Annotated in this window: 60 protein-coding genes, 1 tRNA gene and 1 pseudogene (2 of these 62 running past the window's edge); 14 read left to right on the top strand and 48 right to left on the bottom strand. The window is 59.7% G+C overall.

Annotated elements, in window-relative coordinates; genetic code table 11:
* From BFC21_RS25520 to BFC21_RS25500, 5 genes are all read left to right on the top strand, one after another.
* Positions 1–103 carry the 3' portion of a hypothetical protein gene (locus BFC21_RS25520; protein WP_120266613.1) on the top strand. It extends 200 nt beyond the left edge of the window, so only the last 103 of its 303 coding nucleotides appear in the window; its start codon lies off the left edge, out of view; it ends in the stop codon at positions 101–103.
* Between the two features lie 68 nt (positions 104–171).
* On the top strand, positions 172–453 hold the full coding sequence (locus BFC21_RS25515) for a hypothetical protein (RefSeq protein WP_120266612.1): 282 nt from the start codon (positions 172–174) through the stop codon (positions 451–453).
* Entirely contained in the window at positions 446–889 is a 444-nt protein-coding gene (locus tag BFC21_RS25510) for a DUF2528 family protein (protein ID WP_120266611.1), read from the top strand. Before BFC21_RS25515 ends, BFC21_RS25510 begins: the two co-directional genes overlap by 8 nt.
* A gap of 2 nt (positions 890–891) precedes the next feature.
* A complete protein-coding gene (locus BFC21_RS25505; RefSeq protein ID WP_120266610.1) occupies positions 892–1164 on the top strand; it encodes a hypothetical protein in 273 nt (90 codons plus the stop codon).
* Between the two features lie 248 nt (positions 1165–1412).
* Positions 1413–2576, top strand: a complete 1164-nt coding sequence (locus BFC21_RS25500; RefSeq protein ID WP_120266609.1) for an Arm DNA-binding domain-containing protein — start codon at positions 1413–1415, stop codon at positions 2574–2576.
* Between the two features lie 114 nt (positions 2577–2690).
* Here the strand turns inward: BFC21_RS25500 and BFC21_RS25495 are convergent.
* Positions 2691–2780, bottom strand: a tRNA-Ser gene (locus BFC21_RS25495).
* Positions 2781–3087: 307 nt separating this feature from the next.
* Between BFC21_RS25495 and BFC21_RS25490 the strand changes: the two genes are divergently transcribed.
* From BFC21_RS25490 to BFC21_RS25480, 3 genes are all read left to right on the top strand, one after another.
* Complete coding sequence (locus tag BFC21_RS25490; protein ID WP_088379284.1) at positions 3088–3777, top strand: crotonase/enoyl-CoA hydratase family protein; 690 nt, start codon at positions 3088–3090, stop codon at positions 3775–3777.
* 222 nt (positions 3778–3999) lie between these two features.
* On the top strand, positions 4000–4782 hold the full coding sequence (locus BFC21_RS25485) for a 1-acyl-sn-glycerol-3-phosphate acyltransferase (RefSeq protein WP_088379283.1): 783 nt from the start codon (positions 4000–4002) through the stop codon (positions 4780–4782).
* Between the two features lie 83 nt (positions 4783–4865).
* On the top strand, positions 4866–5837 hold the full coding sequence (locus tag BFC21_RS25480; protein ID WP_088379282.1) for a magnesium and cobalt transport protein CorA: 972 nt from the start codon (positions 4866–4868) through the stop codon (positions 5835–5837).
* Between the two features lie 54 nt (positions 5838–5891).
* Here BFC21_RS25480 and BFC21_RS25475 read toward each other — a convergent pair whose 3' ends face one another.
* The 11 genes from BFC21_RS25475 to BFC21_RS25425 all read right to left on the bottom strand — a co-directional run bounded on the left by BFC21_RS25475 (position 5892) and on the right by BFC21_RS25425 (position 14978).
* Positions 5892–6614: an amidotransferase gene (locus BFC21_RS25475; RefSeq protein WP_088379281.1), complete on the bottom strand. Its 723-nt coding sequence runs from the start codon at positions 6612–6614 to the stop codon at positions 5892–5894.
* Positions 6615–7240: 626 nt separating this feature from the next.
* Entirely contained in the window at positions 7241–7582 is a 342-nt protein-coding gene (locus tag BFC21_RS25470) for a ribonuclease E inhibitor RraB (RefSeq protein ID WP_088379280.1), read from the bottom strand.
* Positions 7583–7847: 265 nt separating this feature from the next.
* A complete protein-coding gene (locus BFC21_RS25465) occupies positions 7848–8456 on the bottom strand; it encodes an START domain-containing protein (RefSeq protein ID WP_088379279.1) in 609 nt (202 codons plus the stop codon).
* 47 nt (positions 8457–8503) lie between these two features.
* The gene (locus BFC21_RS25460; RefSeq protein ID WP_088379278.1) at positions 8504–8758 is read right to left on the bottom strand and encodes a YkgJ family cysteine cluster protein; all 255 of its coding nucleotides are present in this window, start codon (positions 8756–8758) and stop codon (positions 8504–8506) included.
* Between the two features lie 153 nt (positions 8759–8911).
* Entirely contained in the window at positions 8912–9385 is a 474-nt protein-coding gene (locus BFC21_RS25455) for a translation initiation factor 2 (protein WP_177342601.1), read from the bottom strand.
* A gap of 70 nt (positions 9386–9455) precedes the next feature.
* Positions 9456–10925, bottom strand: coding sequence for a PLP-dependent aminotransferase family protein (locus tag BFC21_RS25450; RefSeq protein WP_088379276.1), 1470 nt, complete (start codon positions 10923–10925; stop codon positions 9456–9458).
* Positions 10926–11172: 247 nt separating this feature from the next.
* Entirely contained in the window at positions 11173–11979 is an 807-nt protein-coding gene (locus tag BFC21_RS25445; RefSeq protein WP_088379275.1) for an OmpA family protein, read from the bottom strand.
* Positions 11976–12332, bottom strand: coding sequence for a DUF4398 domain-containing protein (locus tag BFC21_RS25440; protein ID WP_016779967.1), 357 nt, complete (start codon positions 12330–12332; stop codon positions 11976–11978). The genes BFC21_RS25445 and BFC21_RS25440 overlap by 4 nt, the downstream gene beginning before the upstream one ends.
* 9 nt (positions 12333–12341) lie before the next feature.
* A complete protein-coding gene (locus BFC21_RS25435) occupies positions 12342–13160 on the bottom strand; it encodes an ABC transporter substrate-binding protein (RefSeq protein WP_088379274.1) in 819 nt (272 codons plus the stop codon).
* Positions 13161–13296: 136 nt separating this feature from the next.
* Positions 13297–14226, bottom strand: a complete 930-nt coding sequence (locus tag BFC21_RS25430; protein ID WP_016779965.1) for an electron transfer flavoprotein subunit alpha/FixB family protein — start codon at positions 14224–14226, stop codon at positions 13297–13299.
* A 2-nt stretch (positions 14227–14228) separates the two neighbouring features.
* Positions 14229–14978 carry an electron transfer flavoprotein subunit beta/FixA family protein gene (locus BFC21_RS25425; protein ID WP_046809636.1) on the bottom strand — a complete coding sequence of 250 codons (750 nt, stop codon included), beginning with the start codon at positions 14976–14978 and terminating at the stop codon, positions 14229–14231.
* Positions 14979–15524: 546 nt separating this feature from the next.
* Here BFC21_RS25425 and BFC21_RS25420 point away from each other — a divergent pair.
* On the top strand, positions 15525–17189 hold the full coding sequence (locus BFC21_RS25420; RefSeq protein ID WP_120266608.1) for an electron transfer flavoprotein-ubiquinone oxidoreductase: 1665 nt from the start codon (positions 15525–15527) through the stop codon (positions 17187–17189).
* 154 nt (positions 17190–17343) lie between these two features.
* Here the strand turns inward: BFC21_RS25420 and BFC21_RS25415 are convergent, their stop codons facing one another.
* Complete coding sequence (locus tag BFC21_RS25415; RefSeq protein WP_088379271.1) at positions 17344–18237, bottom strand: AraC family transcriptional regulator; 894 nt, start codon at positions 18235–18237, stop codon at positions 17344–17346.
* A gap of 179 nt (positions 18238–18416) precedes the next feature.
* Between BFC21_RS25415 and BFC21_RS25410 the strand changes: the two genes are divergently transcribed.
* Positions 18417–19481 carry an NAD(P)-dependent alcohol dehydrogenase gene (locus BFC21_RS25410; protein ID WP_016779962.1) on the top strand — a complete coding sequence of 355 codons (1065 nt, stop codon included), beginning with the start codon at positions 18417–18419 and terminating at the stop codon, positions 19479–19481.
* 58 nt (positions 19482–19539) lie between these two features.
* On the opposite strand, the gene BFC21_RS25405 is transcribed toward BFC21_RS25410, so the two are convergent.
* The 21 genes from BFC21_RS25405 to BFC21_RS25305 all read right to left on the bottom strand — a co-directional run bounded on the left by BFC21_RS25405 (position 19540) and on the right by BFC21_RS25305 (position 38123).
* A complete protein-coding gene (locus BFC21_RS25405) occupies positions 19540–20325 on the bottom strand; it encodes an IclR family transcriptional regulator (protein ID WP_095005502.1) in 786 nt (261 codons plus the stop codon).
* Positions 20326–20388: 63 nt separating this feature from the next.
* Entirely contained in the window at positions 20389–21699 is a 1311-nt protein-coding gene (locus BFC21_RS25400; RefSeq protein ID WP_095005501.1) for an MFS transporter, read from the bottom strand.
* Between the two features lie 145 nt (positions 21700–21844).
* On the bottom strand, positions 21845–22993 hold the full coding sequence (gene dgoD / locus BFC21_RS25395; protein WP_120266607.1) for a galactonate dehydratase: 1149 nt from the start codon (positions 22991–22993) through the stop codon (positions 21845–21847).
* Positions 22994–23025: 32 nt separating this feature from the next.
* The gene (locus BFC21_RS25390) at positions 23026–23655 is read right to left on the bottom strand and encodes a 2-dehydro-3-deoxy-6-phosphogalactonate aldolase (protein WP_095005499.1); all 630 of its coding nucleotides are present in this window, start codon (positions 23653–23655) and stop codon (positions 23026–23028) included.
* Position 23656: 1 nt separating this feature from the next.
* Positions 23657–24634: a 2-dehydro-3-deoxygalactonokinase gene (locus BFC21_RS25385; RefSeq protein ID WP_095005498.1), complete on the bottom strand. Its 978-nt coding sequence runs from the start codon at positions 24632–24634 to the stop codon at positions 23657–23659.
* A gap of 186 nt (positions 24635–24820) precedes the next feature.
* Positions 24821–25384 (bottom strand): DUF1285 domain-containing protein, encoded by a 564-nt coding sequence (locus BFC21_RS25380; protein WP_120266606.1) that lies wholly within the window; start codon positions 25382–25384, stop codon positions 24821–24823.
* A 15-nt stretch (positions 25385–25399) separates the two neighbouring features.
* Entirely contained in the window at positions 25400–26005 is a 606-nt protein-coding gene (locus tag BFC21_RS25375; protein WP_088379269.1) for a DUF4823 domain-containing protein, read from the bottom strand.
* Positions 26006–26238: 233 nt separating this feature from the next.
* The gene (locus BFC21_RS25370; RefSeq protein ID WP_088379268.1) at positions 26239–27207 is read right to left on the bottom strand and encodes a GTP 3',8-cyclase MoaA; all 969 of its coding nucleotides are present in this window, start codon (positions 27205–27207) and stop codon (positions 26239–26241) included.
* Positions 27208–27332: 125 nt separating this feature from the next.
* A complete protein-coding gene (locus BFC21_RS25365; RefSeq protein ID WP_016779958.1) occupies positions 27333–27974 on the bottom strand; it encodes a TetR/AcrR family transcriptional regulator in 642 nt (213 codons plus the stop codon).
* Positions 27975–28420: 446 nt separating this feature from the next.
* Entirely contained in the window at positions 28421–29203 is a 783-nt protein-coding gene (locus BFC21_RS25360) for a TatD family hydrolase (protein WP_120266605.1), read from the bottom strand.
* A gap of 32 nt (positions 29204–29235) precedes the next feature.
* On the bottom strand, positions 29236–30222 hold the full coding sequence (locus BFC21_RS25355; RefSeq protein ID WP_086796070.1) for a DNA polymerase III subunit delta': 987 nt from the start codon (positions 30220–30222) through the stop codon (positions 29236–29238).
* Positions 30215–30847: a dTMP kinase gene (gene tmk, locus BFC21_RS25350; protein WP_088379266.1), complete on the bottom strand. Its 633-nt coding sequence runs from the start codon at positions 30845–30847 to the stop codon at positions 30215–30217. Before tmk ends, BFC21_RS25355 begins: the two co-directional genes overlap by 8 nt.
* A gap of 12 nt (positions 30848–30859) precedes the next feature.
* Positions 30860–31954: an endolytic transglycosylase MltG gene (gene mltG / locus BFC21_RS25345; protein ID WP_095005491.1), complete on the bottom strand. Its 1095-nt coding sequence runs from the start codon at positions 31952–31954 to the stop codon at positions 30860–30862.
* Between the two features lie 3 nt (positions 31955–31957).
* Positions 31958–32776, bottom strand: a complete 819-nt coding sequence (gene pabC, locus BFC21_RS25340) for an aminodeoxychorismate lyase (RefSeq protein ID WP_088379265.1) — start codon at positions 32774–32776, stop codon at positions 31958–31960.
* Positions 32776–34020 carry a beta-ketoacyl-ACP synthase II gene (fabF, locus tag BFC21_RS25335; protein WP_088379264.1) on the bottom strand — a complete coding sequence of 415 codons (1245 nt, stop codon included), beginning with the start codon at positions 34018–34020 and terminating at the stop codon, positions 32776–32778. Before fabF ends, pabC begins: the two co-directional genes overlap by 1 nt.
* Before the next feature lie 111 nt (positions 34021–34131).
* The gene (acpP, locus tag BFC21_RS25330; protein ID WP_016779952.1) at positions 34132–34368 is read right to left on the bottom strand and encodes an acyl carrier protein; all 237 of its coding nucleotides are present in this window, start codon (positions 34366–34368) and stop codon (positions 34132–34134) included.
* Positions 34369–34559: 191 nt separating this feature from the next.
* A complete protein-coding gene (fabG, locus tag BFC21_RS25325) occupies positions 34560–35303 on the bottom strand; it encodes a 3-oxoacyl-ACP reductase FabG (protein WP_088379263.1) in 744 nt (247 codons plus the stop codon).
* Positions 35304–35319: 16 nt separating this feature from the next.
* Entirely contained in the window at positions 35320–36258 is a 939-nt protein-coding gene (gene fabD, locus BFC21_RS25320; protein WP_088379262.1) for an ACP S-malonyltransferase, read from the bottom strand.
* 126 nt (positions 36259–36384) lie between these two features.
* Positions 36385–37395: a phosphate acyltransferase PlsX gene (plsX, locus tag BFC21_RS25315; protein ID WP_016779949.1), complete on the bottom strand. Its 1011-nt coding sequence runs from the start codon at positions 37393–37395 to the stop codon at positions 36385–36387.
* A gap of 4 nt (positions 37396–37399) precedes the next feature.
* Positions 37400–37582, bottom strand: coding sequence for a 50S ribosomal protein L32 (gene rpmF, locus BFC21_RS25310; RefSeq protein ID WP_003442519.1), 183 nt, complete (start codon positions 37580–37582; stop codon positions 37400–37402).
* Between the two features lie 13 nt (positions 37583–37595).
* Positions 37596–38123, bottom strand: coding sequence for a YceD family protein (locus tag BFC21_RS25305; RefSeq protein WP_016779948.1), 528 nt, complete (start codon positions 38121–38123; stop codon positions 37596–37598).
* Positions 38124–38228: 105 nt separating this feature from the next.
* Here BFC21_RS25305 and BFC21_RS25300 point away from each other — a divergent pair, with 105 nt between their 5' ends.
* Complete coding sequence (locus BFC21_RS25300) at positions 38229–38807, top strand: nucleoside triphosphate pyrophosphatase (protein ID WP_120266604.1); 579 nt, start codon at positions 38229–38231, stop codon at positions 38805–38807.
* 150 nt (positions 38808–38957) lie between these two features.
* On the opposite strand, the gene BFC21_RS25295 is transcribed toward BFC21_RS25300, so the two are convergent.
* From BFC21_RS25295 to rluC, 3 genes are read right to left on the bottom strand one after another with little or no spacing between them, the layout of a single operon-like run.
* Positions 38958–39947, bottom strand: a complete 990-nt coding sequence (locus tag BFC21_RS25295) for a S49 family peptidase (protein WP_016779946.1) — start codon at positions 39945–39947, stop codon at positions 38958–38960.
* Positions 39948–39967: 20 nt separating this feature from the next.
* The gene (locus tag BFC21_RS25290; RefSeq protein WP_088379260.1) at positions 39968–40633 is read right to left on the bottom strand and encodes an HAD-IA family hydrolase; all 666 of its coding nucleotides are present in this window, start codon (positions 40631–40633) and stop codon (positions 39968–39970) included.
* Complete coding sequence (gene rluC / locus BFC21_RS25285; protein WP_016779944.1) at positions 40620–41582, bottom strand: 23S rRNA pseudouridine(955/2504/2580) synthase RluC; 963 nt, start codon at positions 41580–41582, stop codon at positions 40620–40622. Before rluC ends, BFC21_RS25290 begins: the two co-directional genes overlap by 14 nt.
* Positions 41583–42303: 721 nt before the next feature.
* Here rluC and rne point away from each other — a divergent pair.
* On the top strand, positions 42304–45588 hold the full coding sequence (rne, locus tag BFC21_RS25275; protein ID WP_120266603.1) for a ribonuclease E: 3285 nt from the start codon (positions 42304–42306) through the stop codon (positions 45586–45588).
* A gap of 81 nt (positions 45589–45669) precedes the next feature.
* Here rne and BFC21_RS25270 read toward each other — a convergent pair whose 3' ends face one another.
* The 8 genes and pseudogenes from BFC21_RS25270 to BFC21_RS25235 form a co-directional block, all read right to left on the bottom strand.
* A complete protein-coding gene (locus BFC21_RS25270) occupies positions 45670–46281 on the bottom strand; it encodes a hypothetical protein (RefSeq protein ID WP_016779942.1) in 612 nt (203 codons plus the stop codon).
* A gap of 15 nt (positions 46282–46296) precedes the next feature.
* Positions 46297–47316 (bottom strand): UDP-N-acetylmuramate dehydrogenase, encoded by a 1020-nt coding sequence (murB, locus tag BFC21_RS25265; RefSeq protein ID WP_088379258.1) that lies wholly within the window; start codon positions 47314–47316, stop codon positions 46297–46299.
* Complete coding sequence (kdsB, locus tag BFC21_RS25260) at positions 47313–48077, bottom strand: 3-deoxy-manno-octulosonate cytidylyltransferase (protein ID WP_016779940.1); 765 nt, start codon at positions 48075–48077, stop codon at positions 47313–47315. Before kdsB ends, murB begins: the two co-directional genes overlap by 4 nt.
* The gene (locus tag BFC21_RS25255; protein ID WP_086796064.1) at positions 48074–48259 is read right to left on the bottom strand and encodes a Trm112 family protein; all 186 of its coding nucleotides are present in this window, start codon (positions 48257–48259) and stop codon (positions 48074–48076) included. The genes kdsB and BFC21_RS25255 overlap by 4 nt, the downstream gene beginning before the upstream one ends.
* 21 nt (positions 48260–48280) lie before the next feature.
* The gene (gene lpxK / locus BFC21_RS25250; protein WP_120266602.1) at positions 48281–49291 is read right to left on the bottom strand and encodes a tetraacyldisaccharide 4'-kinase; all 1011 of its coding nucleotides are present in this window, start codon (positions 49289–49291) and stop codon (positions 48281–48283) included.
* Positions 49291–49719, bottom strand: coding sequence for a biopolymer transporter ExbD (locus BFC21_RS25245; RefSeq protein WP_088379256.1), 429 nt, complete (start codon positions 49717–49719; stop codon positions 49291–49293). The genes lpxK and BFC21_RS25245 overlap by 1 nt, the downstream gene beginning before the upstream one ends.
* Positions 49716–50351 (bottom strand): MotA/TolQ/ExbB proton channel family protein, encoded by a 636-nt coding sequence (locus tag BFC21_RS25240; RefSeq protein ID WP_029611293.1) that lies wholly within the window; start codon positions 50349–50351, stop codon positions 49716–49718. The genes BFC21_RS25245 and BFC21_RS25240 overlap by 4 nt, the downstream gene beginning before the upstream one ends.
* A 48-nt stretch (positions 50352–50399) precedes the next feature.
* A pseudogene (locus BFC21_RS25235) lies at positions 50400–52615 on the bottom strand (DNA internalization-related competence protein ComEC/Rec2).
* A 134-nt stretch (positions 52616–52749) separates the two neighbouring features.
* Here BFC21_RS25235 and BFC21_RS25230 point away from each other — a divergent pair.
* On the top strand, positions 52750–53265 hold the full coding sequence (locus BFC21_RS25230; RefSeq protein WP_016779933.1) for a DUF2062 domain-containing protein: 516 nt from the start codon (positions 52750–52752) through the stop codon (positions 53263–53265).
* A 45-nt stretch (positions 53266–53310) separates the two neighbouring features.
* On the opposite strand, the gene BFC21_RS25225 is transcribed toward BFC21_RS25230, so the two are convergent.
* The 3 genes from BFC21_RS25225 to BFC21_RS25215 all read right to left on the bottom strand — a co-directional run bounded on the left by BFC21_RS25225 (position 53311) and on the right by BFC21_RS25215 (position 55779).
* Complete coding sequence (locus BFC21_RS25225) at positions 53311–54090, bottom strand: ABC transporter permease (protein ID WP_016779932.1); 780 nt, start codon at positions 54088–54090, stop codon at positions 53311–53313.
* Positions 54087–55019, bottom strand: a complete 933-nt coding sequence (locus tag BFC21_RS25220; protein ID WP_095005482.1) for an ABC transporter ATP-binding protein — start codon at positions 55017–55019, stop codon at positions 54087–54089. The genes BFC21_RS25225 and BFC21_RS25220 overlap by 4 nt, the downstream gene beginning before the upstream one ends.
* A 133-nt stretch (positions 55020–55152) precedes the next feature.
* On the bottom strand, positions 55153–55779 hold the full coding sequence (locus BFC21_RS25215) for a glutathione S-transferase (protein WP_088379253.1): 627 nt from the start codon (positions 55777–55779) through the stop codon (positions 55153–55155).
* A gap of 152 nt (positions 55780–55931) precedes the next feature.
* Here BFC21_RS25215 and BFC21_RS25210 point away from each other — a divergent pair, with 152 nt between their 5' ends.
* On the top strand, positions 55932–56005 hold the 5' end (the start) of the coding sequence (locus BFC21_RS25210; protein WP_120266601.1) for an acyl-CoA dehydrogenase. It continues 2374 nt past the right edge of the window; 74 of the gene's 2448 nt are visible here — the first part of the coding sequence; its start codon is at positions 55932–55934; its stop codon lies off the right edge, out of view.

Below are 56005 nucleotides of genomic sequence, written 5' to 3'. Positions count from 1 at the left end.
AGCGGTGCTGGAGTGGCGTTCCTTGATGGATGACAGCAGTGAGTTTGACGACCTGGTGATTCACCTGGTGCGAAAGGCTTCGAGTGAAACGAACGCCGGCTGAAGCCGGTTGAGAAAGGGATGTCGAGGAGTTGCACCTCCTCGACACCAACCACTGAAAGGAGCAATCCCATGCGAGGAAATACCCAACTCAGCAGCGAAGTGAAGGCTACCACAACGCCCGAACAAAGCGCTCAGGCTACCCTCCATCTGATGACGATCCGAATAGTCGGTACCGCGCTTTTCGAGTACCAGGTGCGCAAAACCACCGATGCCCGAATCCGCCTTGAATCGCTGGCCAGCATGGCCCAGGCACAGGGCGACCTGACCGACGTCGAAGCGCTTGTCGTCGCCCAGGTACTCGCCGCCACCACCAACTCCATCCAGCTACTGCAGGGCCAAAGTCATGTCTGAGCAACCCAATATCAAGCGCTTCAAAGTGAGTGAATCCTGGAAAGAATACGAGGTGCTGCTCGAGGTAAATCTCGATGTGTTGACGCCTGAGCGTGCAGCAATGATCAATAACTATCTTTCCGACGAGCAAACCAGGCTGATGGATGAAGACGGTGATGTCATACGCGTCGCAATCCGACTGGCCGGCTCGAGCATGATCAGGATCATGCTCGAGCAAGGCGGAGCGAGTTTCACCCCTACCTTCAAAAACGTGTTCGGCGAAAACCCGGGCGCTGCTTGGACGCATGACCTCCACAGCACTGAGGGTTTTGGCGGATGTGAGGCGGACGAAAAGCCATACGGCTGGTGCGGTATTCGTGTGATCGGCGCCGAAGTTGACGTGCCTGGTTATTACGAGGTCGAACTGACTGAATCACCAGTCGAGAAGGAAGCCTGAGCATGTCGGCAACAAAAAGAATCCGCTCCAGGCGTTTTTGGACCACCCACGAAGTCGCACTGCTTGAGCGTCTTTATCCAGATCTCGCCACCGTCGACGTCGCGGCTCGCCTCGACCGAGCCTTAAGTGCGGTGCATTACAAAGCGAAGGCCTTGGGCGTGAAGAAAAGCCAAGTCTTTCTGGATGGCCCGCTCTCGGGCCGACTGGATGGTGTTCGAGGCCAAGCCACACGGTTTCAAAAGCGCAAGGGGGTGGCGAATGATGGCCGAGAATAGTAAGCGCTTTCCCTGGAATATCGACCACACCAGCGTGTGCGATCAGTGCGGAAAATGGCGCGCCCAGGGTAGCCATGTGAAATGCAGCAAGCTTCGACAGCAGATGAATGCCCACCTGCGCCAACAACGTCAGAAGCAGTAACGCAAGTCCACTAGAAAATCCACAGCACCATACTAGGCCCGGAGACGGGCCTTTCTTTTTTTCAGCGTCACACTATCGCTATACAGTTTGCAGCGTAAGGACACATATGAGCGGCGTCGAAGCTCGGGGTAATTCAGTACGGATCCACTTCACCTATGAAGGAAGCAGATGCAGAGAGTCTTTACCAGGAGGCAACACACCCGCCAACGTGGCGCATGCCAAGCGCATGGTGGAAATCATCAATTACGAAATACATTCCGGCACGTTCGATTATTCGCGCCACTTCCCCAATTCAACCAGGTTGGTCGAGAGTACGTTTGGTCACTACCTGGATCTTTGGCTAAGCATTAAAAAGAACAGCGTCGCGGCGACGTCATATCGCGGCTATTTGAACAAGGCTGAAGTCCATGTTCGTCCTCGGTGGGGCAGCGTGCAGATCGATGAAGTGGATCACCTCGATCTGCAGGAGTGGGTTCAGGTCACTCTCTCGGCCAGGCTGAGCAACAAGACCATTCGCGACATCATCAGCAACGTTCGGCAGGTGTTCAAGCTGTACCGCACCCGGAAGAAGGTGGCGCACGATCCGACGGAGGGACTTCATGTACGCCTTCCTGATCCGACTCTACCGGATCCGTTCACCCGTGCTGAGATTGTGCAGATCCTGGCCACGCCAACCAAACGCACCTTCGAGCTACTGATGATTCAGTTCATGATGTGGTCTGGGCCACGCGTTTCAGAAACTATTGCATTGGCGTGGGAAGACGTTGACCTGCAATCGGGCACAGTGACATTCAGGCGGTCAAAGGTGCGTGGTGCATATCGGGTGACTAAAACACGCAGATCGAATCGGAAAGTTCGCTTACTGGCCCCGGCGCTCGATGCCCTGCAAAAGCTTTGGGTACTGACGAAGGGCGGCAAGCCACATACGGTCGATATCGTCGAGCGAGACAACAGGACGGTCAGGAAGCACAAGCTGCATTTCGTGTTCCTTAACACGTCCAGTGGCGAACCGCATGTCAGTGACTTCACCATCCGCGATCGCTTCTTCAAGACCCACTTGGAGCATGCGGGCGTTCGATATCGCGGGCCTGGGCAGTGTCGGCATACCTACGCCAGTCAGTTGCTCAGCAGTGGTGTTGCCTCAATCGACTGGATCGCCGAACAGATGGGGCATACCGATGGAGGCATGATCCGTAAGCATTACGGCACCTGGATAAACGAGGACGGTCCGGACGTTATCGGCATGCTCGAGCACGCCCTCAAAATATAGCGTTTGTCCCATGATTGTCCCATGGAGCGTCCCATGGGCCATTTTTCACACGACGAAAACCACGAAGCCCCTGAGATTCTTCAATGAATTCAGGGGCTTCGTGCGTTTCTAATTTGGCGGTGAAGGAGAGATTCGAACTCTCGATACAATTTCTTGTATACACACTTTCCAGGCGTGCTCCTTAAGCCACTCGGACACTTCACCGTATCTCTTCAAACAAGTTCTGTCTGTCGAGGCGCGCTAATGTAGTCGAAAGCTTTCGATATGACAAATGTTTTTTTCAGAATTTTCATGTGCTTACGAAAATAGTCCTTTTGGGCGTAGGCCCCAGGGGGGTATTTCTGCCAAATTTCGGCACCGCAACGTTGCCCGCTCCAGCGCAATCCCTGCTGCGCTGCCCTCTATATAGAAGGCACAGGCCAATTGCATGACTCACCAGTCAGTCATGGCCCTTTACCTGCGCCACAGGGCTGGGTAACGTCTGACCCACTTCATAACAAGGATTTGCGCCATGAGTGACTTGATTGCCTACCACCTGGAAGACGGTATCGCCACGCTGACCTTAAGCAATGGCAAGGTCAATGCCATCTCCCCGGATGTGATCTCTGCGTTCAATGCCGCGCTGGACCAGGCCGAGCAGGATCGCGCGGTCGTCATTATTACCGGGCAACCGGGCATTCTCTCTGGTGGCTATGACTTGAAGGTGATGACCGCCAGCCCCGAGCAAGCCATTGAGCTGGTCAGGCAGGGCTCAACCCTGGCCCGGCGCATGCTCGCACACCCTTTCCCGGTGGTGATCGCCTGCTCCGGCCATGCGGTGGCCAAGGGCGCGTTCCTGTTGTTGTCGGTGGATTACCGCATCGGTGTGGAAGGCCCGTTCAGCATCGGCCTGAACGAGGTGCAGATCGGCATGACCATGCACCACGCCGGCATCGAGCTGGCCCGCGACCGTCTGCGCAAATCGGCATTCCATCGCTCGGTGATCAACGGCGAGATGTTCAACCCGCAGACCGCTGTAGACGCAGGCTTCCTCGACATGGTGGTCAAGCCTGAAGAGCTGCACACCACAGCCCTGGAAGTGGCTCGCCAATTGAAGAAGATCAATATGAAGGCCCACAGGAACACCAAGCTCAAAGTGCGCAAAGAGCTGCTGGAGACCCTGGACAAGGCCATCGAAGAAGATCAGCACCACCCGCTCTGACCCTCCTCCCCCCGCAAACCCGATTCCGACCGCAACCTGCGGTCGGGATTGTGCCTGCGCAACACCCCCCACCTGACGTCTTGAACACCTCTGGCCCGCTTCTTACAGCGCTTGCTGAAACAAATGCTAAAACTTCAGCTATCTCCTACTTGTATCGGGGTAATTGCTGAAGACAGTGCACATCCGTACACTGCGCCGACTTTTGTTTTGGCGAGCCTGTAAATGCTACTTTCGATGCGTATGTTGTTGATGTTTTTGCATTTTATGCTCGCAGGCGTACTGGGTGTCTTACTGGGCATATGCCGCCCCTTCAACCCGGACAACAGCCGCCTGTGCGCGCGCTTGTATGCCTGGCCATCGCGCTGGATCCTGGGCTACCGGCTCAAGGCCGAAGTCGGACCTCTGATGGACAAGCCGCAAAGCTGTGTGGTGATTGCCAATCATCAATCCAACTACGACCTGTTTGTATTCGGCAACGTAGTGCCGCACCGTACGGTGTGCATCGGCAAAAAAAGCCTCAAGTGGGTGCCTTTGTTCGGTCAGCTGTTCTGGCTGGCGGGTAACGTGCTGATCGATCGCGGTAATGCCCAGAAAGCGCGCAAGTCGATGCTGACGACAACGCGCACCCTGCAAGAGAAGGACACATCGATCTGGGTGTTCCCGGAGGGCACGCGTAACCTGGGCAAAACCCTGCTGCCTTTCAAGAAAGGGGCGTTTCAGATGGCAATCACTGCCGGGGTGCCGATCGTGCCGGTGTGCGTCAGTACTTATAGCCAGCACCTGCAGCTCAACCGCTGGCACAGTGCCGATATCCTGATCCGCTCGTTACCGGCCATCCCGACCGCCGGGCTCACCCTGGATGACGTCCCGCACCTGATGGAGCTGTGCCATACGCAGATGCGCGAATGCATCGAGTCTATGGATCGCGAGCTGCTGAGCCCGCAAAACCGCCACTTGCCGCCCCTGGCCAAGGGCAATTCGACAGTGTCCAACCCGAACCTCTGAGCCTTTGTCGACTCAAAGTGGTCAATAGCGCGCTAAGCTGCATCTTCGTGCCATAACCCTTTGAAGAAGAAGCGATTAGAACTATGGGGAGAGTTGTTGCTGCTGCGGTTTACAACGCAGGCAAGAAGGTCACCAATATCACGCTGGACGAAGGCATTGAGTGGGCGAAAAAGCCCGGCCACTTCGTCTGGATTGGCCTGGAGCAACCTGACGCGCAAGAGCTGGCCAACTTGCAACGCCAGTTCAACCTGCATGAACTGGCCATCGAGGATGCCCTTGAGCAGCACAGCCGGCCCAAGCTCGAAACCTTCGGCGATGCGCTGTTTATCGTGATCTATTCGCCGATTCGCCATGAAGGCAAATTGGAGTTTGTCGAAACCCATATCTTTGCCGGCAACGGCTACATCATCACCAGCCGCAACGGCCATTCGGCCTCGTACAAGGCCGTGCGCCAGCGTTGCGAAGCACGCCCGCTGCTGCTGGAGCATGGCGAGGACTTTGTGCTGTATGCCCTGCTCGACTTCGTCACCGAGAGCTATCAGCCGGTCAGCGAGGCCATCCACGCCGAAATCGAACAACTCGAGCAAAGCATCATGGGCAACGCCCTGAATGAGGCCGACATTGTCCACCTGCATGGCCTGCGCCGCGATGTACTGCGCCTGCGCCGTTATGTGGCGCCGATGGTCGAGATCAGCGAAGAACTGCAGCGCCTGACCTTTCCCTTTATCGACAAGAACATGCGCCCGTACTTTCGCGATGTGCAGATTCATGTCACCCGGCAGATGGAAGACCTCACCAACCTGCGCGATACGGCGACCCAGACCATTGAGATCGTGGTGTTGCTGGAATCTTCACGCCAGAGCAACGTGCAGCGCAAATTCGCCGCCTGGGCGGCTATCCTCGCCTTCCCCACTGCCGTGGCGGGTATTTACGGGATGAACTTCCAGAACATGCCGGAGCTGAGCTGGCATTACGGCTATTTCGGCGTGCTGGGGTTTATTGCGGTGGGCGTGACCGGCCTGTGGACCAGTTTCAAGCGCTCTGGCTGGCTATAACCCCCCACCCTGTGGGAGCGGGCTTGCTCGCTCCCACAGGTATCGAGCCGGATATCAGGCGGTCTGCGGCTTGTGCGAAACGAAGCGCATCATCCACTCGGCAACGGTGCGACCATGATGGTCCTGGCCCAGGCTGGCAACACCGGTGCTGTAGACCTGCTCGCCCAGATGCTCCTGACGCAGGTCGAGCAAGGCCCGCGAATAATCGTGGATAAACTCGGGGTGGCCCTGGAAGCACAGCACCTGATCATTGATGTGATAGGCGGCATACGGGCAGAAATCGCTGGAGGCAATGACCGTGGCGTTCTGCGGCAGGGCTGTGACCTGATCCTGATGGCTGATCAGCAGGGTCAGGTCCTCGACCACCGGGCTCATCCACGGCGCCCTGGCCGCCAGTTTGTACTGATGGGTGCCCACACCCCAACCCTGGGTGGCGCGCTCGCTCTTGCCACCGAGCAGCAGCGCCAGCAATTGATGGCCAAAGCACACGCCCAGCAACTTGTCGCCGCGCTCGTAGCGGCTCAGCAAGTAGGTTTTGAGAGTTTCAATCCACGGATCGGTGCCAAATGAATCCGCCTTGCTGCCGGTGACCAGGTAAGCATCAAAAGCCTGGTCATCAGACGGGTACTCGCCTTGCATCACGTTAAAAACACTGAACTGAGCCGCAATAGGCTGCGTGGAGAACAGGCGCACGAACATTTGCCCGTAACCCTGATATTGGTCAACAAACTCTGGACGCAGAATGTCGGTTTCCAGAATGCAGATGCGTAGCGACATAAAAGTACCTGGCACGATAAAGGCGAAAGTGATGATGACTGCTCGCCAGAGCCTGCCTTGAAAGGGTATTTCATGGCAAGCACTGAAGCGGGTGATTGCCCTCCAGCCCCCGAAAATCGCGGGCTTTTGTAGGACAAAACAAGCAGGGACTGGACGCTCTGACGAACGGTAGGTGGCTAAGAATATGCACCGTCCATAAGCCCGTTGCGTCTAGCTGCGGGGCGGCAGGTCAGGCGCAACAAACCTAATAGCGTTTTAGAAACTTACTGCACTTGAATGATGTGAAAGGGTTCTAAGCCATGTCTTATGAGGGCTCTACTGTTAAGCCTGTCGCCGGGGCCGCTTTCTTTCCAAGGCATGGTGCCCTTGGCGCAGGCATTGTCGTTCGGAAAAACAAAAAAAGGCAGATAGCCATGTTCAAACATACGAAAGTACGTCAAGCCGGTCTTATCCTCTTTGCTACCACCTTGCTGCTGATCTTGCCGAACCTGACCAAGGTTATCGGTTAAAGACACGCCACTGTGCCGAAGACGTGCAGCCCCTGCGCGTCTTCGCGGGCTTGGGTACCCGGCGCAAAAAGCAGAACGGCCAGCCCTGAGGCCAGCCGCTAATCCATCACACGCCGTTCAATTGAGCAGGCCACGCACCTCCTGCTTGACGCCCCAACCTTCGATAATCCCGCCCAGCGGCACCACGACAGCTTCAAAGTCCTGCTCGAAATCACCGATACCACCATAGGTGGCATACATCACCTTGCTCAATTCCAGATGCCAGGCTCCGTCATCACCCACATTGATCTGAGCATTGAGGGATTCACCGCAAAATTTTTGTGCAGCCCTGCGCGCCCGTTCCTCGTCCGGGAAGATTGCGTAAAACTCGATGGGGTGGATGCGTGAAAAATCAAAACCGCCTTCTTTCATGCGGCGCAGCACATAGCTGCTGAGGTCTTCTTGATGGGCTGTGCTCATGAAACGTCCTCCTCGCAATGGATAGACATTCAGCGCTTCCCTCTGGCCGCATTCGGGCCGTGACAGGGGAAGTAATAAGCATGTAGCGAACAAGATCAGAGCCAGTCGATTACTTCGCTGGTCTGGATCCAGAGTAGACCCGGGGGGCGGCCTCTGCCAAGGGGGCAAGCCATGAATTTCAACAGTTTTTTACCCCGCACGGGGGAAACCTCGCCCGGTACCCGGACAGATGCGCTGTCCAGGACCCGGCTTGCACTGCTGCGGGTTACGGCTTTTCAGCGCGCTCCTTGAGCCCCTTGAGGGTATTGAACGGAGCATCGACCACAAACTTGTTGGCCAGCCACGAAGGCACGCTGCCGCCCGGCTCGGTGTGCACCTGATAGGTCACTTCGGTGAGGTTGTCGCCTTTGGGCACCAGCTTCCAGAAGCCATCAACCTGAGCAACCCGAACAAAGCCTTTTTCTTCCGGGATGTAGGTCGGCATGCCCTTCAACGTGCGGGTCAGACTGCCATCGGCCCCCTGGGCCGTGGTCACCAGTAGCACCGAGTCACGCGGGGTGACCGGCCACGGGGTCTTGAACTGGGTGTAGGTCCAGCTCTGGTCGCCTTCATGCTTGAGCAGTTTTTGCGACTGGCACTCATGGATCCAGGCGCAAGCGCTGGCCACGTCTTCCTGCAACTTGCTGACCTTGGCCAGTGGTGCCTTGATGGTCGTCACGCCCTGATACGCCTTGTACTGGGAACCGGCAACCTCACTCAGCGACACCTTGATGCCGTCCTGATCCTTGGCAACCTTCCAGTCTTCAGCCTGGGCCACACCCACCAGCAGCGCGCTCAAACCACATACCAATGCCACTCTATGCAACGAACCCATTGTCTTGTTCCTTATTGTTGAAGGTCTGTTCACTGGACACCCACACACTATGCCGCGGTCACCTGCTCCCACCAGCCGATCAGGTTGATGGCCTCTTCCCGATCGCTGCCGCACACCTCGATATCGGCCTTGAAATCGCCACACACCGCAGGACGTTGTGGCTGGCCAAACAACCCACACAGGTAGTCGACAGACAGATGCAGGCAGCGTTCCCCCGCCGGCTTGCCATTGGGCATGCCGGGCAGCGGTGTACTGATGGAAGGGGCTATGCAGCAAGCGCCACAGCCTTCACGGCAATTCATGACGTCAGCTCCTCGTTCGGGGCAAAGTGTGTTGATGACAAGGGATAGTACTCGCTGGAACAGGTGTTTGAAATTGACCGTTCAGCAGAATGTGCCGATAACTGACGGTGACTGATTAGTCAGTTTAGAAGCCCGTTTTTCAACGTTCGGCACTTATTGCTTGAACTCGAAATCCAGCGCCGCACCTTCGATTTCATTGCGCCGGTATTCATTGCGCAATTGCAGGTCCATTTCATTGCTGAGCAAACGCCCGTTGAGTTGAAACGGACTTTCTTCGACCGACTTTTCGCCAAACATGTTGGGCAACAGCGGTTTGTGGGCAGGCATGGGGACGGTACCCAAGGGGCGCAATTGCTTGACCATCTCGGGGGGCAAGCGCAAGTCCAGGTTGGCAGCTGGCAAACGCTTTTTAGCGATGTCATGGGCCGACTTCGATTTGGAGGCGATTGGCTCGCGCTTTTTGACGGGCGCTTTTTTCTCGCTGGCGGCAGGTTTGGCCGCTGAATGGACAGATGGCGTCTGCGCAGATGTGGATGCTGGTTGCACCGGGGCTGCCGTTGCAACGACTGCATTGAGCGCACTCAAAACACCCATCAGCACAAGACTTGCACAATATGTCGCTTTCATAACTCCACAGCTTTAACGGTTCAGGTGCGTATGCTCGCGCTTTACGCACAGGGGAACAAGGTAATTATAGTCAAAATGCCATCCCGGCTGTAGCCGAGCCGCCATACAGACCTGCCGCTTCCTGGCAGAGCTGCTTGGCAAGCATGCCAAGTGTCATCAGGGCCCGTTCGGCTTCTCGATTCCAGGGCGTACCGCAGTTTAACCGGATGCAATGATTGAACTGCTCGGTGTTACTGAAAATCAGCCCCGGCGCGATGCTGATGCCCTGTTGCAGCGCCCGCACATGCAGCTCCTGGGTATTGACCCGCCCCGGCAAACTGACCCACAGGATAAAACCGCCGCTGGGGCGGGACATCTGTGTGCCTTCCGGGAAGTGCTGCTGCACGGCCAGCTGGAACGCACTGAGGTTTTTTCTGTATTCCTGGCGGATGAAACGTAAATGGCGGTCGTAACCACCATTTTCAAGGTAAGCCGCCACGCCCATTTGGGTCACGCTGCACGCCGAATGGGTGGTAAAGGTTTGCAGACGCTGGATTTCCTGCTGAAATTTACCCGCAATCATCCAGCCGATACGCACACCGGGTGACAGGGTTTTGGAAAAGCTCGAACAGTAGATCACCCGATCCAGGCGGTCATAGGCTTTCAGGGCCTTGGTGCGTCCGACCTCGAACATCAATTCGCCATAGATATCATCTTCGACAATCTGGATATCAAAGTCTGAAGCCAGGCGCAGCAGTTGCTTTTGCCGCTCTTCAGGCATGGTTCCGCCCAGCGGGTTGCTCAGGCGCGTGGTCAGCACCAGGGCCTTGATCGACCATTGGTTGGCGGCCAGTTGCAGGGCCTCAAGGCTCATGCCGGTGGCCGGGTCACTGGGGATCTCAATGACTTTCAAACCCAGCAGGTCAGCCAGTTGCAGCAAGCCGTAGTAAGTCGGTGACTCAGCCGCAATCAGGTCACCGGGGCGGGTCAGCACCCGTAATGACATTTGCAGGGCATCGACACAGCCGTGGGTGATGATGACCTCAGACGGATCAACCACCACCCCGGCGTCGCGCATGCGGATGGCCACCTGTCGGCGCAGGGGTTCGAAGCCGGGGCTGAACATATAGCTGAACGCCCGCGGGCTGTGAAAGCGCGTGACCTTAGCCAATTGCTGGTGCAGCGCCCGCACAGGCAGGTAATCGACACTGGGCACCGCCGCGCCCAGCGGGAACACGCCTTCGCGGCGAGACTCGACCAAAACTTGCTGGATAATGCTGCTGCGGGTGACCAGCCCCGGGCGCTCGACACGGGCGATATCCGGAGTGGGCGCGGTGAGGGCCGGGGTCTGGTGAACGTAGTAGCCGGACTGTGGCCGCGCCCGGATCAGCCCCTGGTCTTCAAGATTGGCGTAGGCCTGCAACACCGTGGCATGGCTGACGTTGAGCTGCGAGCTCATCTTGCGCACCGAAGGCACGCGCTCGCCCGGCTGATAAACGCCACGCCGGATATCTTCAGCCAACTGCTGGGCGATACGTTGGTAAAGCAAAAGGTTGGTCATGGCGCCGCACTCGATGTTCAGGCTTTATTTTTGTGGGAACAATACCGGAACAGTTTAGAAGTGTACGGGCACAGTTGTCACTTATCTCAACCGTACAGCCCGAGTGCGGGGGTAACTGTATGGGTGCGGATAATGACGTTGTGGGGAACGAGGCTTGCCCGCGATGGCAGCACCGCGGTCCGCCTGGCACACCGAGCCGCTCCAATCGCGGGCAAGCCCGCTCCCACAGTCCAACCAAATCGCGGTTTTAGCGAGCAGCGCCCAACTGGCCTTTTTCGTCAGAAAAGACAATTTCAACACGACGGTTCTGGGCCCGCCCACGTTCACTTGCGTTCACGTCCACCGGGTACTGGTCGCCATACCCTTGCACCTGGATGCGCTTTTCATCGATCCCCAGATCAATCAGCACATCCGCCACTGCCTGGGCACGGGCCAGGGACAACTTGAGGTTATCCTCCGTGCCGCCGGTGCTGTCGGTGTAACCCTCGATTCGCACTATGCGCTTGGGGTTGAGTTGCAGAAACTGCACCAGCTTGAGCACCGTGCGGTTGGCCGAATTTTTCAAGTCGGCTTCGCCGGTATCAAACAGCACGTCGCCCAGGGTCATGACCAGGCCTCGATCGGTCTGGGTCGTGGCCAGGCTGATGATTTGCTCTTCCAGCCACTGGCCCTGCTGCTGAACACTCAACAGTTTGGCTTCGCGCAAGGCCAGTTGCAGGCGCTGACGCTCCAGTTCGAGCTTGGCCGCGCGTTCTTCATTCAGCACTTGCTGGGTATGCTCGCGGGCGATTTCGCTGTAGCGCTGGCTCAAGTAGGCGTAATGCGCAACGTCATCACCGCTGCCCCAATAGCTGGACAAACGCTCGGCTCGCGCCAGGGACTCCCCGGAACGGATCACGTCCTTGGGAGCGATACGCAACACATGGGTGTCTTCCTTGACGGCCTGGAAGTCCGTGCTGGCCTGCTGCAAGGCTTGTTCGCTGTTGTGATGGCCGGCGCAACCGCTCAGGCCGACCACCAGCGCCCCCATGCAAGCTAAGGGTTTGAGGCTCATTGCGCCTCCGCCAGTTGTTTGCGCAAGCGCGCGATACGGGTATTGAGCACGTTCAATTGTTCCTGGCTTTTTTGCGTCAGCACACGCGCTTCGGCCAACCGGGCGTCAAGCTCGGCCTGCTCAGCGTGCATGCGGGCGTCTTTGTAGGATTCATCAGCCATATCGGCCAGCGCTTGGGCCAGCTTGTCTTCGGCTTGTTTTAGCTCAGCCAGATCATCGGCCTTGGCACCCACCGCCCTGGCTTGTTCCAGGGCCTGTTCGGTCAAACGCAATTGTTCATTCGGCGCAGGATCGGCTGCACAACCCGCCAGAGCCACAACGGCCAGGGCAGCGAAAAGAGGTCGAATTGTCACTAGGGATTCCTACTGTTTTGGGGCGCTGAGCGGTTGTTGCAGCTGGGTTTTCCACCGCTCCAGGTTGCGTTGCACTACCGCCTCGGTCAGGCCGGAGGCGGGCAATTCTGTCATCTTTTTGGCGAGCTGTCCGCGCAACCACGGCTCATTGCAGGCCGAGTCGTGGGAAACCGCCAAAAACAGCCCTGGCTGATCGACCGGTTGTGGGTGCGCCAGCAAATCGTCGGCAATACCCAGGGTTTGCGCTGTGGCCATACCGGCGTAGCGCCCGGCCAATACGTACTCGGCCTGCCCCAGCAGCAGCTTCTGAAAAGCCTGGGTCAACCCGGGCTGGGGCTCGAGGGTCAGTTGATGCCGGGCAAACTCGTTGAAGGTCTCGCTTAAACGGGCCTTTTGCGAGACAGCCCCCCTGTGCCCATGCAAATCTGCGGGCGTTTCGTAGATCAGGGGCGAGTCCTTGCGCGTCCACACCAGGTAATCGTTGCGCACCAGCGGCGGGTGGATGTAATCAAAAGATGAAAGCCCGGCTACCGTCAGCGGCGCATCGAGCAGCATGTCCATGCGCCCGGTGCGCACTTCGTCCTGGGCCTGGGCGCGCTTGCCGCCATACAGCACTTCAACCTTGATCCCCAGCTCTTGCCCTGCCTGCTGGATCAGGTCGGCGCTGGCACCGATCAAATGCGCCGGGTCGGCCGGGTCGCGCCACAGGTAAGGCGGCGCATCGGGGCTGCCGGTGACAATCAGCCGCTCGCACTTGCCCGCCGCCTCGGCCAGCAATGGCAACAATGCCAGCCCTGCCAGCAGCCTGCTGATCTGACGCATATCCATACCCCTCACGCTCCCTCCACAATTGACAGACATAAAAAAGCCCGGTTACCCGGGCGGTGAAAGCAGGCAAAACACTGAGTGCCCTGCCCTTCCCCACGCCCCGGTCACCGGGCTCTTTATAAGTGAAGCGACTGGATTAAACCAGCTTCTCCAGCTCAGGTACTGCTTCGAACAAGTCCGCTACCAGGCCGTAATCGGCCACCTGGAAGATCGGTGCTTCTTCGTCCTTGTTGATCGCAACGATCACCTTGGAGTCTTTCATGCCGGCCAGATGCTGGATCGCGCCGGAAATGCCCACCGCGATGTACAGCTGTGGCGCAACGATTTTACCGGTCTGACCGACCTGCATATCGTTGGGTACAAAGCCTGCGTCCACAGCGGCACGCGATGCGCCAACCGCAGCACCCAGCTTGTCAGCCAGGGTGTAAAGCAGTTTGAAGTTGTCGCCGTTCTGCATGCCACGACCGCCGGAAACCACGACTTTGGCTGCGGTCAGCTCAGGACGGTCCGACTTGGCCAGTTCTTCACCCACGAACGAGGAAGTGCCAGCATCGTGAACCGCTGCAACCGCTTCAACCGCTGCCGAACCCCCTTGGGCGGCAACCGGGTCGAAACCGGTGGCACGCACGGTGATCACTTTCACTGGCGCAGTGGACTGCACGGTAGCAATGGCGTTACCGGCGTAGATCGGGCGGGTGAAGGTGTCGGCGCTGACCACCGAGATGATCTCGGAGATCTGGTCAACGTCCAGCTGTGCAGCAACACGCGGCAGGATGTTTTTGCCGTTGGAGGTCGCGGCGGCCAGGATGTGGCTGTAGCCGGCACCCAGCTCTGCAACCAGCGGAGCAACGTTTTCCGGCAACTGATGGGCGTAAGCCGCGTTATCAGCAACCAGTACTTTGGCCACGCCAGCGATCTGTGCAGCGGCTTCAGCGACTGCGCCAATGCCCTGGCCTGCAACCAGAACGTGGATGTCGCCACCGATTTTAGCGGCAGCGGCTACGGTGTTCAGCGTGGCCGGAGCCAGTGCCTTGCCGTCGTGTTCTGCGATTACCAAGATAGTCATGATTAGATTACCTTCGCTTCGTTTTTCAGTTTCTCGACCAGTTCAGCCACCGACTTGACCTTGATACCCGCGCTGCGTGCAGCCGGGGCTTCAACTTTCAGGGTCTTGTTGGTCGAAGCAGTCGAAACACCCAACGCGTCTGGCGTCAGCACTTCAAGCGGCTTTTTCTTGGCTTTCATGATGTTTGGCAGGGACGCATAACGCGGCTCGTTCAAACGCAGGTCGGTGGTGATGATCGCCGGCAAGCTCAGCGAAACAGTTTGCGCGCCGCCGTCGACTTCACGGGTCACGGCAACCTTGTCACCTGCCACTTCAACCTTGGACGCGAACGTACCCTGGCCGAAACCGGTCAGTGCAGCCAGCATCTGGCCAGTCTGGTTGTTGTCGCTGTCGATGGCCTGTTTGCCCAGGATCACCAGCTGAGGCTGTTCCTTGTCGACAACGGCCTTGAGCAGCTTGGCCACGGCCAGGGAGGTCAGGTCTTCGGCGGACTCGACGAGAATGGCGCGATCTGCACCCAGAGCCAGCGCGGTACGCAGCTGTTCCTGAGCAGTGGTCGGGCCGATGGAGACGACGACGATTTCAGTCGCAACGCCTTTCTCTTTCAGGCGTACGGCTTCTTCCACGGCGATTTCGCAGAAGGGGTTCATCGACATCTTGACGTTGGCGAGGTCAACGCCGGAGTTGTCCGCCTTGACGCGCACTTTAACGTTGTAATCGACCACTCGTTTGACAGCTACAAGAACCTTCATGGATTCCTCGTTACTCTCCGGTGAAAAGAAAGTCGCCTAGGCGAACCTGGCGGTTGATGCTCGTCAGCACAAGGGCACCTCCAAAGATCGTTGCCTTATTAATAGACGGGTACCAGCGACTGCCCCTGCGACCGTCTGTCCGATGTGACTAACAAGTCATCCACCAAAAGGACGTGTAAACTCCGCTGCAAAAATGGCAGGCTCCCACTGGCGTGTGCCTGTGCCCTGTCTTTAGAGGTGCTCTTGAAACCGACAATCAGCCTACGGCGAGCGCAAAACCGCCCGTATCTTGACCGGAACACCATTTGCGGTCAATACAGCAAATGGGCCAGTTTCAAGCCGCGCGTCTTTGATTTGTCTGGCTTGCAGTGAATTCAAACAAACGTTTGTATTGGACCCTGCCAGTGGTGTAGATATAATGCCCGGCCTTATAGAGAGAGCGGCGCCTCATCCATTGCGTCCTTGGCCTGCGCCGAGGGAATAATGGATGAAACGCCAAACCTCCAATTAGAAAAATACCGTTGAGCCTTGAGTAGGAGAGAACCTGTGGAACGCGAATACATGGAATTCGACGTGGTCATCGTCGGCGCCGGCCCTGCCGGTTTGTCCGCCGCCTGCCGCCTGAAGCAGAAGGCCGCCGAAGCCGGTAAAGAAATCAGCGTCTGCGTGGTTGAAAAAGGCTCCGAAGTCGGTGCTCACATCCTGTCCGGTGCGGTATTCGAACCCCGCGCCCTGAACGAATTGTTCCCGGACTGGAAAGAGCTTGGCGCTCCGCTCAATACTCCGGTCACCCGCGACGATATCTATGTACTGCGCAGCGACAGCACCGCGACCAAGGTGCCAGACCTGTTTGTGCCCAAAACCATGCACAACGAAGGCAACTACATCATCTCCCTGGGCAACCTGTGCCGCTGGCTGGCACAGCAGGCCGAAAACCTGGGTGTAGAAATCTACCCGGGCTTTGCTGCTCAAGAAGTGCTGTTCGACGAAAACAATGTGGTGCGCGGGATCATCACCGGCGACCTGGGCGTTGACCGCGAAGGCAACCCCAAGGAAGGCCTGTACACCCCGGGCATGGAACTGCGCGGCAAGTACACCCTGTTTGCCGAAGGCTGCCGTGGCCACCTGGGCAAGCAACTGATCGAGCGCTTCAAGCTCGACAGCGAAGCCGACGCCCAGCACTACGGCATCGGCCTGAAGGAAATCTGGGAAATCGACCCGGCCAAGCACCAGCCAGGCCTGGTGGTACACACTGCAGGCTGGCCGCTGGACATCGTCAGCAGCGAAAACACCGGGGGTTCGTTCCTCTATCACCTGGAAAACAACCAGGTGGTTGTCGGCCTGATCGTTGACCTGTCCTACAGCAACACTTTCCTGTCGCCATTCGACGAGTTCCAGCGCCTCAAGCACCACCCGGTACTCAAACAGTACCTGGACGGTGGCAAGCGCATCAGCTACGGCGCACGCGCCCTGGCCAAGGGCGGCCTGAACTCGCTGCCAAAAATGGTCTTCAACGGTGGCGCACTGATCGGTTGCGACCTGGGCACCATGAACGTAGCGAAGATCAAGGGCAGCCACACCGCCATGAAGTCCGGGATGCTTGCAGCAGAAGCCGTGGCCGACTCACTGCTGACTGGCTCCGAAGGCGGTGATGCACTCGACACTTACGTTGAAGCCTTCAAGGCCAGCTGGTTGTTCGACGAACTGTTCGCCAGCCGTAACTTCGGCCCGGCAATGCACAAGTTCGGTCCGATCATGGGCGCCGGTTTCAACTGGATGGACCAGAACATCTTCGGCGGCAAACTGCCGTTCACCCTGCACGACACCAAGCCAGACTATGCGTGTCTGAAACAGGCCAAGGACTGCAAGAAGATCGACTACCCGAAACCGGACGGCAAGCTCAGCTTCGACAAGCTCAGCTCAGTGTTTATCTCCAGCACCAACCACGAAGAAGAGCAGCCGTGCCACCTCAAGCTGCGCGACCCGAGCATCCCGATCAGCGTTAACCTGCCGCTCTACGACGAGCCTGCGCAGCGTTATTGCCCGGCGGGTGTGTACGAAGTGATCACCCAGGAAAGCGGCGAGAAGCGCTTCCAGATCAACGCGCAAAACTGCGTGCACTGCAAGACCTGCGACATCAAGGACCCTTCGCAGAACATCACCTGGGTCACCCCGGAAGGTGGCGGCGGGCCGACTTACCCGAACATGTAAGTCAAAAGGCTCCTTCGGGAGCCTTTTTATTGCCCCCGGCTTTTTTGTGGGAGCGGGCTTGCTCGCGATGGGATCGCCCAGCCTTGCCTGACAGCCTGCGCTGCCCGCATCGCGAGCAAGCCCGCTCCCACAACACGCCTGTCACACCGATTGACTAGCACCCCACCCCTTCATGCCCCGGGCTGCGTTCGAAGTAACGCTTGTACTCGCGACTGAACTGCGAGGTACTTTGATAACCCACCCGCTCCGCCACCTGCGCCACCCCCAAGCCCTCGCTCAGCAGCAACTGCTGCGCGCGCAACAACCGCAACCGCTTGAGGTACTGCACCGGCGACAACAACGTGCTGCGCTTGAAATGCTCATGAAAGGTGGACGCGCTCATGTTTGCGCAACGGGCCAGGGTCTCGACATTCAGCGGCTGGGCAAAGTGCTCGTGCAAATAGCTTAACGACGCCGCCACCCGGGCAAACTGCCCTTGCTGCTCAACCAAAGCCCGCAATACCCCCGCCTGCGGCCCGCGCAGCGCAGCAAACAACACCTCGCGCAAACGCGCCTGGCCCATAATCCGGCACTCCAGCGGGTCATGCAGACAACGCAGCAAGCGCTCCACCGCCTCGCGCATGTCGTCATCCAGCACCGCCGAGGTCATGGACTCCGGCGTCTGCGCCACGGCATTGCGATCCGCTGTCAGGCCCATTGCCAGCACCAGCTCACCCAGCACTGCACGATCAATACTGATGGCCACCCCCAACAGCGGCATTTCTTCACTGGCGAAGGTTTCGCACTCGAACGGCACCGCCAGCGCCTGCACCAGATAATGCCCGGCGCCATATTCCAGGGTGCGCTGGCCCAGATAGGCCAATTTACTGCCCTGGGCGATCACCATCAGGCTAGGCTCATAGATCTGCGGCATCCGGGCCACCACCCGGCACGCAGAAACCACCCGGACTTCAGGCAAAAGGGTCGACACAAAACCGGTCTGTGTTGCCAAGGGTTCGATCAGAGACACCAGCGCGGCATTCTCGTCGCGATGACGGGTCAAAAACATGGATAAAGGTTCACAGGAGGAATAGACAGCCGCATCTTCGCAGAATTGGTCAATAAAGCGACAGCCGGCCCGACACTCCGGAGTAATAGGCATGACAGGCGGAGGAATCGTCATAGTCCTGCAAAGCAACCAGGCGCAAAATCGCCCCCTCTCCACAGTTAACGTTTCGCGAGGTTCACATGTCCACAGTCACTTACAACGCTATCGGTTATGCCGCCCAGAATGCCAAGGCACCTCTGGCGCCCATGCAGTTCAACCGTCGCGCCCCACGACCGGACGACGTTGCCATCGAAGTGCTGTACTGCGGCGTTTGCCACTCCGACATCCACCAGGCGCGCAATGACTGGGGCTTCGCCACTTACCCGCTGATGCCAGGCCACGAAATCATCGGCAAGGTTACGGCCATTGGCGATAAAGTCACCAAGCACAAGGTCGGCGATCTGGTCGGCGTGGGCTGCATGGTCGATTCGTGCCGCACCTGCTCGGCGTGCAAGGAAGACCTGGAGCAATACTGCCTGGAAGGCATGACCCAGACCTACGCCAGCCCGGACCGCATCGACGGCACCCTGACCATGGGCGGTTACTCGGACAAGATGGTCGTCAGCGAACACTTCGTGCTGAGCATCCCGAAAAACCTCGACCCGGCCAGCGCCGCACCTCTGCTGTGCGCCGGTATCACCACCTACTCGCCACTGGTTCACTACGGCGTGGAAGCGGGCGACAAGGTCGGGATTCTGGGCATGGGCGGCCTGGGCCACATGGGCATCAAGTTCGCCAAGGCCCTGGGCGCTGAAGTGACCCTGTTCACCCGCTCCGAAGCCAAGGCTGAAGAAGCCCGTCGCCAGGGCGCCGACCATGTGATCGTGTCCACCGATCCCGAGCAGATGAAAGCCGCTGCCGGGCACTTCGACTTCCTGCTGGACACCATTCCGGTGCCGCACGACCTGAACCCGTACCTGGAAACCCTGACCTTTGACGGCGTACACATTCTGGTGGGCCTGATCGAGCCGGTTGAGCCAGCACTGAACGCCTTCAACCTGGTGTTCAAGCGCCGCGTACTGGCCGGTTCGCTGATCGGTGGCATTGCCGAAACCCAGGAAATGCTCGATTTCAGTGCCGAGCACGGGATTACCTGCGACATCGAAATGCTCGACATCAAAAACATCAACGAAGCCTTTGAGCGCGTGGTCAAAGGCGATGTGAAATACCGCTTTGTGATCGACATGAAAACGCTGAAAGCCTAAGCGTATCGACGTTTGTGGGAGCGAGCCTGCTCGCTCCCACCGTCATGTGCCTTGAGCTTTACCCGCCAAGCTGCGCCGATATCTGCTGCGCCGCTTGGGTAATGACCGGGATCAGCCCGGTCATTTTCTCGTGGGGCATATAGGGCACGGTACTGGCGATGCTGATCGCCGCAACGATCTGTCCGCTGGCATCACGGATCGGGGCCGCCACACAGCGGATCGACGGTTCGTTGTCTTCCAGGTCGAACGCATACCCTCCCGCCACATAACTGCGCATCCGCGCCTCGAACTGCTCCCACGACGGCTGCGGATGATCCGGCCACAACGGGTTCTTGCCGCCGGTACTCAGCCCCGCCTCATATAAACGCCGCCATTCCTCCAGTGAGGCATCCAGCAGCATCGCCTTGCCGATCCCGGTGCGTACCAGCGCCATGCGATGCCCCACCCGCGAGCGCATTTCCGGGCCATTTCGCCCCGGGTTCTTGTGCAGGTACAGCACTTCGTCCCCCTCGCGCACCGCCAAATGAATCGTGTCGCCGGTCAACGCCGACAACTGATCCAGAAACGGCGCGGCCAGCGTCACCAGCGGCAACTCCTCACGGGCCTGAAAGCCCAGTTCGATCAATTTGGGGCCCAGCAGATAGCCCACTTTGGGCAACACCCGCAGGTAACGTTCATCCACCAGGCAACTGGCGAGGCGATGGGTCGTGCTGCGCGTGGTGCCGATCACCCGGGCGATGTCCTTGAGATCACGCGCACCATTGGCCACGGCCTGTACCACCGCCAGGCCACGGAGCAGGGTTTGGGTTCCGGTGGGTGCTATTTTCGTGGAGTCGTCCTGCATAGCCAGCCTTTGCATTGAGGGATGGGAGCCGGGCAGCATTATGGTCGCCCGGCCCGCAGACGGCTACAGCTCGATCCGCTCGACCTTGCCCACCAACAGGATGTAGGACAGCGCCCCCAACAGCGCCAGCACCGAAATATAGGTGATGGCCGGGGCAAAGGAGTCGCCGCTGGCCAGAAAGCCGATCACGATCGGCGTGGCAATCGCCGACAGGTTGCCGATAAAGTTGAACACCCCGCCCGTCAGCCCCAGTAGCCGCGCCGGGGCCAGGGTCGAGACCAGCGACCAGGTGATCGACGCCAGCCCGTTGCCGAAGAATGCCAGCGCCAGGAACGCGATCACCAGGGGCGTGGAGTCGACAAAGTTGGCGCCAATAATCGACGTCGAGATCAGCAGCCCGCCGATGATCGGTAACTTGCGGGCAAAGCCAACCGAGTGGCCGCGGCGGATCAGCCAGTCAGAGAAAAACCCCGAACACAGCACGCCCACGAAGGCCGCCAGGAACGGCAGCGAAGCCAGCAGGCCGGACTTGATAAAGTCCATGCCGCGATACTTCACCAGATAAGTGGGGAACCACGTCAGGAAGAACCACAGCGTCGAGTTCAGGCAAAACTGCCCTAGGTAGATGCCCCACAGCTTGCGCTTGCTGAGCACGATGCCCAGGTCCAGCCAACTGAACGGCGCCTTGCGTTTGGCGGTTTGGCTCTGGATATCCACCAGCCCGCCCCCTTCGGCGATCAGATCGATTTCCGCCTGGTTGGCACCCTTGAACTCCCGCGGTTCGCGGTACACCGCGTACCAGATCACGGCCCAGACAATCCCCACCACACCGGTGCTGACAAACACCATGTGCCAGCCCCACTGGTGCTGCAGCCAGGCCAGTACCGGGGTCAGGAACGCCAGGCCAACAAACTGCCCGGAGGTGTAGAAGCCAATGGCCGTGGCGCGCTCGCGCTCGGGGAACCAGGTGGTCACCACGCGGCTATTGATCGGGTACGCTGGGGCTTCCAGCGCGCCCACCGCCATGCGCAACACGAACAGGGCGATAAAGCTGGCAGCAAAACCGAGCATCACCGTGGCCAGCGACCACAGCAGCAAGGCGACGCTGTAGAGGATACGCGGCGGCACCCGGTCCACCAGCCAGCCGCCGGGGATTTGCATGGCGGCATACGTCCAGCCGAAGGCCGAGAAAATCAGCCCGACGTGGATCGGGTCGATACCCAGGTCGCTGGTCAGTGCGGGCGCAGCGATCGACAGGTTACTGCGGTCCAGGTAATTGATGACCACGGTGATGAACAACAACACCATGATAAAAAAACGCTTGCGGCTCGGCGCCACCAGAATCGCGGGTGCGACAGTGCTTGCAGATGACATGGGCTTGCCTCGTTCTTATGTTTATTGAGGTCGACGCTGAATCTGTAGTCGCTGCCGCAGGCTGCGAGGGGGCCATCGGTGCTTGCGATATAACGTGTTGCTGCGCAACCCTTCGCAGCCTTCGGCAGCGACTACATGAGTGGCATTACCACTCGGCAAAACTGCCATCGGCGTGGCGCCAGATCGGGTTGCGCCAGCGGTGGCCGGTCAGCGCCCGCTCCTGTACATACTCTTCGTTGATCTCGATGCCCAGGCCCGGGCCATTGGGGATCTTCACAAAACCCTTGTCGTAGTCGAACACGGCCGGGTCCTTGATGTAGTCCAGCAGGTCGTTGCTTTCGTTGTAATGAATACCCAGGCTTTGTTCCTGGATAAAGGCGTTGTAGCAAACGGCGTCCAGTTGCAGGCACGCTGCCAGCGCAATCGGTCCCAGCGGGCAGTGCAAGGCCAGCGCCACGTCATAGGCCTCGGCCATGTTGGCGATTTTGCGGGTTTCGGTGATGCCGCCGGCATGGGACGCATCCGGCTGGATGATGTCCACATAGCCTTCGCTGAGCACCCGCTTGAAGTCCCAGCGCGAAAACAGCCGCTCGCCCAGGGCAATCGGCGTGCTGGTCAGCGGTGCCAGTTCCTTGAGGGCCTCGTAGTTTTCACTGAGCACCGGCTCCTCGATAAACATCAGCTTGTACGGGTCCAGCTCTTTCATCAGCACCTTGGCCATCGGCTTGTGCACGCGGCCATGGAAATCCACGCCAATACCGACATTGGGCCCCACCGCATCGCGCACGGCGGCGACGTTGGCCAGTGCCAGGTCGACCTTGTCAAAGCTGTCGACAAATTGCAGCTCTTCGGTGCCATTCATTTTCACTGCGGTAAAGCCACGGCTGACGGCCTCTTTTGCCGCACGGGCGGTGTCGGCCGGGCGGTCGCCGCCGATCCATGAATACACGCGGATCTTGTCCCGCACCTGGCCGCCCAACAAGTCGCTGACCGACACACCCAGCGCCTTGCCCTTGATGTCCCACAGCGCCTGGTCGATGCCGGCCAGGGCACTCATGTGCACCGCCCCGCCCCGGTAGAAACCGCCGCGGTAAAGCACCGTCCAGATATCTTCGATATTGCGCGGGTCCTTGCCGATCAAGTAATCCGACAGCTCGTCCACCGCAGCGGCCACCGTGTGGGCGCGGCCTTCGACCACGGGTTCGCCCCAGCCGGTAACGCCTTCGTCGGTTTCAACCTTGAGGAACAACCAGCGCGGCGGAACCAGGTACGTCGTGAGTTTGGTGATTTTCATCGTCTTGTCTCTCTTGTTCGATGGGGTGCCAGTCAGGCGACCTGACGCCGGGCATTCCAGGCATTTACATAGGCTTTGGCGCGAACCGCCACTTGCTCGGGGCTCATCCCGGGCTTGAACAGGCCGGAACCCAGCCCGAAACCCGACACCCCGGCATCCACAAACACTTGCATGTTGTCCGGGGTAATCCCGCCCACCGGGATCAGCAACGTGCCGGCCGGCAACACGGCCAGCCAGGCCTTGACCACGGCCGGGCCCATTTGCTCGGCCGGGAACATCTTCAGTACATCGGCACCCTCGGCCAGCGCGGCGAAGGCCTCGGTGGGCGTGGCCACACCCGGCGACAGGTACAGACCGGCCGCCCTGGCCGCGCGCAGCACCTTGGGGTCGCTATGGGGCATGACGATCACCTGCCCGCCGGCGGCCTTGACCTGTTCGACCTGCTCCGGCGTGAGCACCGTGCCCGCACCGACCAGGCAGTCGGCGGGCAAGGTGCTGCGCAGGATGCGAATACTTTCATAGGGCTCGGGGGAATTGAGCGGCACTTCAAGGGTACGAAAGCCCTCGTCATACAGAACTTTGCCGATGGCCTGTGCCTCGTGCGGGCGCAAACCGCGCAGGATGGCGATCAATCCGTTTGTTGCCAGTGCTTGCTTGAGCATCTCAGCCCTCCAGATGAGTGTGTTGGAGTAACCCCGCCGCATGGGCCAGGTGCCATAAACCCTGTTCGGTGGCCTGTTCTGCCAGGCTCACCTGCGCAAAGCCGCAGGCGGCCAGGGCCCGCTGGTAGCGTTCGCACAGCTGTGAATTGCCAATAAGGATGATCGCGGGCAGTGGCTGCTCACCGAGGCTGTGGCGCAGCGCCGCCAGCTCATGGCCAATCAGCAGGCCGGACACATAGTCGGGCTGCTGCGTGGCACTCAACTGACCGGTCAGGCCCAGGGTGCGGGCGCTGAACAGTGTCGACAGCGGGCCGAGCCGGCCCTGCGGTGACAAGGCCACCTGCACGCCGCGGTCGAACGCTGCGTCATCGAATTGCGCGGTGCGCCGCTGGGTGCGGCCCAGGATCGTGTGCTCGCAAACGGCGGCGTACAGCTCGCCGGTCATGAACGTATCGAAATGCACCAGAGCACCGTCCTGCACCTGCACCCATTTGCAGTGGCTGCCCGGCAGGCCGATCAGGCACTGGTTCAGATGTGGATGGCTGCGCAGCACGCCCAGCACCTGGGTTTCTTCGCCGCGCATGACGTTGGGCAAGGTTGAATGCTCGATCACGCCGGGCACGATATGGACATCGCAGCCGCGCACACTGCGCACCACTTGCAGGGCGGTGCTCAAGGCCGCGAAGCTGGCCGGGGTTTGGCGATAAGGGGCTTCGCGCCAGCCCTGGGCGCTGCCAACCATGCCACAGGCGATGACCGGGATGCCGGGCGCGGTTGCGAGCCAGTCGCCGCAGGCGTCATCGAAAGCCAGCTCAAAGCCGTTCGCACACCAGTGGCCGGCAACCCACCGTGGCGTAGACGGCAATTGCATGATGCCGCTGGCCAGGGCGCGCATTTTCAGCACCTGCCCGCCGGGGCCGAGTAAATAAGCACGAAGAGAGGTCGTCCCCCAATCGAGCGCGATCAATTGCGCCTGCATCGCTTCACCTGTTTTGTTTTTAGCAGTGAATGCCGTGGATCAGTGCGGGCGACTATAAACCGTGATTGCAATAAATCTCAATATATAAATATTCATCCCATATTTAGGGATTAGGCAAAACACACCTGCAGCCGCTGACTCGCAGAGCAAGTCAGCGGTTACAGGAAGGGATCTTGCAAAGGGGGATTACGGCTCAAGGCCGATAGGGAAAAACTCGCCAGCACTCCACACGCCCAACCAGTTCTGGCCGTCGATTTCACGCACCACCGCCAGCTCTACCAATTGGTAGAACACATTGCGATGAATCAGCGCTTCGAGGTTGCGCCGCACGTGCAGGTAAGGCGCGGGTTCCTGGGTGGCCGGGTCGATGACAAAGCGCAGCGGGTGCTCGGGACCGGCACTGATCGACTCGTCGACATTGGTGGTGAAGCGCAGCACTTGCTGCTCCCCCGCCACTTCCACGTCCAGAGCGACCGCCACGAAAGGCGCGTCATCGACCTTGATGCCGACCTTTTCAACCGGGGTGATCAGGAAATAATCATCGCCATCGCGGCGAATGATGGTGGAGAACAATTTGACCATCGGTTTGCGGCCGATCGGCGTGCCCATGTAATACCAGGTGCCATCACGGGCGATGCGCATATCGATGTCACCGCAAAACGCCGTATCCCACAAGTGAACGGGCGGCAGGCCCTTGTCGGCCCTGGGGATTTGCGCCAGCAGGTTACTGACGTCTACCGGCTCGCTCATGGTGCTCTCCTCGACTTATTGATCGCTCAAGCCTATCAAGCTGCGGGCGTATTTAGCCAGCGGCGGGCCGATCAGATCGGCAGGCTTGTTGTCATGGAACGTCAGCAAACCGCCGCGGCTGCGGATGGTGGCGGTGTCGATCAGGTACTGGGTGCTGGTTTCGATCAGCATCAGCTGGATCACGCCGCTGTCGATGCCCAGGCGGCTGATTTCTTCCTGATCGAGCCATTCGTCGCTGTTGCCGATGCGGTCATCGGCCCGGGCAAAGCGGGTGTACAGTAAATAGTGAGCGCCAAAATTACGCGCTTCGGTCATCGCCTCGTCGAGCCCGACCGGCGCTTTGGCGCGGCGCACCATGGGGAAGTATTCGACAAAGCCATTGAAGGCTTCCTCGGCAACGATATTGGGCCGCACATAGGGGTCGCCGATCGGTGCAAACGGGCCTTGGGCGATATAGATAAAGGAATCGGGTTGAATGCGCAGCGAATTACTGCGCCGCGTATTGCTGTGATCGAGCAGACCGGCGTCGCTCATTTGATAGCGTGCGCCTTCACCCAGATCGCTGACGGTCATGCAGCCGCCCAGTGTCAAAAAAGCCAGCAATACAATCAGACCACGCATCCCGCTCTCCCGATGGCCGGCGACAAAAAACCGGCGAATAGCCCCTAGATGCAGATTGCGCGCCAGTTTGCGCAACATATCAATTGCGTAGCAGCTGCCGAGGAACGAGGCTGCGTCCGGCGGCGAAGCCGTCGTAATACCTAAGCACTCAATAAAACTGACGCACCGAGGCGCCTGAATTACGACGGCTTCGCCGCCGGACGCAGCCTTCGTTCCTCGGCAGCTGCTACAGATTAGCCGCCGATGATTTTCATCACCGTGGCGCCACCCGAGAAGGCAATGTCCTGCTTGTCGCCCAGGGCTTTCATCAACAGGCCTTGCAGCGCTGGCAACGCCTCGTGCCGCGGCTTGTTCAACAGGTCGCCCACATAGTGGCGGTTACTCGACGACAGGCAACCATGCAGCCACCCCGTCGAAGACAGCCGCAACCGCGAGCAGGTCCGGCAAAACGGCACGCTTTCGTTGGCAATGACCCCGAAATAGCCGTGCCCGGGAATCTGATAGCGCACCGCCGTGGCGTCGATGGGTGCATCGGCCTGCAAGTACTCATGACGCTCGCCAATCAGCGCCAACAGCTGTTGCAAACTGACGAACTGCTGAAGAAAGGCATTACCGTCACTGGCCAGATGCCCCATGCGCATCAGTTCGATAAAGCGCAACTCATAGCCACGCTCAAGGCAGTACTCCAGCAAAGGCATAACCTGATCCAGGTTCTGCCCGCGCAGCGGCACCATATTGACCTTGATCTTGATCCCGGCCTCGCGGGCCTGCTGCATGCCGTCGAGCACGGTCGCCAGGTCGCCGCCCCGGGCAATTCGGCGGAATGCTTCAGGGTCGAGGGTATCCAGGGAAACGTTGATGCGAGCGATGCCCGCGTCCAGCAGCAGCGGCAGTTTGCGCGCAAGCAACTGGCCATTGGTCGTCAGGCTGATATCACTCAGACCGAGCTGACCGACCTCACCCATAAACGTTTCGAGCTTGGGGCTGATCAGCGGCTCGCCGCCGGTAATGCGCAGGCGCTCGATGCCTGCAGCTTCGATCAGGTAGGCCACCCCGCGCACCATCGCTTCAGCCGACAGCTCATTCTGCGCCGCCACCAGCCGTTTGCCGTTGGGCACACAGTAAGTGCAGGCGTAGTTGCAGGCAGACGTCAGACTGATACGCAAATTGCGAAAACGTCTGCCTTGGCGATCAACGATCATGGATGACTCCGGCGCGGGTGAAATGGGCCGCTGCAAAACCTGACTCATAAATCAGGTTTTGGCAAGACCCAAGCCTGAGTATAAGCCTCAAGGCCATCTGCCATGAAGGCAAATACGGGCCTTGATTACTCTACCGCCGGGGTGTCGCTGTCACGCTTGCGCTTGTTGCCCATGCGCACGCCGATGTCCATCAGGAACTGGAAGAAACCTTCCTGATCTTCCAGCACATTGCTCCAGAACGGCGAGTGGTACAGCGCTACCGCGCCATGTACCAGGGCCCAGGCCGCGCAGTAATGGAAGTATGGCGGTACGTCTTCGAGCTTGCCTTCACTGATGCGCCCCTTGATCAGCAGGGTCAGGCGCTCAAAGTTGGAAGCGCGGATCTTGTGCAGTTCTTCGACCAGTTCCGGCACCTGGTTGCCCTTGACCACCTTCTCTTCGAGGCGGTCGAACAGCCGGTAGCGCTGCGGGTCGCGCATGCGGAACTCAAAGTAGGCACGCGACAGCGCCTCCTTGTCCTTGTCCACGTCAGCAGAGTGCAGCAACTCGTTCAAATCGCGCTCGTAGTCGAGCATCAGGCGCAGGTAGATCTCGGCCTTGGACTTGAAGTGCTTGTAGATCGTGCCTTTGCCGATACCCACGGCATCAGCAATCATCTCGACGGTGACACTGTCTTCACCCAGGTCGAGGAACAGCTTGAGCGCGGTATCGAGAATTTCTTGCTCGCGGCGACGAAACTCACGGACCTTACGGGGTTCTTTGTGCATAAGAAAAGGTCTGTTCGGGTCAAAATCGAAGCGGAGTATTATGCATTAGTCACGCTAAATTGCACGGATCATCCTGCATATCGATGGGGTCAAACGTTTTACCCGCGAATCGATGAGCACTCAAGCGAAGCTGGGGTATTCCAAATCTGTTTAAAAAACGATCAACCGCGGCTGGACGTTCGACAAAGCTGGCCAATACTTAACATGTCGGTGCGACATCCCCCCCAAAGTGTGGCGCCGATATTGGCCGCAATGGACTGTGCGCCTTTGTTTTACTCCTAATGGTCTTAACCCGAATTCCCCAGAGTTCGGGTTTTTTTTGCCTGCTGTTCAGTTAAACGCGAAACCTGTGGCAGCGGGCTTGCTCGCGATACAGGCAACCCGGTTTACCAGATACACCGCAGCGATCCCATCGCGAGCAAGCCCGTTCCCACAAAGCCACGCAATTATCTGACCCGGGCCAGCGGAAACAGCCGCTTGAAGTTTTCAGTGGTTTGCTCGGCGAAGCGCTCGTAGGACTCACCGCGCAACATGGCCAGGAAATCCGCCACTTCCCGCACATATTGCGGCAGGTTCGGCTTGCCGCGATGGGGAATCGGGGCGAGGTAAGGCGAATCGGTCTCGACCAGCAAGCGGTCGGCAGGCACCTGGCGGGCTACATCGCGCAGCGCGTCAGCATTGCGGAAGGTCACGATACCCGAGAGCGAAATGTAATAGCCCATGTCCAGCGCCGCCCTGGCCATGTCCCAGTCTTCGGTAAAGCAATGCAGCACGCCAGCCTGGGGCAAGGCCGCCTCGCGCAGCATCGCCAGGGTATCGGCGCGGGCCCCGCGGGTGTGGATCACCACCGGCTTGCCGGTCTGTTGTGCCGCTTCCAGATGCACCCGGAACGACAGCTGCTGCAGGTCGGCGGCTTCAGGCTCGTAGTGGTAGTCCAGGCCGGTTTCGCCAATGGCCACTACCTGCGGGTGATTCAATTCGCCCAACAACCAGTCCAGCGCCGGCGCTGCACCAGGCTGCACATCCAGCGGGTGGACGCCCACCGAGCAGTCGACATCGGCATAGCGCTCGGTCAGGGCTTTGACATCCGCCGCATTGTCGGCACTGACACCGATACACAGAAAATGCCCGACGCCGCACTGGCGCGCTGCCTCAAGGGCGGCATCCAGCGAGCCGTCATGGGCGCTCAGATCAAGACGATCGAGATGGCAATGGGAGTCAACCAGCATACAAAAATTACCTGTTTATCAATTCAGTCAAATCAGCGCTGGCCGGGCAGGCCAGCCCACTGCACCAGCAGCGCTTCGAGCAACAAGTCACGATTAAGGTTGGCCTTGCTCAAGACCTTCTGGCGTTGGGCAAGAATCCAGTCCTGGATAGTCAGCACTTTGTCCTGGGGGGTCTTTTGTGCCAGGTATTGCAGGACTTTGCGCATGTCTTCCAGGCCAAGGCCGGCTTCGTCCTGGGTCAATTGATAGCGCAGGATCAGGCTCGACCAGTCGCAGAACCAGTCAAACAGCAACAGCAACGGAATAGCTTTCCAGCTTTCAGCCAACTGACTGGCCGACAGCTCGCGCTTGAGCAACTTCTTGACGCCCTCCACCACCGCTGCGCGCTGCTCGCGCACACCCTGGGCCTGCAGCTTGACCGCCACCAGGGGCGAACCTGCGGCCAGGGTCAGCAACTCGACGCGCTCGGCTTCGCCGAGGTCGGGCAGCGCACTGGCCAGCCACTCAAGGCTCAGCGCCTCACTGGGCAGCGGGCAGGCCTGCTGCACGCAACGGCTGCGAATGGTCGGCAGCAACCGGCTCGACTGATGGCTGACCAACAGCAAGATGGTGTTGCCCGACGGTTCTTCAAGGCTTTTGAGCAAGGCGTTGGCGGCGTTGATATTCATCGCTTCCACCGGCTCGACCAGCACCACCTTGCGCCCGCCCAGCTGGGCGGTCTGCACCACAAAGCTGACCAGCTCGCGCACCTGGTCGACCTTGATCGCCTTGTCGGCCTCTTCCGGCTCAAGAATGTAGTTGTCGGGGTGGCTGCCCGCCGCCAGCAACGAACAGGACTTGCACACACCGCACGCCTCAAGCCCCACCGGCTGCTTGCACAGCAGGCTGGCCATCAAGCGCTCGGCCAGCGCCCGCTTGCCGATGCCCGCCGGGCCGTGCAGCAGGTAGGCGTGGGCATGCTGTGCGCGCCCGGCCATCTGCTGCCACAGGTTGTCTTGCCACGGATAGGCCTCAGCCACGGTGCATGCCCAGCAATTGCGGCAACAGCGCGTCGAGCTGGCCCTGCACATGGTCCAGGGTTTGCCCGGCATCGATCAGGCGATAGCGTCCGGGCTCGGCCTTGGCGCGATCAAGGTAGGTGCTGCGCACCGCATCGAAAAATGTGCGGCCTTCCTGCTCAAAGCGGTCCAGTCGACCGCGAGCGCTGGCACGGGCCATGCCGACTTCAATCGGCAGGTCGAATACCAGGGTCAGGTCTGGGCGCAGCGCGCCCTGAACAAAGGTCTCAAGGGTCGCGATACGCTCATGGGACAAGCCTCGGCCGCCGCCCTGATAGGCATAGGTGGCATCGGTAAAGCGATCACACAGCACCACCGCGCCACGCGCCAGTGCCGGGCGAATCACTTCGGCCAGATGCTGGGCGCGGGCCGCGAAGACCAGCAGCAGTTCGGTGTCGGCACACATGGCGTCATCGCTGGGGGTGAGCAGCAGCTCGCGGATACGCTCGGCCAAGGGCGTGCCGCCGGGTTCGCGGGTCAGCACCACGTCAATGCCTTCGGCGCGCAAGCGCTCTGCCAGGTATTCGCGGTTGGTGCTTTTGCCCGCGCCTTCGGGGCCTTCCAGGGTAATAAACAAGCCAGTCACAGGCAGCAATCCTTAATCAGTGTCTGTCGGGCCTTGCGGCTCGACCGGGGAAGTCTGCGGTTCAGCCGCCGGGGCCGGCGCGGGGCTCGAACGGTAATCGGCACGGCGCTTGATCTGGAATTCGCGCACAGCAGAGTTGTGCGCATCCAGATCATCGGAAAACGTGTGGCTGCCATCGCCCTTGGCCACAAAGTACAGGCTGGTGCCATCCGCCGGGTGCAGCGCGGCGTGAATAGCCTCGCGCCCCACCATTGCAATCGGCGTCGGCGGCAAGCCGGGGATGGTGTAGGTATTGTAGGGCGTAGGCTCGCGCAAATGGGCACGGGTCAGCTTGCCGGTATAGCGCTCACCCAGACCGTAGATCACCGTAGGATCGGTTTGCAGCGGCATGCCGATTTTCATCCGGCGTACAAAAACCCCGGCAATCTGCCCACGCTCTTGCGGCACACCGGTCTCTTTTTCCACCAGGGACGCCATGATCAGCGCCTGGTAAGGGCTGGCATAAGGTACAGCAGGGTCACGCTGTTCCCATTCCTGGGCCAGTACTTTATCCAGACGATCGTAGGCTTTTTCCAGTAGTTGGGCGTCGGTCATCCCGCGTACAAAACGATAGGTGTCCGGGAAAAACCGCCCTTCAGGGAATACCCCTTCGTGCCCGAGTTTGGCCATGACTTCGCTGTCGCTCAGGCCGTCGAGGGTCTGTTCGATTTTTTCGTGTTTGGCCAGGGCGCTACGCACTTGGCGAAAGTTCCAGCCTTCAACCAGGGTCAGGCTGTATTGCACCACCTCACCCCGCTGCCACACACCGATCAGGTCCTGAGCGGTCATGCCCGGCGTCATGCGGTATTCGCCGCTGTGCAGGGGCTGGCCTTCAAGGTTGAAGCGCCAGTACAGGCGCAGCCAGAAAGCGTCGTCCAGCGTGCCGTCTGCTTCCAGGCGATTGAACGTACCGGTGGGCGTGGCGCCTGCGGGTACATCGAGCATTTGTTCTTGCGTCAGGTTGAGCGGTTGCTCCAGCGCCGAGTTGAGCTTCCAGGCGCTGGCGCCCAGCACCAAGCCCGCCAGCACCAGACCCATCTGCAGCAGCACCAAGATTTTACGTTTCACGAATCAGACATCCAGTAGGGTGCGAGCAATGCCTTGCAGTTTACGGGTGAGTGGCCCCACCGGCCAGCTCAGGTCTGCAAAAGCGCGCACGGGCCAAATGCCATACACACTGTTGCAGAGGAAGAGTTCATCGGCCTGCTGCAGCTGCGCAAGGCTGATGTCGGTGACATGACACGGGATACCCAGGCGCCCGGCCTCAGCCAGCAGTGCCGCGCGCATCACGCCAGCCACGCCGCAGCGGCTCAGGTCGGCGGTCAGCAAAACCCCGTCACGCACCACAAACAGATTACTGAACACACCTTCAATCACCCGCCCCGAGGTGTCGCGCATCAAGCCCTCGGCACAGGCCGGGTCTTGCCATTCGGAGCGCGCCATGACCTGTTCGAGTCGATTGAGGTGCTTGAGCCCGGCCAATAGCGGTTGCTCGGCCAGACGGGTGGCACAGTCAAACAGCTTTATACCGTGCACCCCATTGGCTTCAGGGTACGCAGCCGCCGGACTGGCTTGCAGAATTCTTCGAGGCAAGGCCCCGGGGGATGCGCCATAACCGCGCTGGCTGTCGCCGCGGGTCAGGATCAGCTTGAGCACGCCTTCGCCCATCGCGCAGGCGTAAGCCAGCAATTCGCTGCGGATCAGTGATTGATCCGCAACAATCGCCAGCCGGGAACAACCGAGTGCCAGGCGCTGCAGGTGCAGCTCCAGCAGCAACGGCGTGCCAGCCTTGACGGCGATGGTCTCGAACAGCCCATCGCCATAGGCCAGCCCACGGTCTTTAAGCGACGCCAGGGCGCTCGCCGGTTGACCGTCGACCCAGCTTTGCATTACTCGGCGTACCGGCGGAACACCAGCGAGCCGTTGGTGCCACCAAAGCCGAACGAGTTGGACAACACCACGTCAATCGGCATTTCGCGCGGGGTATGCGGCACGAAGTCGAGGTCGCAGCCTTCATCGGGCTCGTCGAGGTTGATGGTCGGCGGGGCAATCTGGCTGTTGATGGCCAGCACGCTGAAGATCGCCTCGACCGCGCCGGCGGCACCCAGCAGGTGACCGGTCATGGACTTGGTCGAACTCACGGCCAGGTTGTAGGCGTGATCGCCGAACACCGACTTGATCGCCGAAACTTCCGCCAGGTCACCGGCAGGCGTCGAAGTACCGTGGGCGTTGATGTACTGCACCTGGTCAGGGTTGACCCGGGCATCACGCAAGGCATTGGTGATGCAACGCGCAGCACCTGCACCATCGGCCGGAGGCGAGGTCATGTGGAAGGCGTCGCCGCTCATGCCAAAACCGATCAGCTCGGCGTAGATGGTCGCGCCACGCGCCTTGGCATGTTCGAGCTCTTCAAGCACCAGCGCGCCGGCACCGTCGGACAGCACAAAGCCGTCACGGCCCTTGTCCCACGGACGGCTGGCCCGCGTCGGGTCGTCGTTGCGGGTCGACAGCGCACGCGAAGCACCAAAGCCGCCCATGCCCAGACCGCAAGCAGCCATTTCTGCGCCACCTGCAATCATCACATCGGCTTCGCCGTAGGCAATGTTGCGCGCCGCCATGCCAATACAGTGCGTACCGGTAGTACACGCCGTGGCGATGGCGTAGTTAGGCCCCTGTGTACCCAGGTGGATAGACAGAAAGCCGGAAATCATGTTGATGATCGAGCCAGGCACAAAAAACGGAGAAATCCGTCGCGGGCCTTGCTCGTGCAGGGTACGGCTGGTTACTTCGATATTGGTCAGACCGCCAATACCCGAACCCATTGCCACACCGATGCGCTCACGATTGGCGTCGGTAACTTCCAGGCCGGAATTGCGCACAGCCTGAAACCCGGCTGCCAGACCGTATTGAATAAACAGGTCAAGTTTTCGGGCTTCTTTGACGGAGAGGTAATCCTCAACGTTAAAGCCCTGTACCGAGCCGCCAAAACGGGTGGAATAGGCAGAAAGATCCGTGTGTTCGATCAGACCAATGCCACTACGGCCTGCCAGAATGCCTTGCCAGGTGCTCGGAACATCCGCACCCAGTGGCGACAACATCCCCATACCGGTGACTACGACGCGTCTACGCGACACAGCACTCTCCTTTATTCTATTGACGACACTTTGCATCACACCTAAAGAAAAAACCGCACGCCAGAGCGGCAGTGCGGTTTTTCCATGACAGCGAGCAACGATTACAAACTATTACGCCTGGTGGCTAGTAACGTAGTCGATTGCTGCTTGTACAGTAGTGATCTTTTCAGCTTCTTCGTCAGGAATCTCAGTCTCGAATTCCTCTTCCAGAGCCATCACAAGCTCAACGGTGTCAAGGGAGTCGGCACCCAGGTCTTCAACGAAGGAAGCGGCATTGGTCACTTCTTCTTCTTTAACGCCCAGTTGCTCGGCAACGATTTTCTTGACGCGCTCTTCGATGGTGCTCATACCTTGTTTTCACTCCTAATGGACAAATTCAGGCAGCTGGCCAGTGGGCAAGTGTATCGAAAGCCTTTTCGGTTTTTCAACTGAAAGCTTTGCACTCACCCCGCAACAGCCGGCCGCCTATAAAAAGATTGCAGCTTTATAACGGATTTTAGACAGCTCGTATGACATTTTTTTGAAGCAATCCGTCACATTTAACTCATGTACATCCCGCCGTTGACCGGAATTGTAGCCCCAGTCACGTAGGCTGCACCGTCGGATGCCAGGAAAGCGACCACGTTAGCGATCTCTTGAGCCTGGCCCAGACGGCCCAGCGGAATCTGCGTCTGCAAGGCTTCGCGCTGTGCTTCTGGCAGCTCACGGGTCATATCGGTGTCGATAAAGCCCGGAGCAACCGAGTTGACAGTGATCGAGCGCGAGCCCACTTCACGTGCCAGTGCACGGCCGAAACCTTCAAGGCCTGCCTTGGCGGCGGCGTAGTTTACTTGGCCTGCGTTGCCCATGGCACCCACAACAGAGCCAATATTGATAATTCGTCCCCAGCGGGCCTTGGTCATGCCGCGCAAAACACCCTTGGACAGGCGATACAGACTGTTCAGGTTGGTGTCGATGACATCATGCCATTCGTCATCTTTCATGCGCATCATCAGGTTATCGCGGGTGATACCGGCATTATTGACCAGGATTGCCGGCGCGCCGAACTGCTCCTGAATGCTTGCCAGTACCGCAGCAACCGATTCGTTGCTGGTCACGTTGAGCTCCATGCCAGCGCCCTGAACACCGTTTTCTTTCAGGGTGGCAGCGATGCGCTCGGCACCTGACGCGGAAGTCGCCGTGCCAATGACAATGGCGCCCTGACGACCCAATTCCAATGCGATCGCCTGGCCAATGCCACGGCTTGCGCCTGTTACCAGTGCAACTTTACCTTGCAAGCTCATGCAGGCTTCTCCTGATTCAGACCAGAGCCAAGCGCGCAGCGGCGAAGGCATCCGGGGTATTCAAATTGTGAGTGGTAACGCCGTCGGCGCAACGCTTGCTGATGCCCACCAGGACTTTGCCCGGGCCGCATTCAACCAGGTCAACCGGGCCGCTGGCCGCCAGGGCCTGCACCGATTCAACCCAACGCACAGGTTTGTACAGCTGCTCGAGCAGATCGCGCTTGAGGGTCGGCAGATCGGCTGCCACAGCGGCACTGACGTTCTGCACCAGGGCAATGCTCGGCATTTTCCAGTCGATCGCTTCGATGGACTCGGCAAAACGCTCGGCAGCAGGGCGCATCAGCTCGCAGTGCGACGGCACGCTCACCGGCAACGGCAAGGCACGCTTGGCGCCCTTGGCCTTGCACAGCTCCATGGCGCGCTCGACAGCAGCCTTGGCCCCGGCAATCACGACCTGACCCGGCGAGTTGAAGTTGACCGCACTGACCACCTCACCTTGCGCTGCTTCTGCGCAGGCTGCCAGTACATCGGCATCTTCCAGGCCCAGGATCGCCGCCATAGCGCCCTGCCCGGCCGGTACGGCCTCCTGCATCAGTTGACCGCGACGCTCAACCAGCTTGACCGCCTGGGCCAGGGTCAGGCACTCGGCAGCCACCAGCGCGCTGTACTCGCCCAGGCTGTGGCCAGCCACGAAGTCGGGACGCTTGCCGCCCTCAGCCAGCCACAGACGCCACAGGGCAATCGAGGCAGTGAGAATGGCAGGCTGGGTAATATCAGTCTGGTTCAGCTTCTCAGCAGGGCCTTCCTGGACCAGCGCCCACAGGTCGTAACCCAGGGCAGCAGAAGCTTCTTTGAATGTTTCCAGGACCAGCGGGTGTTCCGCGCCCAGCTCGGCCAACATGCCGAGGGACTGCGAACCCTGCCCTGGAAAGACGAATGCGAGGGATGTAGACATGTAACAAGCCCCTAATGATCTTGTCGTCGGAGAATTGACGTCCTGCCGTGGCGGACGCAAGAAACTGACAGTTGGATGGCTGATTGGACCGGGCGGTCACATTTAAGCATCCACCCGGTAAAACGCCTACGGCAACAACCCTTCAAGGCGCCCATACAAACGCTTTGGCAGGTCTTCATGGATTTCAATCAGTGCGCGTTCAATTGCACTTTGAAAGCCCTGAGCACCTGCCGAACCGTGACTCTTGACCACAATGCCCTGCAAACCGAGAAAACTCGCGCCGTTGTGCCGCGCCGGTGCCAGGTCGGCCTGCAGGCGCCGCATCAACGGCAATGCCAGCATGCCCACACAGCGACTGAACAGGTTGCGCCGGAACACCGCTTCAAGCCGGCTCGAAATCATGGTCGCCAGGCCTTCGCTGGACTTGAGCATGATATTGCCGACAAATCCGTCGCACACCACCACATCGGCCTCACCGCGATACACCCCGTCACCCTCGACAAAGCCGATGTAATGCAGCCCTGGTGCCGCCTGCAACAACGCCGCCGCCTCCTTGACCTGCTGGTTGCCCTTGACGTCCTCGGTGCCGACGTTAAGCAAGGCAACCCGCGGACGGGGCACACCCAGCGCCTGCGCGGCCACCGAACCCATCACCGCAAACTGGAACAACTGGCTGGCCGTGCAATCGACATTCGCCCCCAGGTCCAGCAACTGACAGTAGCCGGTCTGGGTCGGCACCGCCGCCACCATCGCCGGACGGTCGATACCCGGCAAGGTCTTGAGCACATGCCGCGACAAGGCCATCAGCGCACCGGTGTTGCCGGAACTGACACAAGCTTGCACCTTGCCATCACGGAGCAATTCCAGAGCAACGCGCATGGACGAGTCCGGCTTGCTGCGCAAGGCATGGGACGGCCGCTCATTCATGGCAATCACTTCAGAAGCGGGAGTAATCGACAGGCGCGAGCGATCCACAGCCGAATGGCCGGCAATCAGGGATTCAAGTATGGAGGGTTGACCGACGAGGGTCAGATGCAGCGAGGGAGTAGCAGACAGGCAGGCAATACAGGCCTGAACAATGCTGCGGGGACCGAAGTCCCCGCCCATTGCGTCGATCGCGATGACCTGAGCGGACAAGTGATTACTCGTCAGCGCCCTTGTCGATCACTTTACGACCACGGTATACGCCTTCTGGCGATACGTGGTGACGCAGGTGAATTTCACCGGTGGTTTTTTCTACAGACAGAGTGCTAGCCGAAAGAGCATCGTGCGAACGACGCATGTCACGGGCAGAGCGGGATTTTTTGTTCTGCTGAACAGCCATAATTGATTAACTCCTAAACGTTTGGGTCACGCTTTAACTGCGCCAATACACTGAACGGGTTGGACCGCGTTACCTCGTCCTCGCCTGGTTCGGGCTCATCGAGACCCGCCGGCTGCTGGCATTCTTCCGGATGATGAGCAGGCACAATGGGCAAGGCGAGCAAAAGCTCCTCCTCGATCAGTGCATGCAGATCCAATGGATCTTCGCCCAGTTCCAGCACGTCATAACCTTTCGGTAACGACTGGGTATTCGCACCCTCTTTCACCACGGCATAACTGCATTCGCTGTGGATCGGCAGGGTGACCAGCTCAAGACAACGCTGGCAAACCATCTTGACCTCGACGTCAATGGAGCTGTGTATTACCACAGATCTACGTTCGTCGCGCTCAAAAACAAATTTAGCCTGGACCGTTCCAACATCGTCGGAAAGCGGATCGCAGAGTCTCTCCAAATCAGCCAGCAACACTTCACCTTGAAGGGTAGTGCCACGATCAGCCAATTTGCGCGGGTCAACGTGAGGTGGAATCGGGTCATTCAACATAGGCGCAGCATTCTAGGGAGGACCCCTTCACGTGTCAAAGGAAATTGTGTCTGTGCGACATTGCGTACGAGCATTAGAATCGTCAACTGCCTACAGGAGTCGCGCATGCTACCTTTATTACTCGCTTCAAGCTCGGTTTATCGCCGCGATTTATTGTCTCGCCTGCGCCTGCCCTTCAGCTGCAGCTCGCCGGATATCGACGAAAGCCACCATCAAGGCGAAACTGCCACCGAACTGGTCAAGCGCCTGTCACTGGAAAAAGCCCGCGCACTCGCCGCCCGCCATCCGAATCACCTGATTATCGGCTCGGATCAGGTCGCCGTTCTCGACGGACGGATCATCGGTAAACCCCACACCCACGAAAAAGCACACCAGCAACTGACCACGGCAAGTGGCGCCAGCGTCAGCTTCCTGACGGGCCTGACCCTGCTCAACAGCCAGACCGGCCATTATCAGACCGACTGCGTGCCATTTACCGTACATATGCGCAACCTGAGCGCAGAGCAGATCGAGCGCTACCTGCGCGCCGAGCAACCCTACGACTGCGCAGGCAGCTTTAAAGCCGAAGGGCTTGGTGTGAGCCTGTTCCAGCGCACTGAAGGCGATGACGCCACCAGCCTGGTCGGCCTGCCGCTGATCCGGCTGGTGGATATGCTGCTTGCTGAGGGCGTCGAGATTCCCTGACCCACAAAAAAACCGGCATCGCCATGCCGGTTTTTTTGTTTGCAACATGCCTGTGGGAGCGGGCTTGCTCGCGATGGCATCAACACGGTGCATCTGACAGACCGCATCGCCTGCATCGCAGGCAAGCCAGCTCCCACAACAGCAAAGCAATCAGCGCAGCGTCGGCCCCTGAAAGCCCATCCACATGGCCAATTGCTCAGCCACGCTGGCACCGAGCTTTTTCGAGAAGCGATCGAACGCCGATTCCTGCACCGTGAAATCCACCAATTCCTTGGCACCGATCACGTCACGCGCGACCGAACTGGTATTGCCCAGCCCGTCGATCAAGCCCAACGGCAGTGCCTGCTGACCAGTCCAGACCAGGCCCGAGAACAGCTCCGGGTGCTCCTTGTCTTTCAGGCGATCACCACGCCCCTGCTTGACGCTGTCAATAAACTGCTGGTGCGTCACATTCAACACGCCCTGCCAGAACTTGGTCTCGTCCGGCTTCTCCGGCTCAAACGGATCCAGGAACGCCTTGTGGTCACCCGAGGTGTAGGCACGACGCTGGATCCCCAGCTTGTCCATCGCACCGACAAAGCCGAAACCTGCCGCCGTCACACCAATCGACCCGACGAGGCTGGCCTTGTCGGCGTAGATTTCGTCTGCGGCACTGGCAATGTAGTAAGCCCCGGAAGCGCCCAGATCGGAAATCACCGCATACACCTTGGTATCGGGATGCAAGCCGCGCAGACGACGGATCTCATCGTAGACATAACCCGACTGCACAGGGCTGCCGCCCGGGCTGTTGATGCGCAGCACCACGCCCTTGACCCGCGGGTCGTCAAACGCTGCCTGCAGGCTGGTGACCAGGTTGTCGGCACTGGCCGGCTCTTTATCGGCAATCGGCCCGCGCACATCGATCAGCGCGGTATAGCTGGAGCCGCCGACCGCGCTGCGTTCCATGCTCACCAGCGGAGTGAACAGCAACAACACCGCAATCAGGTAGCAGAACATCAAGACCTTGAAGAAAATACCCCAGCGTCGCGAGCGGCGCTGTTCCTGAATACCTGCCAACAAGGTTTTTTCCAGCAACCGCCAGCTTTTATCATCACCAACAGTGTTTTCAGCCGCAGAGGGCGCTTTCCATTGATCGACCATGCATTACCCCAGCAAAGATCTTAATTAGCCTGACGCTCAAGCCAGGCACGCAACTCGGGAAAACTGTCAATCGCCAACCGGGGCTCGAACGTCAGCAAGCGCTCCATTGATTGAGCACCATAGCCTACCGCAACCGAGTCGATACCCGCATTGCGCGCCATCAGCAAATCAAAGGACGCATCCCCCACCATCAACGCCTGCTCCGGGCGCACAGCGCAATCGGCCAGGATCTGATTAAGCATCAACGGGTCGGGCTTGCTGGCGGTCTCGTCTGCGGCACGGGTGATATCAAAGAAGTCCTCCCAGCCGTGAGCCTTGAGCACACGATCAAGGCCGCGACGCGCCTTGCCCGTGGCCACCGCCAGACGATAGCCCTGGGCACGGAAGGCTTCCAGCGATTCCCGCACCCCCGCAAACAACGGCGAGGGCTCGGCATCCATAGCGATATAGAGGTCGGCATAGTGCTGGCGGAAGGCAATGACCTCTTCAGGCGTCATGTCGGGGTAAAGGGTCAGGATCGCCTCGGGCAAGCCCAGACCTATAATCCCTTTTACAGCAGGCGCATCACGCTCAGGTCGCCCCGCACGCTGCGCCGCGCCCTGCATCGCCGTGACAATCCGACCAATGGAATCGGCCAGCGTGCCATCCCAGTCAAAAATGAGCAGCTTGTACTCAGTAAGGGGCACTCAGACGCTCCACGGTTTTGGCCCACATTTCATCAACCGGGGCCTGGAATTTCATTTCAGTACCATCGGGCATCGGCACGGTCAGCATATAGGCATGCAGAAACAGGCGCTTGCCGCCCAGGTCGCGGATTTCCTTGGAGAACCCTTCATCGCCGTACTTGCTGTCGCCGGCAATGCAATGCCCGGCATGCAGGGTATGCACGCGGATCTGGTGGGTACGCCCGGTAATCGGCCGCGCCTCGACCATGGTGGCAAAGTCGCCGAAGCGGCGCAGCACCTTGAACACTGTCACCGACTCTTTGCCTTCGTCTTCGTTGACTTCCACCATGCGCTCACCTGAGCGCAAGTTGCTCTTCATCAGCGGCGCACGCACCTGCTTGATGGAGGCCGCCCAGTTGCCGCGCACCAGGGCCATATAGCGCTTGTCGATACCATCGCCACGCAGGGCTTCGTGCAGGTGACGCAGCATGCTGCGTTTTTTCGCGATCATCAGCAGGCCGGACGTGTCACGGTCGAGACGGTGGACCAGTTCCAGTTCCTTGGCGTCCGGGCGCATCTGACGAAAGGCTTCAATCACGCCAAACGTCAGGCCGCTGCCGCCATGCACGGCGATACCCGCAGGCTTGTTCAATACAATCAGCGCTTTGTCTTCATAGACAATCGCCGCCTCAAGGCGCAGCAGCAAACCTTGCGCCACCGGCACCGGCTCGTCACGCTCAGGCACGCGAACCGGCGGCACGCGCACGATATCGCCAGCCTGCAGCTTGTACTCGGGCTTGATCCGGCCCTTGTTCACGCGCACTTCGCCTTTACGCAAAATGCGGTAAATCAAGGTCTTGGGAACGCCCTTGAGCCGAGCAAGAAGAAAGTTGTCGATGCGTTGGCCGGCATATTCCGGCGAGACCTCAAGCAGCTGGACGCTGGGGGTCGGGGGGGTAGTCGTCGTCATGCCGCGAATGATAACAATTTTTTATGGAATTGAAGCACTTAATCATTGCTGCTATAGTCGCGAACGCCGCCAAAAGCGGCCTGGACAGCGGATTAACGGTGAACAACCGGCCCTGACCAACGCTCTTGATCAGGACGCGAGGCCGTCCTACGGGGCTTTTGCTGGATACGCAAGACCTGGAGTTGTAACAAGCGCAGGTGACATGAGGCCTGAAGCGAGCCTGGAAAGCAGAGTGCAAACTCGCCTTTTACGCCGATATTCACGGCCAGTTCACAAAGTGCAGTCAGCCTCGGGAATTTCGAGCGAATGCTTCGGAAACAACGCCTTTATTAGCCATGATGCGTGAACTCCCCTTTTGGAGAACACGGTAAATGCCAACCCGCTGCGGATTCTGCGCGCGGCAGCACCCGAATTATCAGGGATACGTGTAGGGTGGAGATGCACAACCGCCGGACTGTGTAGCAATAGGCTTTATCAAGACGCTTCATCTCGTCCACAGCCGCCGGTTGATTCCTCCTCCTGACCAGACTTTTGCTTAAGAGGTGCTTTAGCACCACAGCAAGCAGGAAGCGTAAGTCGCGACTTCGCCCCCAAGGGTCGAACCTCGTTGTACACAGGAGTGGCCAACAACTCCTGACGCACCTGACACCGACCATGAGAAGTCGTGTGTGCCGAACGCCGTTTCCGGTAGCCCGGAAACCGACGGTACAACATGAAAAGAATGCTGATTAACGCAACTCAACCTGAAGAGTTGCGCGTTGCACTGGTAGATGGCCAACGCCTCTACGACCTGGACATCGAGTCGGGTGCTCGCGAGCAGAAGAAAGCCAATATCTACAAAGGCCGTATTACTCGCATCGAACCAAGCCTTGAGGCTGCCTTTGTCGATTTCGGCTCCGAGCGCCACGGCTTCCTGCCCCTCAAGGAAATCTCCCGCGAGTACTTCAAGAAAGCCCCTGAAGGCCGCGTCAACATCAAGGACGTCCTGAGCGAAGGCCAGGAAGTTATCGTGCAGGTCGAAAAAGAAGAACGCGGCAACAAGGGCGCAGCCCTGACCACGTTCATCAGCCTGGCCGGCCGTTACCTGGTGCTGATGCCGAACAACCCGCGTGCCGGCGGCATCTCCCGTCGCATCGAAGGCGAAGAGCGCAACGAACTGCGTGAAGCGCTGAACGGCCTGATCGCCCCTGCCGACATGGGCCTGATCGTGCGCACTGCCGGCCTTGGCCGCAGCAGCGAAGAAATGCAGTGGGACCTCGACTACCTGCTGCAACTGTGGACCGCCATTAAAGAAGCCTCGCTGGATCGCGCCGCGCCCTTCCTGATCTACCAGGAAAGCAACGTGATCATCCGCGCCATCCGCGACTACCTGCGCCAGGACATCGGCGAAGTGCTGATCGACAGCGTTGAAGCCCAGGACGAAGCCCTGACCTTCATCCGCCAGGTGATGCCGCAGTACGCCAGCAAGATCAAACTCTACGAAGACAGCGTTCCGCTGTTCAATCGTTTCCAGATCGAAAGCCAGATCGAGACCGCCTTCCAGCGCGTCGTTGAACTGCCTTCCGGCGGCTCCATCGTTATCGACCCGACCGAAGCCCTGGTGTCCATCGACATCAACTCGGCGCGCGCCACCAAAGGCAGCGATATCGAAGAAACCGCCCTGCAAACCAACCTTGAAGCGGCTGAAGAAATCGCCCGTCAGTTGCGCCTGCGCGACATCGGCGGCCTGATCGTCATCGACTTCATCGACATGACCCCGGCCAAGAACCAGCGCGCCGTGGAAGAAAAAGTCCGCGAATGCCTGGAAGCCGACCGTGCCCGCGTACAAGTGGGTCGTATCTCGCGCTTCGGCCTGCTGGAAATGTCCCGTCAGCGCCTGCGTCCATCCCTGGGCGAGAGCAGCGGCATCGTTTGCCCGCGCTGCAACGGCACCGGCATCATTCGTGATGTTGAATCGCTGTCGCTGGCGATCCTGCGCCTGATCGAAGAAGAAGCCCTGAAAGACCGCACTGCCGAAGTACGCGCCCAGGTGCCGATCCCGGTTGCAGCGTTCCTGCTCAACGAAAAACGCAACTCGATCACCAAGATCGAACTGCGCACCCGTGCCCGCATCGTCATCCTGCCGAACGATCACCTCGAAACGCCGCACTTCGAAGTTCAGCGTCTGCGTGATGACAGCCCGGAAGCCCACACCAACCAGTCCAGCTATGAAATCGCTGCCGCTGCTGCTGAAGTGGAAGAAGTTCAACCGGCTGCAGCCACCCGCACCCTGGTTCGCCAGGAAGCCGCGGTCAAGACTGCTCCGCCACGCACTTCGGCACCGGTTCCAACCGAAGCCGCTGCTGCACCGGTCGCGCCTGCACCTGCTGCCACCATCGCCGAGCCGAGCCTGTTCAAGGGCCTGGTCAAGTCGCTGGTCAGCCTGTTCGCCTCCAAGGAAGAGCCTGCTGCTCCGACCGTAGTCGAGAAGCCGGCAACCCCTGAGCGCCCTGCGCGCAACGAAGAGCGCCGCAACGGTCGCCAGCAAAGCCGTAACCGCAACGGTCGTCGTGACGAAGAACGCAAACCGCGCGAAGAACGTGCTCCACGTGAAGAACGTGCTGCACGCGAACCACGCGAAGAACGTAGCCCGCGCGAAGAAACTCCGGTTGTGGCCCAAGCCCCTCGCGAAGAGCGCGCACCGCGCCCACCTCGTGAAGAGCGCGCACCACGCGCACCGCGTGAAGACCGCAAGCCTCGTGGCGAACGCGAAGAACGCGTACGTGAACTGCGCGAACCTCTGGATGCAGCACCAGCCGTAGCCGCTGCTGCCGCTACCGCCGCTGTAGCTGAAGAGCGCCCGGCCCGTCAGCCGCGTGAAGAACGCCAGCCGCGCGCCCCTCGCGAAGAACGAGCACCACGCGAAGAGCAGGTTGTCGCCGCTGTTGAAGACGAAGAAGTGCTGACCGCTGAAGAGCAGTCCCAGGACGAGACCCAGGACAACGCCGAAGGCGATCGTCCACGTCGTCGCTCCCGTGGCCAGCGTCGTCGCAGCAACCGTCGTGAACGTCAGCGTGACGCCAACGGCAATGTGATTGAAGGCTCGGAAGAGAACAGCGAAGAAGGCACTGCCCAAAACGCTCCTGCCAATGCACCCGAAGTCGCCGCCGCTGTAGCCGTGACTGAAGTGGTTGCCACCCAGGCCATCAGCGCTCCAGCTGAAGCCCAGGCGCACCAGCAGGCAGAACGCGCCACCGAAGCAGCCCAGGAATCGGCCCCGACTGAAACCGTAGCCGTTGTTGAAGCCGACAAGGAAGTGCTGGTTGTTGAAGCACCAGCTGCCCAGGCGCCGGTTGTTGAAGCCGCTGCTGAAGAAGCAACCACGGTAGAAGCAGTCGTTGCCCAGGCACCCGCCGTTGAAACACCGGCTGTTGAAGCACCGGTTGTTGAAACGCCAGTTGTTGAAGCCCCTGTCGTGGAAGCCGTGACACCGATCGAAGCGGTCAAGGCACCTGAAGTTGAAGTCGCTCCGGCTCAGCAAGCACAGCCTGAAGTTCAGGCCGCTGCCGAACCAGTTGCAGCAGCACCCGAGCCTGTAGTCGAAACCGAGGTGCAAGCACCTGTGGTCGAGACTGCGGTGATCGAGAAGGCACCACAGCCTGCCCGCGAAGCCCGCGTAGTACGCGAGCACGTTGCAGAGCCTGCCGTTGCTGAAGCCGCCGCAGAGCGCGTGGCTGTCGAAGAACCGGCCGCACCTGCAGTCGTCGCCGTCGAAGCCGTGGTTGAAGCGGTCGTTGCCGCAGAGCCGGCTCCAGTCGAGGCTGTTGTGGCAACTGAAGTGGTTGAGGTCGTGGTTGCAACCCCGGCGGTCAGCGCCCCAAGCAATGGTCGTGCACCTAACGACCCGCGTGAAGTCCGTCGTCGCAAGCGTGAAGAGGCCGCTGCTGCAGCGGCAGCTGCCGCCCAGGCAACTGCGCACGAAGGCGTAGCCCAGGAAAAGGAACACGAGGATAAACCCCTCGCCTAATTCCAAAGGCCAATAAAAAGCCCCGCCAGTTCTGAACTGGCGGGGCTTTTTTTATTCCCCCAAGTCATGGCTTGCGGGCAATCAGAATGGCCAGAACGAGCGGCGCCCCTTCTCCAGCTCGCCACGACACTGGCCAAGCTGCGCACCATAGGTTTTGGACTGTTGCTCGACTTTGCGCGCCACCTGCATCAACCAGGGCTTGGCGCGATAGGTATTGCGACTGTATCCCCCCCTACCCTCGTGATATGCCAGGTACTGGTTGTAGGCATCCCACTTGGAGATCCCCAATTGCCGCTGGGTTCCAGCGGTGTACCAACCGATAAACATGATGGCGTCCGCGAAATTGTCGCGCGAGCCGGAACTGCCCATGCTGGCTTCAAAGTCACGCCACGCGGGGGGCTGGGCCTGCGCATAACCGTAAGACGGGCTGACCCTGCCCCACGGAATGACCCACAGAAGATAAGCGCGGGGCGGCAGCGCGTCGGCGACGAAGCTGCTTTCCTGCTTCATGATTGCCATCGCAACATGCACAGGGGTGCCCCAGCGTTCCTGCATCGCGACCGAGTCCTTGTACCAGGCCGGGTATTGGCGATAAATGCTGCACAGGTTGTTTTGATCTTTGGGCGGAGCAGTGACACACCCGGTCAACGTCACCAGGGCCAACGCCAGCGCCGCTACCGGTATAGGCTTCATTGATTGTCCAGACCCTTAATACAGGTTGGGTTCCATCTCCAGCTGCACCGCAAAGCGCTGCTCGATATCCGCCTGAATGCGTTGCGCCAGGGCCAACAACTGCAGACCGGTGGCCGACCCATAATTGACCAGCACCAGCGACTGCAGACGATGCACCCCGGCATCGGCCTCGCGAAAGCCCTTCCAGCCCGCAGCCTCGATCAACCAGCCCGCGGCCAGCTTTACCTGGCCATCCGCTTGCGGATAGCCGATCAGGCCAGGATGGGCCAGTTGCAACTCAGCAGCCAACACAGCCGACACCAATGGATTCTTGAAGAAGCTGCCAGCATTGCCCAACACCGCAGGGTCCGGCAGTTTTTCGCTGCGGATACTGCAGATGGCGCGGCTCACATCACTGGCCGTGGGTTGTTCAATGCCCTGTTCGGCCAGACGCTGACGCACCGGCCCGTACTCCAGATGCAAGTGCATGGCCCGGCTCAGGGCAAAGCGCACCCGCAAGATCAACCAGCGCCCGGCCTGCTGCTTGAACAGACTGTCACGATAGGCAAAGTTGCACTCGGCCAGGCTGAACTCGCGCAGCTCGCCGGTGTGCCGGTCGAGCGCCGTCAGGCCTGCAAAGACGTCCTTGATCTCAACCCCGTAGGCTCCGATATTTTGCATCGGCGCAGCGCCCACGGTGCCAGGGATCAGGCTGAGGTTTTCCAGCCCCGACAACCCCTGCTCCAGGGTCCACAACACAAAGGCATGCCAGACTTCCCCGGCCTCGGCTTCGACCACCACCCGCTCGCCGTCATCTTCCAGCAAGCGGATACCGCGACTGGCCATGCGCAAAACCAGCGCTGGCACATCGCCGGTCAACAGCAGGTTGCTGCCCCCGCCAATCACCAGCAGCGGTAATTTTTGCTCCTCGGCGCACCGCAAGGCCTGACGCACATCATCATCGTTGTGCGCCTGCGCCAACAGGCTCGCCTTCACATCCACGCCAAAGCTGTTGAACGGCTTGAGCGAGGCATTAACCTGCATGTCCAGACTCATGACTCCAGCAACCGCCGCACGCGCTCAAGGTCTTCAGCGGTATCCACACCGGCAGGCGGGGCTTCAAGCACGTCAGCCACATGAATACGCACGCCGTGCCACAGCGCTCGAAGCTGCTCAAGGCGCTCGGTGTTTTCCAGCCAGCAAGGGCCCCAGCTGACGAAATCATGCAGGAAGCCCGCGCGATAAGCGTAAATACCGATATGCCGACGGTAAGGCACGCCCGCTGGCAGTGCATCCGGCTGACGGGCGAAGTCATCCCGCGCCCAGGGCAACGTGGCGCGGCTGAAGGTCAGCGCCAGCCCGTTGATGTCACTGACCACCTTGACCACATTGGGGTTGAACAGGGTCTCGACGTCGTCGATCGGCTCGGCCAGGGTCGCCATGCTCGCTTCACTGTGGGCCGCCAGGTTGACGGCAACCTGATCGATCACCTGTGGCGGAATCATGGGTTCGTCGCCCTGCACGTTGACCACGATGGCATCGCTGGCCAGGCCCAGTTGCGTGGCCACTTCGGCCAGGCGATCGGTGCCCGACTCATGGTCGGCACGGGTCAGCAGTACCTCGGCGCCAAACGCCTTGCAGGCCTCGACAATGCGCGCATCGTCAGTGGCAACCACCACCCGCTGTGCGCTGCTTTTACAGGCCTGCTCCCAGACATGCTGGACCATCGGCTTGCCGGCGATCATCTGCAACGGCTTGCCCGGCAAACGGGTCGAGGCGAAGCGCGACGGGATAACGACGGTAAAAACCGGGATCATTTATCCAGACGCTCTTCGGCGGTGAGGGTGCGGGCCTCGGTTTCGAGCATTACCGGGATGCCATCACGGATCGGGTAAGCCAGGCCTGCGCCCTTGCTGATCAGCTCGGTTTTATCGGCGCTGAGCTTGAGCGGGCCTTTGCAAACAGGGCAGGCGAGGATATCGAGCAGTTTGGTGTCCATAAATGTTCCCCTTGAGATGAGTTAGGGTAAAAGACGATCAGGTAAAAGACGCAGCAATTGTTGGTCAAACCACAGTACAAAGGCCTGGGAAGGCACTGCGTCAACAGCCAGATACCACCAGTCGGGTGACGCAAAGTCGCGGCACTTCACCGCGTCTTTTTCGGTCATGACCACTGGCAATGCCGGCGAGAAATTCAATATGTCGGCGCTATAGGGCGCGTGATCGGCAAAAGCATGGGCAATTGGCCGCCAGTGTAGCGTTTCAAGGGTGGTGAAGAAACGCTGGGGGTTGCCGATACCGGCGACCGCATGCAGGGCTTGCTGCGCAGGGAAAAAGTCCAGCGCCTTGCGTTCCCCGCTCAGCAGATTGACCAGTGCAGTGGGTTGCAGTGCAAAGGCAAAACCGCCCTGCGGGTCGCTGGCCGCGCCGTTATACAGCACTGCATCAACACTCTGCAGACGCTCCTTCGGTTCGCGCAGCGGCCCGGCAGGCAGACACCGGCCATTACCCAAACCTCGGGCATTATCGATCAGCACCAGCTCCAGGTCCCGCGCCAGACGGTAGTGCTGCATACCGTCATCGGACAGGATCAGGTCCAGCGCCTCGCTGGCCAGCAGCGCCTTGACTGCCCGGCTACGGTCGGGGTCGATCATCAACGGCACACCGGTGCGCTGCACGATCAGCAAGGGTTCATCCCCTGCCTGCGCGGCGCTTTGCTCGGCGCGCACGCGCCACGGCAATTGAGGCGGGGTCGCGCCATAACCACGACTGACCACACCCACTCGCAGCCCCTTGCGCTGGCAATGCTCGATCAGCCACAGGATCAAAGGCGTCTTGCCAGTGCCGCCGACTGTAATATTGCCCACAACCACCAACGGCACCGGTGGGCGGTAGATCTGGCCCTCACCGGCAACAAAACGTGCGCGCTTGCGCTCCACGACCCGTCGGTAGAGGCACTCAAGCGGTCGCAACAGGGTCAGCAGCGGGTGCCCGCTGTACCAGGCGCGCAGTAACCGATCGGACATGGCCATCAGGGCGTCGTCTGCGCTTCAACAGTGGTCATGCGCAAATGCGTGAAACCCAGTTTGCCGGCTGCGTCCATCGCGGTGATGACCGCCTGATGTTGCGTTTTGCCATCGGCGCTGATGGACAGGGGCAAGCGGGTATCGCCGCCGGACTCTTTTTGCAAGGCGTCCATCAAGCTGGCCAGGTCATTCTTGGGCAACAACTGGTTATTCACCGAAAATACCCCGTCCGCGCTGATGGCGATATCCAGCTGCTTGCCGTTCTGCTCGTCGTTGGGCGAGCCGCTCACGGCCTCGGGCAAATCGACGCGCAACTGGGTTTCGCGGGTAAACGTGGTGGTCACGACAAAAAACAGCAACAGGATAAACACCACGTCAATCAATGACGCGAGGTTGATATCGACCGTTTCCCGTGGCTTGCGGCGAAATTTCACGCTTTGCTCCCAACCATGTCGACTTCACGGTCGCCCTGCACCACTTCCACCAGCTTGATTGCTTCCTGTTCCATGCCGACCACCAGGTCGTCAACGCGACGCTGCAGGAAACGATGGAAGAATACCGCCGGGATACCCACCATCAGGCCTGCAGCCGTGGTGATCAGCGCCTTGGAAATACCACCCGCCAGGATGGCAGCATTGGTGGTCATGCCCGAGCCCATGAACGAACTGAAAATATCGATCATGCCCAGCACGGTGCCCAGCAGGCCCAGCAACGGCGCCATTGCCGCGATGGTGCCCAGGGTATTGAGATAACGCTCCAGCTCGTGAATGACCCGCGCGGCGGCTTCTTCGATGCACTCCTTCATGATCTCGCGACCATGACGGGAGTTGGCCAGGCCGGCAGCGAGAATCTCCCCCAGGGGTGAGTCGGCGCGCAGCTGCTTGAGTTTTTCCTTGTCCATCTGTTTGTCTTTGATCCAGACCCAGACCTGACCGAGCAGATGCTCCGGGGTCACGCGACTGGCACGCAGGGTCCACAGGCGCTCGACAATAATGCCCAGCGCGGCAACAGAGCTCAGAATGATCGGCAGCATCATCCAGCCGCCGGATTTGACCAGTTCCCACACAGTGACAATCCCCTCGAAAAAGTGCGCCACTCTACCACAGGGGCAGCGTCAATCGCGCCAGAAGCGGCGTTGGTCACGCATGCTTTGAGCCTTGCCCGACACCCCGAGACGAAATTTCACCGCACCCTGCTCGGCGCTGTCCAGTACCTGCACCCCCAGCGCCTGATACCGGGCCATTACCTGCGGATGGGGATGACCGAAGCTATTACCATGCCCCCGGGATATCAGCACGATTTCAGGCGCCAGCGCCTTGAGAAACACCATCGACGACGAGGTCTTGCTGCCGTGGTGCGGGGCCTGCAACCAACGGGTGGGCACGCCCAGCGGGCTTTTCAGCAACTCACGCTCGGCCCTGGCATCGATATCCCCGGTCAGCAGCAACCGTTCATCGCTGGCCTGCACCTGTAGCACGCAGGACTTTTGATTGCTGTCGCTCGCCCCCGCCCACTGCCAGAGTGCAAACCGCACCCCGTCCCACTCCCAGCTGTGGCCACTGACACAGGGTTGCGCCCGCAACTGCGGCGCCAGCCCAGGTACATCACCGCTGACCACCCGCGCCACGTTGATCGCGCGCTGCACTGCCAGCGCGCCACCGGCATGATCGGCGTCAGCATGGCTGAGCAGCATCAAATCCAGCCCGCCAACGCCCAGAGCGCGCAAAACCGGCACCACCACCCGCTCCCCCTGATCCAGATCGCCGAACTTGGGGCCGGCGTCATACAACAGCGTGTGATTGCGGGTACGCAACGCAATGGCCAGGCCCTGGCCGACATCCAGCTGCAGCACCTCGACCTGACCGTGGGGGATCGGCTCCCGGGGCGCAAACAGCGCCAGCAGCACCAGCGGCCAGCCCAACGGCCGCAACACCAACCCCGCTGGCAACAACAGGATCAGCACTCCGCCAACACTCAACAACCAAAGGTAAACCGGCACCGATACGGGCAACCAGGGCTTGAACACATCGGCCAGCAAGCTCAACCCCTGCACCAGCACATCGATCAGGCCACCCGATAACCACAGCAGGTTTTCCCCCAGCCAGGGCACAGGCAGCAGCAAGGTCCCCAGCAGTGCCGTGGGCAGCACCGCCAGGCTGATCCAGGGCACCGCCAGCAGATTGGCCAGCGGCCCGGTCAGGCTGATGGGCAAATCAAGGATCCACAGCACCGGGAACAAGCCCAGGGCTATCAGGCCCTGAGGCCGCAGCCACATGGCCCGCCACCCCCACGCCCCCAAACGGCCGCCGAAGGTATAAAGCAGCACCGCCACGGCGCTGAATGACAACCAGAACCCCGCCCGCAAGCTCGCCAGCGGCTCGGCAATCAGCACCGCATTGAGCGCCAGCAAAAAAGGCAGCCAAAGCCCCAACTGGCGAAACCACAAACGCCATGCCAGCACCAGACCGAGCATCGCGCACGCCCGCTGCACTGGCACTTCAAAGCCGGCCAGCAGGCCATAGCCTGTGGCGCCGATAAACGCCAGGGCACACGCCCAGGGCAGCCACGGCAAAAAGCCCGGCCACAGCCCATAACGCGCCAGCAGGGCGACCAACCCGTAGATCAAGCCGGCAAACAGGCCGATATGCTGCCCCGAGATCACCAGCAAATGCACCGTGCCGGTGGCTTGCAGCAGCGCCCAGTCATCCCGGCTCAGGCCCGACCCGTCACCCAGGACCAGCGCTGCCAGCCAAGCGCCCCGGCCTTGGGCATCAACCCCTGACAGGCGTTGGCGCAAGCCGTCACGCCAGGCGTGGCTGGCGGCTTGCTGCAGCTGCCCCTGCTTGACCGTGCCGGTGGCACCGATGCGCTGCGCCAGTAACCAGGCTTCAAAATCAAACCCCTGGGGGTTGAGCAAGCCCTTGGGCTTCTTGAGCTTGACCGCCAGCCGCCAGCGTTCGCCGCTGTTCACGGAGGGCCCGCCATACCAGCTCAGCCTGATGGTCGCGGGCAGCGCGCCATGCCGCGACTTCGCCCCTTGCAACTCAAAACGAACGGACTTGCCGGACTGCTGCGGTAACCCGACCACACGCCCCTCAACCCAAAGCGTGCGCCCGTCGAATGAATCCGCCAGACGGTCATCCAGCGCCCTTTGCCCCTGCACGCAGGCCCAGCTCAACCCAAGCACAAAAAGCCCCAGCGGCCAGGCCCTGCAGGCCAACAGCAACAGCCCCGCCACCAACATCAGCAGCAACAACCGACAGACGGTAAAACCGGTAAAAAGCGCAGCGTCATCAGGCCCGCTGCCAGCGCCAACATCCCTGTGTACATGCCTATACTCAACTTATCCTTTTGACTCGGATTAGTTGGTCTCAGGCGTTCTGCGATTAAAAAAATGTCACAAAGTCTGAATAGGCATCCTGTCGAATTTGGGCATACTGCCCCCTTGCCCCAGGGAGAGGCCCATGCCACGGCGTTTGATCAAACGTTTCATGCCAGATCCGGCCCTTATCAGGGAACACAAGTCCTTACGATTTTTGGGCACCTTGCTCCACGACCCGAACCTCTGGCACCTCAATCGTCACTCAGTGGCGCGGGCGATGGCTGTAGGCATTTTCGCGGCCTTTATCCCCATGCCGTTTCAAATGCTGCTGGCGGCGTTTCTGGCGATAAACGTTCGCAGCAATATGCCGATATCCGTGGGCCTGGTATGGCTGACCAACCCCATCACCATGCCGCCGGTGTTTTATTGCACCTACCAGCTCGGCGCCTGGCTGATGAACGTACCGGCACGCACCCTGCCCGACGAGCTGACCTGGGAATGGATCAGCGGCCAGCTGTCTACGGTCTGGCAGCCATTCCTGTTGGGCTCGGTGGTTTGCGGCGTGGTGCTTGGCGCATTGGCCTATTGCCTGACCATGCTCTACTGGCGCTGGTGGGTCAGCCATAAATGGAAGGCCCGGAAAAACCGGCACCCATGAAAAAGGCCCCTCGTCGGGGCCTTTTTCATGCAGCAGGTATCGTGACTACTGGCGCATCCCGCGCCCGCTGACCAGCAGCCTGGCACAGCCAAAGTACAGGACGATGGTCGCCACCACCATAAAGGTCAGCGCTACGCTGATCTTGATGTCCGAAACCCCGAGGATGCCGTAGCGAAAGGCGTTGACCATATGCAGCACCGGGTTGGCCAGCGACACGCTCTGCCAGAACGGCGGCAACAGCGTGATCGAGTAGAACACCCCGCCCAGGTAGGTCAGCGGCGTCAGCACGAAAGTCGGGATAATCGAAATATCATCGAAGTTGCGCGCAAATACGGCGTTGATAAACCCCAGCAACGAGAAGATCGTCGCGGTCAGTACCACCACCACAATGGTCAGGCCCAGGTGATGCACCTGCAAGTGGGTAAAGAACAGCGACAGCAAGGTTACGATCAGGCCCACGATCAGGCCACGCAAGATCCCGCCCACGGTAAAACCGATCAGGATGGTATGCGGCGAGACCGGGGACACCATCAGCTCTTCGATCGAACGCTGGAACTTGGCACCAAAGAAGCTCGATACCACGTTGCCGTAGGAGTTGGTGATCACCGACATCATGATCAAGCCCGGCACGATGTACTCCATATAGGTGAAGCCACCCATATCGCCGATTTGCCGACCAATCAGGTTACCGAAGATCACAAAGTACAAAACCATCGTGATCGCAGGCGGCAGCAGCGTTTGCGGCCAGATCCGCATAAAGCGGCGAACTTCACGGTAAATAATGGTGTTCAACGCAACCAGGTTGGGACGCAGCTCCGAGCTCATACCGCCACCTTTGCCAGATTTTTCTCGACCAACGACACGAACAACTCCTCAAGGCGATTGGTTTTGTTGCGCAGGCTCACCACTTCGATGTTTTGCGCGGCCAGTTGAGTGAACAGGCCGGTAATGCCCACCACCTTGTCCACTTGCACTTCCAGGGTTGTGGCATCGAGCAACTGACTGGGATAACCGATCAGTTGCGGGGGCGCCTGCAACGGATTCTTCAAGTCGAGCAGGAAGGTCTCGACATGCAGCTGGCCAAGCAACTGGCGCATGCTGGTGTTTTCCACAATGGTACCGTGATCGATGATGCCGATATTGCGGCACAGCTGCTCGGCCTCTTCCAGATAGTGGGTGGTGAGGATAATGGTGGTGCCCTGCTCGTTCAGCCCGGTGAGGAAGGTCCACATCGAGCGGCGCAGCTCAATGTCGACACCGGCAGTCGGCTCGTCGAGAATCAGCAGGCGCGGCTCGTGCACCAGGGCACGGGCAATCATCAGGCGACGCTTCATGCCACCGGACAACGAACGCGAAGGCGTATCGCGCTTGTCCCAGAGCCCCAACTGCGTCAGGTACTTTTCGGCACGTTCCTTGGCAATTTTCGCCGGGATGCCGTAGTACCCCGCCTGGGTGACGACGATATCGAAGGTCTTTTCAAACTGGTTAAAGTTGAATTCCTGCGGTACCACGCCAATCGAGCGCTTGAGGGCTGCCGGGTTGGTATCAAGGTCATGGCCAAAGATATTCACCGTGCCGCTGGTCTTGTTGACCAAGGTCGAGAGAATACCGATGGTGGTGGATTTGCCGGCGCCGTTAGGGCCCAGCAAGGCAAAAAAGTCACCTTCGGCTACATCCAGATCGATACCACTCAGGGCCTGGAAACCGTTGCCGTAGGTTTTGGTTAGCTGCCGTATGGACAGAGCGGAACTCATATCGGATTACGCACCAAGATGGGGGAAAGGAGAGGTATAAATAGGGGCGAACTACCTGTAGGGCAAGTCCGACAAGGACCTATGGTGCTTGGCCTCGCCACACAAGTACAGTCGCCCGTATTAATAGTGGCTATTAAGTCAACGCGGTCATTACTGCATTTCGGTAAGCCGGACGCTGCTTCAGGCGCTCATACCAGGCACTCAAATGCGGCAGGGGCGGGCGTTCGATGGGCATTTCAAACCAGGCGTAAATAAAGGATCCCAAGGGGATATCGCCCATGCCGATTTCATCACCGGACAAGTAGGGTTTTTCCGCCAGCGCCCGATCGGCAATGGCTAGCAATTCGCCGCAGGCCTTGATGGCTGCGTTGATTGCCACCCAGTCCTGCTGCTCGGCCGGTGTACGCAAGACACCCCAGAAGACGGTGCGAAACACCCCGGCAAAGGAGGTACTGGTCCAGTCCATCCACTTGTCAGCCTGGGCCCGCACACGGGCATCGGTCGGGTACCAGGAGGTATCAGAGCCATATCGGGCCGTCAGGTAACGCACGATGGTATTGGATTCCCACAGCACAAAGCCGTCATCCTCTTCGATCACCGGCACCTGGCCATTGGGGTTCAATGCCCGGTACTCAGGGCTGTCGACCACGCCAAATGCGCCGCCCGCCTCTACCCGGCTATACGGCAACGCCAGCTCTTCAACACACCACAACGCCTTGCGCACGTTGGACGAATTCTTGCGACCCCACACTTTCAGCATGATCTGGCTCCTGATTGATAGACGCCGGGGCAGTCTACGCCGGGTTGTCGAACTCCGTCTGCAACGCAAGGTCACTATCCTTATAACCCTTGGCGAAAGTTGCGACTAAGCTCACAAGGGTACCTGCCCCTTGGTTTCATGGAGGATTGAATATGCTGTTGCTGTGGATACTGGTTCTGATTGTTGGCCTCGCCTATATGGCTCATCGGCGCATCGCCCCACTGAC

Source organism: Pseudomonas sp. TMW 2.1634 (genome assembly GCF_001703595.1).
Taxonomy (GTDB): domain Bacteria; phylum Pseudomonadota; class Gammaproteobacteria; order Pseudomonadales; family Pseudomonadaceae; genus Aquipseudomonas; species Aquipseudomonas fragi.
The sequence above is the reverse complement of the archived record's forward strand: the minus strand, read 5'-3'. Positions and strand labels throughout refer to the sequence as shown.

Bases quoted from the DNA above. Each gene is read 5' to 3' on its own strand.
- BFC21_RS25270 (WP_016779942.1), bottom strand. From the start codon at position 46,281: ATGAAGCCTATACCGGTAGCGGCGCTGGCGTTGGCCCTGGTGACGTTG.
- BFC21_RS25370 (WP_088379268.1), bottom strand. From the start codon at position 27,207: ATGATCGTTGATCGCCAAGGCAGACGTTTTCGCAATTTGCGTATCAGT.
- BFC21_RS25410 (WP_016779962.1), top strand. From the start codon at position 18,417: ATGTCCACAGTCACTTACAACGCTATCGGTTATGCCGCCCAGAATGCC.
- BFC21_RS25480 (WP_088379282.1), top strand. From the start codon at position 4,866: ATGGGGAGAGTTGTTGCTGCTGCGGTTTACAACGCAGGCAAGAAGGTC.
- BFC21_RS25425 (WP_046809636.1), bottom strand. From the start codon at position 14,978: ATGAAGGTTCTTGTAGCTGTCAAACGAGTGGTCGATTACAACGTTAAA.
- dgoD (WP_120266607.1), bottom strand. From the start codon at position 22,993: ATGAAAATCACCAAACTCACGACGTACCTGGTTCCGCCGCGCTGGTTG.
- BFC21_RS25450 (WP_088379276.1), bottom strand. From the start codon at position 10,925: ATGACCAACCTTTTGCTTTACCAACGTATCGCCCAGCAGTTGGCTGAA.
- rpmF (WP_003442519.1), bottom strand. From the start codon at position 37,582: ATGGCTGTTCAGCAGAACAAAAAATCCCGCTCTGCCCGTGACATGCGT.
- BFC21_RS25380 (WP_120266606.1), bottom strand. From the start codon at position 25,384: ATGAGCGAGCCGGTAGACGTCAGTAACCTGCTGGCGCAAATCCCCAGG.
- BFC21_RS25470 (WP_088379280.1), bottom strand. From the start codon at position 7,582: ATGAGCACAGCCCATCAAGAAGACCTCAGCAGCTATGTGCTGCGCCGC.
- BFC21_RS25230 (WP_016779933.1), top strand. From the start codon at position 52,750: ATGCCACGGCGTTTGATCAAACGTTTCATGCCAGATCCGGCCCTTATC.
- BFC21_RS25255 (WP_086796064.1), bottom strand. From the start codon at position 48,259: ATGGACACCAAACTGCTCGATATCCTCGCCTGCCCTGTTTGCAAAGGC.
- BFC21_RS25360 (WP_120266605.1), bottom strand. From the start codon at position 29,203: ATGCTGGTTGACTCCCATTGCCATCTCGATCGTCTTGATCTGAGCGCC.
- kdsB (WP_016779940.1), bottom strand. From the start codon at position 48,077: ATGATCCCGGTTTTTACCGTCGTTATCCCGTCGCGCTTCGCCTCGACC.
- lpxK (WP_120266602.1), bottom strand. From the start codon at position 49,291: ATGGCCATGTCCGATCGGTTACTGCGCGCCTGGTACAGCGGGCACCCG.
- BFC21_RS25500 (WP_120266609.1), top strand. From the start codon at position 1,413: ATGAGCGGCGTCGAAGCTCGGGGTAATTCAGTACGGATCCACTTCACC.
- BFC21_RS25475 (WP_088379281.1), bottom strand. From the start codon at position 6,614: ATGTCGCTACGCATCTGCATTCTGGAAACCGACATTCTGCGTCCAGAG.
- BFC21_RS25505 (WP_120266610.1), top strand. From the start codon at position 892: ATGTCGGCAACAAAAAGAATCCGCTCCAGGCGTTTTTGGACCACCCAC.
- fabD (WP_088379262.1), bottom strand. From the start codon at position 36,258: ATGTCTACATCCCTCGCATTCGTCTTTCCAGGGCAGGGTTCGCAGTCC.
- BFC21_RS25485 (WP_088379283.1), top strand. From the start codon at position 4,000: ATGCTACTTTCGATGCGTATGTTGTTGATGTTTTTGCATTTTATGCTC.
- BFC21_RS25215 (WP_088379253.1), bottom strand. From the start codon at position 55,779: ATGCTGAAAGTGTGGGGTCGCAAGAATTCGTCCAACGTGCGCAAGGCG.
- BFC21_RS25220 (WP_095005482.1), bottom strand. From the start codon at position 55,019: ATGAGTTCCGCTCTGTCCATACGGCAGCTAACCAAAACCTACGGCAAC.
- BFC21_RS25390 (WP_095005499.1), bottom strand. From the start codon at position 23,655: ATGCTCAAGCAAGCACTGGCAACAAACGGATTGATCGCCATCCTGCGC.
- BFC21_RS25295 (WP_016779946.1), bottom strand. From the start codon at position 39,947: ATGGTCGATCAATGGAAAGCGCCCTCTGCGGCTGAAAACACTGTTGGT.
- pabC (WP_088379265.1), bottom strand. From the start codon at position 32,776: ATGCAAAGCTGGGTCGACGGTCAACCGGCGAGCGCCCTGGCGTCGCTT.
- BFC21_RS25430 (WP_016779965.1), bottom strand. From the start codon at position 14,226: ATGACTATCTTGGTAATCGCAGAACACGACGGCAAGGCACTGGCTCCG.
- BFC21_RS25465 (WP_088379279.1), bottom strand. From the start codon at position 8,456: ATGGGTTCGTTGCATAGAGTGGCATTGGTATGTGGTTTGAGCGCGCTG.
- BFC21_RS25515 (WP_120266612.1), top strand. From the start codon at position 172: ATGCGAGGAAATACCCAACTCAGCAGCGAAGTGAAGGCTACCACAACG.
- BFC21_RS25385 (WP_095005498.1), bottom strand. From the start codon at position 24,634: ATGCAGGCGCAATTGATCGCGCTCGATTGGGGGACGACCTCTCTTCGT.
- murB (WP_088379258.1), bottom strand. From the start codon at position 47,316: ATGAGTCTGGACATGCAGGTTAATGCCTCGCTCAAGCCGTTCAACAGC.
- BFC21_RS25300 (WP_120266604.1), top strand. From the start codon at position 38,229: ATGCTACCTTTATTACTCGCTTCAAGCTCGGTTTATCGCCGCGATTTA.
- BFC21_RS25400 (WP_095005501.1), bottom strand. From the start codon at position 21,699: ATGTCATCTGCAAGCACTGTCGCACCCGCGATTCTGGTGGCGCCGAGC.
- BFC21_RS25445 (WP_088379275.1), bottom strand. From the start codon at position 11,979: ATGAGCCTCAAACCCTTAGCTTGCATGGGGGCGCTGGTGGTCGGCCTG.
- rluC (WP_016779944.1), bottom strand. From the start codon at position 41,582: ATGACGACGACTACCCCCCCGACCCCCAGCGTCCAGCTGCTTGAGGTC.
- BFC21_RS25490 (WP_088379284.1), top strand. From the start codon at position 3,088: ATGAGTGACTTGATTGCCTACCACCTGGAAGACGGTATCGCCACGCTG.
- BFC21_RS25415 (WP_088379271.1), bottom strand. From the start codon at position 18,237: ATGTTTTTGACCCGTCATCGCGACGAGAATGCCGCGCTGGTGTCTCTG.
- BFC21_RS25510 (WP_120266611.1), top strand. From the start codon at position 446: ATGTCTGAGCAACCCAATATCAAGCGCTTCAAAGTGAGTGAATCCTGG.
- fabG (WP_088379263.1), bottom strand. From the start codon at position 35,303: ATGAGCTTGCAAGGTAAAGTTGCACTGGTAACAGGCGCAAGCCGTGGC.
- BFC21_RS25405 (WP_095005502.1), bottom strand. From the start codon at position 20,325: ATGCAGGACGACTCCACGAAAATAGCACCCACCGGAACCCAAACCCTG.
- BFC21_RS25455 (WP_177342601.1), bottom strand. From the start codon at position 9,385: ATGAAAGCGACATATTGTGCAAGTCTTGTGCTGATGGGTGTTTTGAGT.
- BFC21_RS25460 (WP_088379278.1), bottom strand. From the start codon at position 8,758: ATGAATTGCCGTGAAGGCTGTGGCGCTTGCTGCATAGCCCCTTCCATC.
- BFC21_RS25365 (WP_016779958.1), bottom strand. From the start codon at position 27,974: ATGCACAAAGAACCCCGTAAGGTCCGTGAGTTTCGTCGCCGCGAGCAA.
- rne (WP_120266603.1), top strand. From the start codon at position 42,304: ATGCTGATTAACGCAACTCAACCTGAAGAGTTGCGCGTTGCACTGGTA.
- BFC21_RS25305 (WP_016779948.1), bottom strand. From the start codon at position 38,123: ATGTTGAATGACCCGATTCCACCTCACGTTGACCCGCGCAAATTGGCT.
- BFC21_RS25375 (WP_088379269.1), bottom strand. From the start codon at position 26,005: ATGCGTGGTCTGATTGTATTGCTGGCTTTTTTGACACTGGGCGGCTGC.
- BFC21_RS25225 (WP_016779932.1), bottom strand. From the start codon at position 54,090: ATGAGCTCGGAGCTGCGTCCCAACCTGGTTGCGTTGAACACCATTATT.
- BFC21_RS25435 (WP_088379274.1), bottom strand. From the start codon at position 13,160: ATGGATATGCGTCAGATCAGCAGGCTGCTGGCAGGGCTGGCATTGTTG.
- acpP (WP_016779952.1), bottom strand. From the start codon at position 34,368: ATGAGCACCATCGAAGAGCGCGTCAAGAAAATCGTTGCCGAGCAACTG.